Below are 46,830 nucleotides of genomic sequence, written 5' to 3' on the forward strand. Positions count from 1 at the left end.
GGGATACTGTACCTGTAGGCTCTGGCATGGCAATTATGGCTCTACCAGAGCAAGCGCTTTTGCTTAATCGAATTAATGAACAGATTAAGCTTATGGAATCCGACGGGACTTATATTAATCTATATAATAATTATTTTAGTAATTGAACATTTGGTGTTTCCGACTAAGAAATAATAGAGAGGAAACGGCTAATAATGAAACGATAACCAAATAAAGTGCAGGAGTGGTTATCCAGCCGGTATAATAAATTAATGATAGTGACACAAAAGGTGTCAAGCCGCCGAAGATTGCGAAACCTAAATTATAACTGACTGCAATACCGCTATAACGAATTTTTGTAGGGAATAATTCGCTAAGTAGGCGTGGAATTATACCGGCAGATAGCCCCAGTAAAATTGAACTCGCAATAAACGCTAGATAATAGAGATGAGGGAAATAGACATAGATAGCAAAGATAGGGTAGGCGAGAGCCGCGGTTAAACAGGTCAGCATGGTGGCGAGTTTTTTTAGATTATATTGATCACTCAAATAACCAAAAAAAACACTTAAGAATGCGCCACAGGCAATTGCGGCTGTGCGCTCCCAGACGTAGGCATTAGAGGGTAGATGTAAAACCTTGGTAAAATACGCAGGAGTGAACAAGAATAGACCAGTCACAATGGCCGCACAAAGAGCCACAATGAATCCTCCTGCGATGACGGAGCTGCATTGCTGTTTGAAAACTGTAACAATTGGAAATTTCTCAATGGAATTTTCGATAGCTAAGAATTGAGATGATTCGTGCAATTCTTTGCGTACGAGATAGCTGAGCAGCCCAAAAATTCCGCCGATGATAAAAGGAATTCTCCAACCATAAGCTTGCATTTGTGCCTCAGAAAGCAGAGTCGAAATTGCTGCATAAACGAGCGAGCCTAGCACGATGCCAAAGAGTAAAGCGCAAAAAATAATCCCACATGCTAAGCCTTTGTGTTCAGTCAGTGACTCGGTAACATAAGTGATTGCCCCGGGTATTTCTCCACCAATCGAAATGCCTTGTATAATACGAAAGCTAATTACGACAAGCGGCGCTAGAATACCAATTGTCAAATAGCTAGGAGTGAGACCAATACCTAAAGTAGCGATAGCCATCATGAGAATAGAAATAGTAAAGGTCGTTTTTCGACCAATTTTGTCTCCAAAATGTCCAAAAATAATGCCGCCTAAGGGCCTAACTAAATAACCAATAGCAAAAGTTGCAAAAGTAATGAGTAAGCCAATGAGTTCATCGGTTGCCGGAAAAAAGGCATTAGAAATATAACTGGCAAATAAAGCAAAGATAATGAAATCGTAAAACTCTAAAATACCACCCAAGCTTGAAAGAATTAATAATCTTTGTTGATCTTTTTGCACAATTTATCCCTAATTGAAATCAATGGACAGACAATTTAGCCTTAAATCTAGCAAAGGGCAACTCGGGTGTTTTATCCTCTCTAACCTCGGAAGGGATCTGGCCCATAGTCGTCAAGCTACGCTCTGTTTAGCTTATAATTCGATCTTTTAGTTTTACAATCAACCGGTTGGGCTCTGAGGTATCCCCACGAAATTAAATAGACTGTTAGTTCATTGCTCGTTTTATACCGTTCACACTGAGGAAGCGCGTAGCGCTGTCTCGAAGTGTCGCAAAAAATCTCCTTCGAGAGCCTCAGGACAGGCCCTTCGAGAGCCAAGCCTTCGAGACGCACGCGATGCGTGCTCCTCAGCCTGAACGGAATAAAATGAATACAAATTCCTTAAATCTTCATTTCGTGGGGATACCTCAGTTCGGACTGAGGAGGCGCTTGCGCCGTCTCGAAGTCTCACATTAGGATTAGCAAGGCTTCGAGACGGTCTCCTTAGCCCGAACGGAGTCAGATAATCCTCTTAGCAACAGTAGCCAGACTACTGTTATTCTGACTGGCCAAGACCCCAACATCAACTATGTAATCTGCCTCGCAGGAATGACAAAATGGGTAACCTAATCCTGCAAAATAGCAACAGCACGTGTCCAACCTGCTGAAGCTGCTCTAATTTTAACGGGGAAACAACTGACCATGAAACCATGGTTTGGCAAACTTTCTAAATTATGGAGCTTTTCTAAATGGCAGTAACTCATTTCGCGGCTTGCTTTGTGACCTTCCCAAATTAAAGAAGCATCCTGAGTGGATAAATATTTTTCTCGGGTATGAAAAAAGGGCGCATCCCAACTCCAACCATCTGTGCCTGTGATTTTGACTCCTTGTTTAAGCAAATAAAGAGTGGCTTCACGTCCCATGCCACAACCTGCGTTAACATAATCATCGTGGCCATAGCGTGAGCCAGCACGAGTATTGACTAAGACGATATCTAGAGGATTTAATTTGTATTGAATACGCTCAAGTTCAGCTTGCACCTCTTTTGTGGTGACAACATGGCCATCGGGTAAGTGGCGAAAATCCAATTTTACTCCTGCTTGAAAACACCATTCTAAAGGAATTTCATCGATAGTGATTGCCCGTTTGCCTTTATCCATCACCGTCGAAAAATGATAGGGTGCATCTAAATGAGTACCATTGTGGGTAATTAAATTAATTCGTTCGTAAGCCCAGGCTTCATTATCGGGTAAATCATCAGGTGTTAATCCAGGGAAGAAATGCATTAACTCACCTAAAGTTTGTTGATGAGTTAAGTATTGAACTTCAGGTTCATAACCAGGTGGATCTGATTTCACCTCATTTTCTATATATATTGAGAGGTCAATAATTTTTTTTGCCATGCCCATTCCTTAACTGATTAAAGACAAATTCAGGGGTATATAAATACACTATTTGACTCTGTCCTCAAAGACCGATTAATCTGGGAATTAGCAAACCGTAATTATGGACAGAGATACAATTAGAAGGAATTATTTCTCATGGTGTTTATACAGGCCATTTTCTTTTCCTTTACTGCACTTTTTCCTATTGTAAATCCCATGGGTGCTGCAATTATTTTTTTTAGCTTAGTGAAAGGAGCTTTCCCCCAACAGATTAATGTTCCGGCCACTAAAATTTCTATCTATGCAGTCATCATGCTGTTAATTATCCTTTTAGTTGGCTCATGGAGCTTATCTAAATTTTTTTGCTATCGCTATTCTCATTATTATTTTGATAAATTTAAAGACAGAGGGAGAAATGTGGCAAGGAGTTTAGCTGCTTTCATAAATAGATGTAATGGACTGCAAATGACATGGCGTGGATTCGCTATGTTGATACCTCAAAAAGGAGTGATATTATGATTGTCAAAAAGAACCAAAAAATAGATACTAATTATGCAGTTTCTGTCTATGCAAGCCGCTATGATTTGGATGATTTCTCATTAGGGACCTGTAATGATGTTGGCATGTCGCCGATTGTTGCTAAGCAGCTTATTCAAGATGAATTAAGCTTAGAAGCTACGCCTATTTTAAATTTGGCAAGTTTTGTTACCACTTGGATGGAGCCTGAGGCTGAAGATTTAATTAAACAAAGCAGCAATAAAAACTTTATTAACTATGAGGAATATCCGCGAGTGCAGGAAATTCATCAACGCTGCGTGCATATTCTTGCTGATTTAATGAATGTTCCATCTGACTGTAACTATGTGGGGACGTCCACTGTTGGCTCGTCAGAAGCAATTATGTTAGCAGGTCTTGCGCACAAATTTAGCTGGCGTAACAAGCGTAAGAAAAAACATCTCGATACAAGTAAGCCCAACATTGTTATGGGAGCGAATGTGCAAGTTTGCTGGGACAAGTTTGCTCGTTATTTTGACGTCGAGCCTCGTATAATTTCACTTAAAAAAGATAAATACATTATTAGTGCTGAAGATGTGGCACCGCTTATTGATGAAAATACAATTTGTGTTGCTGCCGTTTTAGGGACCACTTTTACTGGTGAATACGACGAAATTGAAGAAATCAATGATTTGCTTTTAAACATAAAAAAAGAAAAGGGTTGGGATGTGCCCTTACACGTTGATGGAGCAAGTGGTGGATTTATTGCCATGTTCAGTGAAAACACTATTAAATGGGATTTTCGTCTAGAGCAAGTCAAATCAATTAATCTTTCTGGCCATAAATACGGTTTAGTTTACCCAAGCGTAGGTTGGTTGCTTTTTAAGGATGAAGCAGATGTACCCGAAGATTTAGTTTTTAATGTGAATTATTTAGGCGGGCAAATGCCTACTTATACGCTTAATTTTTCGAGAAGCAGCTCGATGGTTATTGCACAGTACTATAATTTTCTCCGACTTGGAAAAAGAGGATACAGGAAAATTGTTCGCAATATGTTGGCAGTGAGCGACATAGTCGCCAGGGGACTAGTTGCTACCGGAAAATTTGAGTTGCTAGGCCATCGGCGTATGGCGCCGGTTGTCAGTGTTGCACTCAAAAATAATAAAAAATATTCAGTGTTTAACATTTCCGGCAAACTACGAGAACATGGTTGGATAGTCCCTGCTTATACTCTACCAAAAGGTGCAGAAATGGTTGAGACTCTGCGGATAGTGGTCAAAGAAAATATGAGTTCCATGATGGCTCGTCATTTTATTAGTTCTGTAGAGGAAGTCATAAAAGAATTAGAAACTGGTTCCGGAAATGCAAATAAATATCAAGTACCTCAGCCAGGTAAGAGTATAGGTGTGCATTAGACGCTGGCGAATTCCGCTTGAGCCGTAGATTGGGTCTTTAATCTAAGCTAGTTAATAACCGTTCGGACTGAGACTCACGAAGGGTCGAGTCCGAACTGAGATATTCCCACGAAATTAAATAGACTATTTAGCTCATTGATCGTTTTGTTAATCCCGTTCGCACTGAGGAAGCGCGCAGCGCTGTCTCGAAGTGCCATAAAAGGCCCCCTTTGAGAGTCCCTCAGGACAGGCCTTCGAGAGCCTCAGGACAAAGCCCCTTCGAGCCCCTCTCAGGACAGCCTTCGAGACGCACGCCATGCGTGCTCCTCAGGCTGAACGGAATAAAATGAATACAAATATTCCTTCGATACTCATTTTGTGGGAATACCTCAGAGCTCAAAGGGGACAATTGTTCTCAAGCATTTTTTAAAGTTTCTGCTCGACCAATTTATTTTTAAGTTGTACATAGATAGGCAACCCATCATTATAAGGCGGATAGGCTTCACCTTGAATCAGTGGCGACAGATAACGGCGGCAAGCTTCTGTAATGCCCATTCCATCAGCGCTAATAAACTCTTTAGGCATTGTTTTTTCTTGATTTGCTACATCGGCTAGAGGAACATGAGCGATAGACCAACGATAAGGTGAATCTTGTTCGCGTTTAACAATCGGCATAATCGCATTATGGCCACTGAGCGCTAATTCAACCGCAGCTTTACCTAAAGCATAAGCCTGCTCAACGTCGACTTGTGAAGCGATATGCCGAGCGGCGCGTTGCAGATAATCTGCGACAGCCCAGTGATATTTATAGCCTAATTCAGTTTTTACTAATTGAGCCAAAATAGGAGCTACTCCACCAAGTTGGGCATGACCAAAGGCATCGCGTAAGCCAGCATCGCTGAGAAATTTCCCTTCTTCATTGCGGATCCCTTCAGAAACTACAACTACGCAATAGCCATAGCCTTGCACACAAGCTTTGACTTTATCGAGAAAACGTTGTTGTGCGAACGGTACTTCAGGAAACAAAATAATATGCGGCGGTTGTTCTGAATTCTGGCCGGCTAAACCGCTTGCAGCAGCAATCCAGCCTGCATGACGTCCCATGACTTCAAGTATAAACACTTTAGTCGAAGAGGCTGCCATTGATGCGACGTCAAAACCTGCTTCTAAAGTGGAGATGGCGACATATTTGGCGACTGAACCAAAGCCAGGGCAGGTATCGGTAAAAGGGAGATCGTTATCGACTGTTTTGGGTATGCCTATACAGGTGATGGGATAACCCATGTTGCTGCCTAATTTAGAAATTTTGTGAGCAGTATCTTGCGAATCACCGCCGCCATTGTAAAAGAAATATCCAATATTATGGGCTTTAAACACTTCAATTAAACGCTCGTATTCAGCGCCATCATCTTTTAGTTTGTAGCGGCAGGAGCCAAAGGCTCCGGAAGGGGTGTGCATAAGTTTAGCAATATCCTCATCAGACTCGAGTGAGGTATCGATTAATAGTTCATTGAGGGCACCAATGATGCCATTTTGGGCTGCATAGACTTTTCCGATTTTTTCTGGATGTTGTCGAGCTGTTTGAATCACTCCACAGGCAGAGGCATTAATAACAGCAGTAACGCCGCCGGATTGCGCATAAATTGCATTTTTAATTGACATAAGATCTCCGTGAACTATCCAAGCTATCTTGGATTTTTTGGTAAGCAAATTTTGCCAGAGCGTGTATCTATACTCAAGAGACTTCAATCTGAGGAACTAATTTGATAAAGGTTATTAAACTCATCAATGACTTCATCAATGCTTTGAATAAGCTCGGCGAAGGTTGATTTTAATTCTTCTATAGATTTGACATGCTTGGCCAGTTTCTCGAGGCGTATCACATTGCTCTGCAGATGAGGTACGCCACAAAAACAACAGGCTCCATGTAATTTGTGAGCCGCTGCTTCCAAGCCTTTAATATCTTTGTTGTGTAATAATTGCAAAAACTCTTCGCGATTTTTATGTAATTCATCGACAAAACGCGCAAGAAACTCTTCAGCCAAGGTCTGATTGCCTGACACTTTTTGTACACAAAGTTGCCAATCAATTGCGGCAGGTTTCGATTTTTTTAAAAACGCCAGCAAATAATTAAGCAATTGTTTTTCGTCAATTGGTTTTTGTAAGCAAAGATCCACGCCTGCTTTTTGCAAACGCTCCTTATTTAAATCCGTGCTGTTTGCACTAATGACAACAATAGGCGTTTGCTTATTTAACATGGATTCTTGACGAATCATACGTGCTGCATCGAGGCCATTCAGTTTAGGCATTTGCAGATCTAATAAAATCACATTAAAACGCTTAGATTGACAGGCTTTTACGGCTTCCTCACCATTATCAACTGCTTCAATACTAGTATGTTCATTCAATAATGAATTCAGCAGCATGCGATTGACAGGATTATCTTCTGCGATTAATAGTTCTGGATAGGCTAAGCGAAGTTGAGAGCGAAGCTTGTCCAGTTCATGATCAGAGGAAGGAATTTGCGACGGTTGATTGAGCAAAGATTCAATCGTTTCATGTAATTTTTGAATACTAATGGGTTTGAATAAAAAAGCGCTAGCCCCTAAAGCTTGAGGATCATGAATGGGCCATTTAGAAACGAGCACACTGGAAATAGTTTGCTTACGTAATACTTGTGCAACTTGCTTTTCACAGCCTTCATTCACATTAATAAAAGCGAGCGTGCAATCTTTATGCTCGGCGAAAGCTGTCTCCAACTGATTAAAGGTATTAATTGCAACGGTTTCAATGCCCCAAAAACCTAGGCCATTACACATGGCTTCGAGATATAAAGGATTATCATCATAGCAAAGCACTTTAAGATTATCGAAGCGTTGGCTTTGGTGTTTTTCAACCTCATAAGCAGCTAATTTTTCTAATTTGATGCGTACCGCAAAAGTTGAGCCCTTGTTCACTTCACTCGTTAGTGTGATTTTTCCTTGCATGGCCTCAGTTAATTTTTTACAAATAACCAAGCCTAAGCCAGAACCACCAAAGCGCCGTGTAATAGTTGTATCGGCTTGATTAAAGGCATTGAATAATCGTGTTTGATCTTCCTGGGAAATGCCAATCCCCGTATCGGTCACTGAGATGCATAGGGTGTAATCTTTTTCGCTTTCCTGATCAATAGTGGTTCTAATCAAAACGTAGCCATGGTCGGTAAATTTAACCGCGTTGCTAATCAAATTAGTGATAATTTGTTTGATACGCAGCGGATCGCCGAGCACTGTTTTGGGAACATTGATTGCCGTAGACGGGATGAGATCAATCCCTTTTTTGTGCACATTAGGAGAAACCAGCGCCAATACTTCATCAATGCAAGAGCGAAGATCTAAAGGAATACAATCTAAATGGAGTTTCCCAGCGTCCATTTTAGAGTAATCAAGAATATCGTTAATGATGGCAAGTAAATCTTGTGCGGATGATTTAATTGTTTTGACATAGTCTAGTTGTAAACTATCTAATTTGGATTCGAGCAGAACGTTAGTAAATCCAATGACTCCATTCATGGGTGTGCGAATTTCATGACTCATATTGGCAATAAATTCTGATTTTTGTCGACTTTTCTCTTCAGTTTTTTTCTTTTCCAAAGACAGTTCGATGTTTTTTTCTTCCAACAATTCTAAGCTTTGTTGTAAATCGCCGGTAGCAACCTCTATATGGTGATTTAAATCGTTCACGGTACTTAAATATTGCTTTTGCAGATGCGCACAACCTCGCTCAATGATTCCTAACTCGCCTGGACTGTTCACGTTAATCTGCGTTTCGAATTCATTACTCAAAATTTGCTTCATGCTGCGGCGCAAGCGTGAAATAGGTAGATAAATTCGTTTGGATAAAAAATAATGAATCGTTAGACTCATTAACAAGCCGAGTAAAGTAATAAAGATGGTGATGATATACATTCGATATTGTTTAATCAGCATCGATTGAGTATCGATATCAATAGATAGCCAGCCCAAAATATCGTCTGCTTGCAAGGCGATGGGGTTGGTGAGGGTTTTAAATGGGGTTGTCGAATAAAGATTGAACTTAGGAATAGTGATAGGGGCAATGAAATTAATCGTGTAAGGTTTGATTTGTTTGCTTTCAATATAGTCACCAGTAAATTCCGGTGGTTTGAAGGGCTGATGAATAGAATGTTTACCGCCACGATAAGCGAGTAATTGCCCTTGGGCGTTATAAAAAGCGAGTGCTTTGACTTCAGGGTTAACGGTGGATGCATTGATTAAACCCTGCAAGGTACGGCTATCATTACGTAGCATGGCAAATTGCGCTGCAGGTAGTAATTGACGAATATAAGCCTCACCTAAACGAGACATATGTTGTTTCAAATCTTTATTAAATTCGCCATTGTAAAAGATAGCAAAAAGTAAGGCGACCAAGAAAACTGGTATTAGCGTAGTGATGCGCAGCTGATATTTGATGCCGAGTCTTTTCATGGGGGTTGTGGTTTCTCTTTCGTGAATCACCTTAGACTAGCATATTTATTATCGATGAATGCAAGCTGAATGGGGATGCATTGGTTTATTTTGAGTTGCTTAGCAAAGTCAGCTATTATAACGCGATTATTTCATTGCTTACAACGGAGCATCTGATGGTGGTTAGAACGCGGTTTGCCCCAAGTCCTACTGGTTATTTACATGTTGGTGGTGTGCGCACGGCTTTATTTTCTTGGTTATATGCGAGGCATCATAAAGGGGAATTTGTATTACGGATTGAAGATACGGATCAGGAGCGTTCTACAAAAGAATCGGTACAGGCGATTCTTGATGGGATGGAATGGTTAGGTCTTGATTATGACGAGGGCCCTTATTTTCAAACGAAACGCTATGATCGATATCAAAAAATTGCTCAGCAGTTACTTGACGACGATCAGGCTTATCGTTGCGTTTGCAGCAAAGAACGCTTAGAAGCTTTGCGTGAATCACAGCTCGCTGCAAAAGAAAAACCCCGTTACGATGGTCACTGCCGTGATAAAAAGCTACCGGCTAGCAATGAGCCCCATGTTGTACGTTTTAAAAATCCGCAAATAGGCGTCGTTTCTTTTACTGATGCGGTTTATGGCAATATTAATGTCGATAACTCTGAGTTAGATGATTTAATCTTAATTCGCTCTGATGGCCATCCTACTTACAATTTTGCTGTGGTGATTGATGATTGGGATATGGAAATTACTCATGTAATTCGTGGGGATGACCATATTAATAACACGCCTCGGCAAATTAATTTATTCAACGCCTTAAATGCTCCGATACCTGTTTTTGCTCATTTACCCATGATTCTTGGTGATGATGGTAAACGATTATCCAAGCGGCATGGTGCAGTCTCTGTGTTGCAATTTAAGGAGTTGGGTGTGCTGCCCCATGCCTTACTAAATTATCTGGTACGTTTAGGTTGGTCACATGGTGATCAAGAGATTTTTAGTCTTGATGAAATGATTGAAAGCTTTGATTTAAAAAACGTGAGTCGTGGGGTGTCTAGCTTCAACTATGACAAACTGTATTGGTTAAACCAGCATTATCAGAAAAACGATCCGCCAGAAGAGGTTGCTGAAGCCCTGCGTTGGCATTTTCATCATCAAGGACTTAATGTGAATAATGGTCCACAGCTCGCAGAATTAGTGGCTATTCAAGCCGAGCGTTACAAGTCTTTAGTCGAAATATGTGAAGGAAGCCGTTATTTTTATGAAGATGCCATTCAATATGATGACGAGGCGATCAAGAAACATTTAAGACCCGTAGTGCTCGAGCCCCTTGAGGCTTTAAATAGGGCGCTGCAACAGCTTAATCATTGGGAAAGCGAAGAATTGCAGCAATGTATTAATGATGTGAGCGCGGAATTTGATATCAATATGGGCAAAATCGCGCAGCCACTTCGAGTAGCAGTCACTGGAAGCAGTATGTCTCCTGCGATTGCAATGACGCTGGAGTTATTAGGCAAGCAACGAACGCTAGGCCGCTTGGAGTTTGCTTTGCAGTATATTCGTGAGAGAGCGGAGAAGAGTCAGGGTTAGATTTTTAGCCCGGATTCAATCTACTCTAATCACTGTCTAGCCTGGTTGAGGGCAACCAGGCTAGACAGTGATTAGGTTATTCATTCTCCACTGCTAAAGAAGACTTATGCTGAAGGTAGTGAATAACTTCCTTTACATTGGCAGGTGTAAATGGCTTATTAAAATATTTCTCCATTCCCACGGCGATCGCTTTTTCTACATAATCACGTCCGCCATGCGCGGTGACAGCAATGATAGGCGTGTTTCTATTTATCGGGCTTTGTTTTTTTATTAATGAGGTCACTTCAAAACCATCAGGACCGTCTCCTAGTCCAATATCCATTAAAATAAGGTCATAGCTGTGGAGCCTTGTTTTTTCCAAAGCTATTCTTCCGTTAGATGCGATGTCGACAAGGCAGCCGAGCTTGGCTAATTGGGCTTTAGCAACCATTTGCGCAATAAGTGTATCTTCAACTACAAGTACATGGAGAGGATGAATCATTCTTATTCCTTCTAGCTAGCGCTATCCTTTTGCGATAGAAAAATCGTTCTATCGTCAATTCCATCGAGTGCCAATATATCATTATACAATTGTTAGTGAAGACTTAATAAGTTTTTAAGGCAAAAAAATTTGTATCCTCCTAATTATTAACTAATTCGTCAAGCAAAGGTCTTTTAAATGGGAGGGTGCAAATAAAAGTGGTTCCTTTATCTGGGCTAGAAATAACATCAATTTCACCTTCTAAATCTTCAATAAGTTGTTTAACAATGTTAAGACCTAAACCAGCGCCTTTGTATTTATTTTGGTTCGCTGGGTGTAAACGGTAAAATTTTTCGTAAATGAGGTTTTGTTTATCGGATGAAATACCAATTCCTGTATCAGCGATTAGCAATTGCAGGATAAAATTCTTTTCATCAAGCTGTTTTCCTAGTTTCACACTGACGGTAATATTCCCTTTGTCAGTAAATTTGATGGCATTACTTAACAAGTTCATGACGATGCGCTGAATACGTCGGGGATCACCAATAAAGAGAGTAGGGAGCTTGTCCTCATAATCGCAATTCAGATCGAGTTGTTTGATAGTTGCCGCTGCTTTCTCCATAGTAATGACTTTTTCAATCGTCTTTTTAAGATCAAATTTCTTAGCAAGTACCGGCCAATTTTCTGAAGGGTTGCGAGTAAAGTCTAAAATATCATTTAAAAACTCTATAAATTCTTTTGCAGAAAGATAGGTCGTTTCAAGTTGTTCCTTTTTTTCTGGATTGGTTTCGGTTTCGGCTAAAAACTCGACCATACTATAAATTCCGCTAAAAGGTGTTCTGAGTTGGTGTTCCATATTGCGTAAGAATTCGGTTTTAGCTCGATTAGCGGCCTCTGCTGCAATCTGCGATTTACTGAGTTCTTCCTCCATTTTTTTACGCTCAGTAATATCAAAAGAAATGCCCAAAATGCCCACCACTTCCCCTGCTTTATTCAATAAAGGGGATTTTTTGGATAAGAAAATTGATACTTCGTCTGAGTTAGCCAGTTGTGAAGCTTCTTCCCTGGTTATTGTTTTTTGTCCTCTCATCACTTCCAAATCCGATTCTCTGAGAAAATCGGCCTCATGACTCCAGGGCATTTCATAATCTGTTTTACCGATCATGGACTTAGGCTCGCTAAAACCTGCAGATTTAGCTTGGGCCAAGTTACAGCCCTGAAAAACCGAATCTTTATTTTTCCAATACACGTGACCTGGCAAATTATCTAGAATACTGGCCAAGGTAAGTTCTGCTTCCTCTTTTTCAATGCGATTTTTTTCTTCTTTCGCTTTTCTCTCTGTAATATTAATGGATATCCCTGCAAGTCCTATGATTTCTCCAGCCCCATTGAACAGGGGAATTTTTTGCGTCAAATAGATTGTCGCTTTGTTATCTTCAACCCCTTCCTCTTCAAAAATACAAGCTAAACCCGTGGCCATGACTTCCATGTCATGTTTTCTAATTTCACAAGCCAGTTTGTGGGGGAACAGATCAAAATCAGTTTTACCAACGATTGCCATCGATGAACCGAGTCCAAAATTTTGGGCGAGTACCTCATTGCAAGCGAGATAGCGGAAATGATTATTTTTCCAATAAATATAAATCGGCATGCGTTCGAATATTTGTTTATACAAATCAAATTGCTTAAGCAAACTGTCGTAGTCCAAAGCCATAAAATACTCCGTAGTTTTCTATGGATTTAGCATTGCATAGGCATCATAGGCTTCGCCCTGATACTTGAGCTGCAATTGCTTTATCTCATCCTTTAGTTTATTTGCGTAAATATGTCTTAAAAAAAATAAGGTTCGGTTTTGTTGAGAACAGCCTGATTCTAAGGCATAACGTCTCAAATTTATCAAATTATCCGTATGTTGGGCAGCAATTTCATTGCTATCCGAAATCAACAGAAAAGGATTATTTCTTAATGCTTCTAAACGCTTTCCTGAATATTGAGGATGGCTTGCTGTGTTAGCTAAAATTATTTTTAGCGGATTCTCTGCAAGAATACGCCGGACATAATGTTCAATCGATTCCTGTTCATGAAGGATTTCACCAGTCACAACCATGCAATAATCCAGTGCCTGCGAATTGCTGTTGACTAAGTCATAATCAATCGTTTCTTCTTTACCGACCAATAAGAAGTAAACTAAATCTGACTTGAATGCTGATGATTGATCTATACGTTGCACAACTAATAAAACCGGTATTTTTTTTTGAATACTGTGGTAAAAAATAATTTGGCTGACAGTGTAGCAAGGCAATACCATTCTGTCCTCATCTGAAATAAGACATAATTTCGGTAAAAGCTCCGCATAACCTAAATCAGCAGGTAATTCTTCGGCAATTTTTAAAATAAAATGACAACCTAATTTACAAATGAGTTGTTGGTATCGATGGGTTAAGCGATTAGCGCGGTATTTGGAAATATGAAATTCACGCGTGATATGCTCTAAATTCATGGCAATAGGAAGATCGTCTTTACGAATATTGAAATAAGTCAAAAAATAACAGGCTATGATAAAGGCAAATTCCTGTTGCAGTGAAAATAGAAGTTGATGTCTACTAAGAAAATCACTTATTTTTTCAACGCCATCAAGTTGTTGATTATAAACAGCCGCCTGTTTAATAGCATTTTCCCACCCGCAAATCACATCTTCAATTTGCAATTTGTATATTTTAAAGCGTTCAATCTCATGATGAAATTCTGTTAAAGTTTCTGCGGAACAAAGCCATTTTTTACTGAGATGAAAAAGTTTATAAGCTCTAATTTGACAAAGATTTTCTCCTACCTGCGGGTCGAATGCCTGCAAATTGCCCTCAATAAATAGTTCTAAAGCGCGTATTGAAAAATCAACAATAGCGCGGATTAAATAAAGGTCATCAATTTTTTGATGTTTATTAACAAGCGCAGCATTTTCCGCATAAGGAAGAAGAAAAAGAATATTGCAAATCATATCAAACGGCTTATTTTGCATCTCCTTACATCCTCAATTCCTTTTGATATAGCTATAATAAATAATTAGTACGGTGACGGTGCCGCAGCTAAGAATAGCGAGTAAGTATCCTCCAGCAAGCAAGTAATCTTTCTCCACAAGCCCATGAAAGAACGTAAAAAGCTGAATCACGTTAAAACCCGCAAAAGTAATTAGCGATACTCCCTTAGCCGTTTTATTTTTAAGCAGGGTTATAATTTGCGGGATAAAAAGAGCAGCATTAGCCAAAAGACTGAGAGTAAATCCAAATTGAACGAGGTTCTCAGTGAACGACATGCCTATTCCATTACTTTCAAAAAGCGCCATTATAGCGTTTTTTTAAGCTGAATGGCTATCAGTACAACATAATTTATAAAAATTATCTAACTAATTGATTTGATAGTACATTTTCCATGTCATCAACCATTTTTTGAGTCGATGAAGCGTAATTAATACCCAAACAATTTCCAAGTTTCCCCCAAAAGCTCTGAGCTCTTAGCTGAGAGATGATTAACTTATTGTTATTGTTCTCTTTCCAACGTTGAATGCTTCTAAGCGCTTCTTGAAAATCATCGCTGGGGATACCTGCTTGTTCATAATATAGCTCTTTCAAGGCCTCGAACTTTTGAATAGTATTTTCACCATAGGGATCTTTTTTTAAGAGATTTTCCATGCGTTGAAATATTCGCGTTAATCTGATCTTTTTAGCTTCGTTCGCTTCAAAGCTTTCCGGTGGAAGGGGAAATACATAAAAATGCTCTCGCGGTTTTCCTTTAGAAAATTCAGCAGTGACAGACAAATTGATAAAAAAATGCCTTGAAACATCGTCTGTTAAATGATCGATCCCTTGAGTGTATTCAGCAAGTTCAATGGCAGATTCTCGACAATTATGATTTCGATCATAATATTGTGCTCGTTCGACAATACTTTGTTCTAAGGGAGTGGCATTACTTAAATCTTCATGCGTTGTGGGGGTTCTCTCCATAACAATCGTATTGCCTCTTTCTTCGATAGGTTGGTAGAAGTTAAATTCAGGCTCAGTTTTCATAAAAGAAAGAAGTCTTAAAAATTGCTTATAATGTTCAAAATTAATTGCATAAGCTGAATAACTAATGGGCCCACTGGGGCTAAGTGATTCCGGTTGCAAAATTGATTCGGTGCGCGAAAATAAAACGGACGAGTACAAAGCGACGTAGGTTTTAAGGTTTTTTTCTTTCAAAAAATCTTTGGCAAGTTTATTTTTTATATAGGTTTTTCCTACTCTAGCCAAGATAGTTGGTTGGCCATCTTGGATGACACCCAGCATAAGAAAGGTATGGTTTTTATCATCACCTGTGGTTCGTTTTGCCAAGGCAATAAAAAATTCATCCCGTCTATCGACAATGATTGAATCAGGGCTTGCAGCAGTTGCCGAGCTCGGGTTTTCTTCGGCTATTATTTCTTCATCCTCTTTATTTTCAAGAATTGGATTAACATCTGTTTCAGAATGAATAGAGGTTTGATCTAAAGTCTCTGTTGTAGTAGTCATTTTTGAAGCTGGTTTTATCTATGAAATGGATCTAATTATAACATGGTTCTGATATTTTTTGGTTTATTTTGGATAAAAAAAATACACATAGATGGTACTTATATTTTGCATATCGGTTTTCATGAATTATCTTCAAATTTTTTATTATACTTAGGAGAAGGGCTTATTATTTTTAAATTATAGAAAAAATAGAATCAACTTAATTGTTTGCTGATGCAGTTTCATGGAAAAGCTTAAGTCAAGGAGCAATGATGAAGAAATCTATTTTAACACTTGCCCTATTTGGCATGGTGATTTTAGCTAATACAAGTTTTGCGATAGCAATCAATAATACGAGTGTCCTGCTTGGTACTGATAAAGGAACTAGCAGTTTTCCCATGTCTGGAATGAATACCACACCGACGAAAATGATTGGTACAGATGCATATGTGGTTAATCCTAATGCTCCTTTTACCAAACCTGAATATGCACCGGGCGGTGTTTGGCCTTTAGCACCTAGTTATACACCCCAGGCGCCTGCAACCTCTAGTGTAACGCAATGATCACAGGCTGCCTCAACAGGTTTTGCGGCGGCTTATTAGTAAGTGAAATCAAGCCCAGAGGTGTTAGTAGTATCCTCTTCCTCGGTAGAAGGCGCTGAGTTGAAGAAAGAACTATAGTTCTTCAAATATTGCTTTTCCACCAGTGCCACTTCCTTTATATATTGCTCGCCTTCTGTATTAAATAAATCAAAAGGACTTCTATCCGTAGCCCAGTATACCAATCCAGAAACAAGGATACTTGGTAGTATTAAAGTAACTAGACTGACGATAATAAAAATAACCCCAAATATAAACTTTGATGCAGATCTGTTTTCGTCTTGCTCGATCACCTCTATATTTTTAAGTTCGTCCGTAGTGTGGCGACAACTCAAATAATCATAGAAGGCTTGAATTTTCATTTTGTCAGTTATAATGGGGTTCGCTAAGATAGTAAGTAATTGATCAAGTATTGGATCAATTTTCTTTCCTTGAGGAGACTCGCGATCTAAATTCTTTTTGTATTTTTTAGTTAAAGCAAAAAGTTTTAGAACAATAGGTTGGTATTCCTTCTCTTCTGCTTCGCTGCTAGCATCTTCCAATCTTGCCAGGTAGTCATCACTATCTTCCTCTGCAGCACCTTCAATTTCAAACGAATCAGGATTATCTGCTCTGTATACCGTCTCATTATTCTTCACGCTTAAATTTTGTTTGGCGTAAGCCCTACGACTTAATGCACATTGCTGCGTGAATAGCTCACCTATTTTTTTTGCCACAAAAGTAGACATTCTTTGACTGCCATGACCATCATATAATCCTAATAGGAAAGGGGGGGTAGTTTCATCAACATCTTGAACCGCCACCGAGATATTATCTTCAGTATGACATTGTGCCTTTTTTACTAATAACCGGGCTAATTCTACCCCTGTTTTTTTCCTGCAGTGTCGATCTCCTAAAAAACTCAATAAAATATTTTCATGCCCCTCTTTCGTTTGTTGTTCTGCTGCATCGGTAAAGCCGTCACAAACCGAAATGACTTGGATTTTTCCTATATTCTCCGGATCGATTTCTAGCTCTTCAGCTGCTTGAGCGATATTGACAATGTCCAGACTTGAGTTCGCACAAACACCAGCTTCCTTATAAAATTTATCACCTATAGCTCGAGAAACAGCAAGTGAAAGAACTTGAGGATTAACCTCAGGGTGAGCTACTCTACCCTTATGGATAAGTCCCCCTTCCTCTTGAATCCTTTGTTTCTCTTTTTTCTGATCAGGACGATGAATTACCGAATTTAAACGACGAACTCCAAGAGGCTTATCCGCCTGGTCATAAAAAACAAGGAAAGCAGAGCTATCTGCCAGAGTAGCCGTAATTAAATTGCCGTTACCGTCATAAACTGTTGTTGAGGCGGTGGTGCCCGAATCCTGATTTTTGCCCTGCTCATCGAGAAGTCGATGACAAGTCCATAGACGATGGGCAATTTCCGGTGGAGTTAATTTTGTTTCACCTTGGGGGGTTAGCTCTTCGGAACTAAGTATTTGCCAGGCCAAGGCATCTTCTTGCGAACTACGTCTATTCTGAATTTCATGATAACCAAATTTAAACTCTTTGTTAGCTCCAGAACTTTCGCTTGTTTTGGTTGGAATGGAAATAATTTTAGTCATGATGTCTGTGTATAAGTATAAAATTACAAAATTATAACATAAGTATTAAGAATAAATCAGGCGCAGCAAAATATAAATATTTTTAACAGAATAAGAGCATTAGGGATTAGTTTTATCATTATTAGTCTGATTACCTTAGTAATACCAAGCCAGAAATAAAAAGGCTTGGTATTATAAAAGTAGCAAGACTGATAAGAACAAAACAAATTCCAAGAATAAAATTTAATGTAGGAATTTTTTCATCTTGTTTTAGAATCTCGATATTTTTTAGAGCGGTTGTGGAATGAGGGCTATCCAAAAAATCATAAAACTTTTTGATCTTGGTTTTGTTAGTCTCATAGGGATTTTCTAAAATAGCAACTAAGAGTTTAAGTAGTGGAGCAATGTGTTCAGAGCCGTTTGAGTCTAAATTCTTTTGGTAGGTTCTAGTTAAAGCAGAAAGTTTTAGAACAATCGCTTTATATTCACTTTCGTTAAACAGATCAGGATTATCCCTTTTGTACACTAACTTATTCGAGTTAACGCTTAATTTTTGTGTGGCATAAGCTTCGCCAGTTAAAGCACATTGTTTCTTAAAAAAATCACCTGTAAAGTAGGCGGCTAAAGCGGAAACCACTACCCCCTGCTGACCACCATATAATCCTAATAGGAAAGCAGGCATGTCTTTATTAATAGTTTGAATGGCAACAGAAAGATTATCGCTAGTGTTAGGTTTTACCCTCTCTATTAATAAACGGGCTAAGTCAGCCTCTTGGCTTGTTGCAGGCGTATCGAGCTCTTTTAAAGCGCTAAGCAAATGATTTTCATGTCCTTCTTTCGTTTGATTATTTGTACCTGCTGCTTCGTTAAAGCAATGGCAAACCGAGATGACCTGCGTTTTCGCAATCTTTTCCTGAGCGATTCCTAAATCTTTAGCTGCTTCAGCTAGATTGACAATATCAAGGTTGGAGTTTGCACAAACCCCAGATTTTTTAAACTGTTCACTACCCATAGCGCGCGAAACAGCAAGTGAAGAAATCTCAGCATCGTTTTCTCGTAGAACTAATTTATCATGAGCAATAATGCCGCCTTCCTTTTTAATTCTTGCGTACTCGTCTAGATTATCAAGTCGATGGATGACCGAATTTAATCGACGAGCTGCCATAGGGTTTCCTTCGTAGTCATAAAAAACAAGAAATGCCGAAGTATCGCCTAGAGTCGCAGTGATTAAATTTCCTTTGCCATCATAAATGGTTGTTGAAGCAGCGCTACCCGATTGCCGACTTTTGTGTTCTTTACTGGGATCTGTTGTGTCCGTGAGCATAATTTTGCTCTCTTCATCAACGAGTCGGTGGGCAGTCCATAGTCGAGCAGCAATTTTTTGTGGAGCAAGTTGTTGTGTTTTGCCTTCGGGGGTTAGATCTTTGCAAGTCAGTGTTTCCCATGCTACAGCATTTTGTCGTGGAGTAGGGCCATGTTGGCATTCAAAATATCCAAATTGGGAATCTTCATTTGCTCCAGTCGTTTCATCAGGAAATGGAGGAATAGAAAATATTTTGGCCATGATGCTGTATTTTCTGGTGAAAATGTTCAAAACAATAACAGAGATGAGCAATATAATCTATTGTAATTGCAGCAAGAAAAGCATTTTGACAGACCCAAGGGGTTTTTAGGCGTTTACAAAATGATTCACCAATCTGGAAATTAGATTTTCGCACTCTTTAAGTTGCTCTATCGTCACAAATTCATTAGCACGATGTGCTTGTTCTATGCTTCCTGGACCGCAAATGACGGTTGGTATTTTCGAGAGCTGATAAAATCCTGCTTCGGTCGCATAGGCTACTTTCGATTTTTTATGTATCTGGGTCATTTTGCGGATTAGTTGGGTAATTTCTTCGTCTTCGGAGGTGTTTAATCCCGAACCCCCTCCTGAAATTTTTGCCAACTCGATGGTTGCTTCGGGATATTCTTTATGCAATTCCGGTAATAAAGTTTGATCAATATACAATTGAATTTTATCGACAATTTCTTGGGGATTTAGATGAGGAAGATAACGAAATTCAAAAGCAAATTCACACCATTCTGGAATGATATTATAGGCGCTACCGCCATTAATCATATTCGTGGTTACGGTGGTGAAAGGGATATCGAAATCATTATCAAAAGGCCCTTGTTTTTTAAATTGATGGCCTAAATCACGTAAATATCTGATGAGCTGTGCTGCATGCTCGATGGCATTACAGCCCTGCGTCGTTAAGGAAGAATGCGTTGCAGCCCCATGGATGCGGCAGCGGAATAATAATCGTCCTTTATTTGCAGTAACCGGCTTCATACTGGTTGGTTCGCCGATAATGCAAGCCTCAGGCTCGATTTCCCATTTTTTTAGACTTTCCAATAAAGAGGGAATGCCTAAACAGCCAATTTCTTCGTCATAGGAAAAAACAAAATGAAAGGGTTTAGTTAATTTAAGTTTGCAAAACTCAGGTAAAAGTGTAAGTAAAACAGCAAGAAAACCTTTCATATCCGCCGTTCCCCGGCCATAAAGGCAGCCATGGCGTTCGCTCAATTCAAAAGGGTTTGTATCCCAATCCTGACCATCAACAGGCACCACATCCGTATGTCCTGAAAAAATAATTCCACCTTTGGTATTCCCATCATGAGCGGGTAAACTGACAAATAGATTGGCTTTGGATTTGCTCTCATCGTAAATCAGCTGAGGAGAAAGCTGATGCAGTTTATACCAGTCATGAACGACCCCAATTAATTGCAGATTCGAATTGCGGGAAGTGGTATCGAAGGCAACAAGACGTTTTAGCCATTCCGTGGTATTCATTGCCAAGGTCCTTATTGATCAGAAAGTTAGATAACAATGTTTAAATTATATATGATTTGCTAGAGAAATTCGCCCAGTACCTAGTGAAGGCCAATCTTTTTCTCCAGTCTTTCTCTTTACTATTCCCAAGGTCTACCTGCATGGAGAGAGAAGGATCACGAGAGGCTTCGAGACAAGAGACAGCCTTCGGCTTCCTCAGGCCGAACTGAGATATCCCCACGAAATTAAATATATTGTTTAGTTCATTAATCGTTTTGTTTATCCCGTTCGCACTGAGGAAGCGCGCAGCGCTGTCTCGAAGTGTCGCAAAAGGTCGCCCCCCATCGAGAGCCTCAGGGCAGGCCTTCGAGACGCACGCGAGGCGTGCTCCTCAGGCTGAACGGGATAAAATGAATATAAATTCCTTCCTCATTTCGTGGGGATACCTCAGGGCCCGAACGAGACAGTTTCCTCAGCCGAAGGAAAGGGTTTTTTGGAATTAAAACAGTCTTTTTTTAATGAAGGTTTTTATTCTCTTTCATCTTCTCCAAAACAATGGCCATGGCCTTGTTTAATTGTTCTGCCAAGGTCGGAAAGCTTTGTTTGAAATGCATGCCAACTTTTTCTGGATTTCTGTGCTGCAAATAAAAAAGTTCTGCGATATCAGTTAAAAGACAATTTGCATCCAGTTTCTTCGCTTTCGCGATAAAATTCCCAGCCTCCTCAAATTTCCCCTGCAATGCTCTCACTAAGCCTAATCCTCCCCAGCCCTCAGCACCGCTTTCATAAATAGCAATCGCCTGCTGATAGCAATTTTCTGCTTTTTCTAATTGCTCAAGAAAAAGTTGACACCAACCAAAGCTAATCCAATTATTATAAAAATCAGGATCCAATTCAGTCGCTTTTAAATGCGCCTTTTCAGCTTGCTGCCACTTTAAACTGTGAAAATAAGCGGTTCCCAAGGCAAACCATAAACGGCTATCGTTGGGTTCTCTAACCATCAGTTTTTTAATTTTACTTACTGCTATTTTTTCATGAGTTAAATCTAATAGAAGAAGGATGACCTGGGCCTCATAATTATCCGGATTGATAATCAAAACTTGATGCGCTGTATTCTCCGCTAATTTTTCCTCTTCATTATCAAAATACAATTGCGCTAAAAGCGTTAAAGTTTGTTCAATAGGGCCATAAGTTTCTAAGAGTTTTTTCAATATCTTAATTGCCTCATCAAGGTTATCCTGTTGGTGAGCTAACTGAGCCATCAGAAATTCAACGTTATAAGTTGGTTCGCCCGATTTTAATAAAGGTCTTAAAATGTTGATACTCTCAACAGTCTCATGCAACGAATAATGACAAACTGCCAAACTATAACGAACAATTGCAGAATCTTCAAAATGCAACGCTTGAATCAATGCCTCTTTTGCCTGCTGAAAATGCTGCTGGTTCAAAGCAAGAATACCTTGCAAAACTAAGCAGGCATTAGCATCAATTAGTTTCGCTTGATTGAGATATTGCTGTGCTGCAGCAAAGTCATTTAACAGGCGATAACTATTAGATATCGAAAGTAATAGATTGAGATTAGACGGATCTTGTTGAAGAAATTGTAGGAAGCGCTTTAATTGTTCTTGTATGTCGTTGCTAGTATTCATTTTAATATCCATTAAAAATGCTTAGTGAAAACTTCCTACCAAAGCTTGAATTACGATATCCCAACCATCGATTAAAACAAAGAGTAAAATTTTAATAGGAAGAGCAATTGCCATGGGTGGAAGCATCATCATTCCCATGGTCATTAAAATGCCGGAGACAATTAAATCGACCAGCAAAAATGGTAAAAAAATCATGAAACCAATTTGAAATGCAGTTTGCAACTCGCTCAGCAAAAAGGCAGGGATCAGTTGATAAAATTTAATATCTTGAGCTTGGGAAGGAAAAGGTTCTTTCGCTAATTCCAAAATCATTTTCATATCTTTTTCCCGTGTTTGCTTAAGCATAAATTGTTTTAGCGGCCCAGTTGCTTTATTGACTGCAGTTTCAGTATTGATTTGCTGAGTTTGATAAGGTTGATAAGCCTCCGTATAAATGATTTTTGCCACCGGCATCATCGTAAATACAGTAAGAAATAAAGATAAGCTAATGAGAACCGTGTTAGGCGGTGTTTGCTGTAATCCTAGCGCATTACGCAGCATGGAGAGCACAACAACAATGCGAGTGAAAGAAGAAATCATAATTAAAAAACTGGGGGCAAGGCTCAGCAATGTCAATAAAGCAAACACCTGCAAAGCGGGTGAAATCGTCGCTTGATCAAAATGGACTGGCCCAAAGGACAGAGCGGAAGAAGCATTGACGCAGTCACAGAAAGCTAGCGAAATAGCTATGAATAATATTAATTTTTTCCAACAAAACATCATTGCGGCTCTTTAGTTAAGTTCACAAAAGCTAAGCTTTGTTGATTATCTGCAAGCATAAATTGTTGATTATGATATTCGATAATATAAAGCATCGTTTTAGTATTTAAGCGTTTTTTATCAATAATTAAGCAGGGGGATGATCGTTCAAATGAGCCCTGATTTTTCTTTGCTAAGACAAAAGCAATAAGCGTGAGAATAGCCAGGGCTAGCACATATACCATCCAGCCATGTCGAGGTTCAAGCGTGTGCTTAAAGGGGATTTTTTCGGCAAAGGCTTGACTTGAAAATAAACTCATCATCAAGATGAATGGCTGCTTAATCATGAAGAAACCTCGGTGATATGAAGCGCAAAACAATCGTCAACGCTCATCAATTCTCCCCGGGCAATCACTTGATTGTTCAGCAAGATATCAATGGGTTCATGGGTTTTTTGATCTAAAGATAAAAGTTGACCTTCTTTTAGTTGGCGTAATTCCGCAATGGTCAGGCTGATATTACCTAAAAGCACTTGGCATTCAACTTCTACTGAACCAACAAGAGCCAGGTAATTTTCATTAATAAGTGATTTACCCTCTGTTTGAGCTTCCAATTCAGGTAAGGCGATTTTTTTGACAGTGATACTCATGATGACCTCGTTAATTGTATTGTTCGATGTTGCCCAGCGATTCCCAGGCACAGGGTTTGTTGCTGGTATTGAATTTCTAAGGGTTTATTTAAACAGTGATCGGTTTTAATGACATCGCCAACTTGCAGGCTCAACAGTTTTTCCAAACTGAGGCGAAGCGGCTCCAGTTGGACCGTTAAACCGATTTTTTTGGTTGCTAAGACCTCAGCGAGACGACAGAGTGGTTTTGTCGATGACTGTGTTTGAGGCGGCAAATGAGCGAGTACCCATTGAGGATGAAGATAAAGGTTAATTAATTCATTTTCAAAAACGATATTTAAACAAGCAGAACCAGAATAAATCCATTCGCTATAGTTAGTTGAATTTGCTCTTAACTCTAAAGTATTAATTTCAAAAAATTGCTTTAATAACTGCATAAAAATCTCATTGCAGGCTTGATTAAAACAATCATTATTATCTGCAAAAAGATTTTTTTTCAGGACCGATAAATAATGGGTCTCGACTAAAGCGATAGGCTCATGTTCATGCATTAGCAATTGTAGATCGGTAAAATGATTAATTGCTGAAGAACGATTGACAGAGAGTTTGAAGTCTTCAGTCGCGTATTTTTCATTCCATGCAACTAATTTTTTGCTAAAATTTTGCTGAAAATATTGGAGTTCCGTATTATTAATCAGCCGATAAGGTTTTGGGTTGGTTTTCATCGTTTATATAACTCTTCTAATAGTTGTTTATCTATTTCCATCATCTGGGAGCAGGCTTGAAACATTCGTTGGAGTACGACAATGTTGGCAAACTCAGTGGTCGAATCCACATTTGAGGATTCAATTTTATGAGCTTGTATACTGCCAAATCCGTTTTTATTTGCACGACCAATTTGTAAGCCCTGATCGCCCTTGGCGCGAAAGGAGTTATCACTCACGGGCACTAAGCTATGTTCTGGATCATCAAATCCGGCTAAGGCAATATAGACTCCTAAGGTAGATTGTTCATTATCATAGAGATAAGAAATTTGACCGTTTTCATCAAAGGAAAAATTAATTTGCTTTCCTGCTTTATAGCCATCTTGTTTAGCAATCGTAATAGTTGCAGTTGCTGCGGTGTTTAGTGTTGTTGGAAATGAATTAGTTTGCTCTTCTTTTTTTAAGCGAATGGATTTATCTTCATCACTTAAATAATTCCCAATGTTAAAGCGAATTAATTGTTTGTTAGGTAATTGAAGATTGAGGTGATTAAAGCCTTCCACTGCTGCCTTACTAAGACTATCAAACTTTATAGTTTGTGGAATAAAATAAATAAGGGCTCCGTCATAACTAACCCTCATTAACTGCCACTCTAAGCCATCTTTACTTTGATTTCCCAGGGGGGGATCTGTTGATATTTGAGGCTCAAACTCAAATTCTATGGTGTGCTCCTTTCCCTCTTCATCGAAAATATTGGCTACCGTGAATTGAGTCGGTTTATATTCGCTTTTGTGTGTCTCCGTATTAGATCCCGCTTGAGAAGATCCTATTCCAGATTGCTCTCTTTTTTGCGCAACAAATTCACCCGCTAAATCAACAGTTCGCGTTGCTTTCCCAGGATGAGTTTTATTAACAAATTTCCGTACAGGAACTAAAGCACCATGCTCGCTGTATCCCTGCACTAAACCCCCGCTATGTCGATCAACCAATAGATCTTGCTCATTAAAATAGAATTCACCATTACGTGTATACAGCAGCTCGCCATTTTTAAGCCTCACAATGAAAAAACCATTGCCAATAACAGCCAAATCAGTAGGATTATTCGTTCCTAAGTAATTACCGGCGCTGAAGTTTGTACTCCTGCCTGCGATGGTGACACCAGAGCCTAAATGTCCCTGATCTTTTTCGCCACCCAGTGAAGAATAAAAAACGTCGCTGCGTTTAAATCCAGGACTTTGCAAATTAGTAATATTATGAGAAGTGTTTTGTAAGCCATAACTTGCGGCTAGTAGGCCAGTTAAACTGGTGTAATAAGTATTACTCATTTACATTCCTTTTGAACTTGGATTCCAGACTGAGCTGATATCGGTTAAGAGTACACGCGGATTTTCACCACTGTTCATTAAGACATGGATGATGGGTAGGTTATTAGCGGATAATTCCACTTTGCTGACAACTCCTTCTTGATTGCTTCCATTGATCGTTACTTTTTTACCTAAAAGCATTAATCCATTATTGTTAGATATCCACTGGTTTAACTCTGCTAAAGTTTGATTGGTTTTTTGAGCTTCTTGCAGAGAAGAAATTTGCGCCATTTGGGCCATAAATTCTTTATTATCGACTGGCTTTAGCGGATCTTGATAACTAAGTTCCTGCATGAATAATTTGAGATAATCGGCTTGAGAAACACCCATGTCTTGTGTTGGATTAATTGCATCGCTCATTGTTTGACTCCATTAATAATAAGTTGTTGCAAGCGAATTCCTTTCTTGACCAGCCATTGTTTAATTAATTTAATTAATTCGGTTGTTTGTTGCTTGTCTAATTGACTGGTATTCAAGCTGAATTCAGCTTGGTTATTGAGAATAAATAATTGATAATTTTTAAGCGTTGAGCTTTCTTCTGTTAAAGCAGTTTGCTTTTGCAGTGGGCGGTTGACTGAAGTTAAAGAAGGGGATCTTTCTTTGAGTGCCGGTTGAAAATTAGGGGCCTGATTTTCTAGCGATGGCTGATGGGCTGGCCGATAAACCTCAGCGGCTATAGTCTCTGTTGCCCTGGTCTGAGTAACCAATTCAGTTGAATTGCTAACTTCTTTTTTGACTGCGCCCGGGGCTAAAGAAGAGTCCGAATTTGCATGGTTGGACAAAGTTCTTTGCGTTGAACTAGAGCCTGGTTCCTTTTTATCTCCCTTGATTAAATCCTGAAAAGAGAGCGCTGAATCTTCCAATTGTTGCTGATTTTTCCAATAGTATTCATCATCAGTTTGTAGTGTTTTAGCACGGCCGTCTGTTTTGAAATAAAGAGGGGGTTGATCTTGGATTTTCATGCTAGTTCCTTCCGTTGTAAAACCCATTCATCAATTGTATTTTGCTGCCGGGAAATCTCATTTGCGAGGGCTTTTTCTTGCTGTTTTTCTTGATAGCGATCAAGCATTTTTAATTCGGTATGTAAGCGAATTTTTCTTTCTTCTAATTGAGCCTGTTGTGCTTCTAATTCTTTCATTTCTAGCTTTAAATGCTCACTCTGCTGTTGCTTGTGCATAATAAAATGAAGGCGGGAAATTTCCTGTTCAGGATAAATAATGGTTGTTGTTGCACAGGCTTTTTGTAATTGTTTTTGCAACCCAGCATCGGTCTTTTGCAGATTTGCTTGCTCATTAGTGATGGTCTGCAAAGCTTGGCTGACCTCATTTAATTGCCAGCTCAGTTTATTCATCAATGCGATTAAAGTTTTATTCATTGTAAAATCTCGGAAAAACGTTGTAGTAAGTCTTTAAAAGCTATAGTTTCTTTCTGCACAAGGAGCTGATTAATCGCGTCAATTCGCACAATCGCATCATCAAGTTTTAAATTATTGCCGGGCTTGTAAGCACCAATTTCAATCAGGTCTTTATTTTGTTGATAAAGACTAAGGATGGATACAATCTTGGAGACAAGAAGCTGTTCTTCAGGGGTTAATAATTGCATCGTAAGCCGTGAGGTACTTTGTAAGACATCGATGGCTGGATAATGCCTTCGCTGGGCTAATTCCCGAGTCAGTACAATGTGGCCATCCAATAACGCACGCAGGTTGTCGGCAACTGGTTCGTTGAAATCATCGCCTTCAACAAGCACAGTGTAGAGGGCAGTAATACTCCCTTGACCGATAAAATTACCTGCGCGTTCAACAATATTAGGTAAAAGAGAAAATACGGTGGGGGTATAGCCGCGGGTGGTAGGGGGCTCACCTAAACTGAGGCTAATTTCTCGTTGAGCCATCGCCAAGCGTGTAATGGAATCCATCAAAAGCATGACATCCTTGCCCTGACTGCAAAAATACTCGGCAATAGCAGTTGCCGCAAACACTGCTTGTTTGCGCATAAGCGCCGGCTCATCACTGCAGGCCACCACCACGACGGATTTTTTTAAAAGGTCTGTACCGAGATGTTCATGAATAAAATCATTTACCTCACGACCACGCTCCCCGATAAGTGCAATGACATTCATATCGCTCGTGATTTGCTTAGTAATATTGCCCAACAACACTGATTTACCGACACCGCTACCCGCAAAAAGCCCTATGCGTTGCCCTTTGCCCAGCGGCAATAAACCATCAATAGCAGCTATGCCAGTATAAAGCCGCTCTTTAATAGGTTGTCGTTGCAGCGGATTTATTTTGGATTTATGCAAGGGCATTTGAGTCGAATAGTGAATTTCACCCAGACCATCCAAGGGTTGTCCGAAGGCATCGACAATACGCCCTAAAAGCGCTTCTCCAACGGGAATAGTCATGGAATGACCAGTCGCACGCACTTTAAAACCCATCGAGATTTTATGGGAAGAGTAGGGCATTAAAAACACTTTCGCTTTGTCAAAGCCCACCACTTCGGCTTGCATTACCACTTGATCTTGGTTATCGATAAGTTCGCATAACTCACCTACAAAAGCTTGTGGTGGACCGTTGGCTACTAATTTCAAGCCCAGGTATTGTTCGATTTCACCGAGCCGCTCGACGCGTTGAAGAGGGGGAAGCCAATTAACCATGACTATACCTCTTTTTAATCTGTAATAAGGTCTGTTTTAAACAGTCAATTTGCCGTTCGATACTTGCATCAAAAATACCGTGCTCAGTTTTAATGCGACAACCTCCCAATCGTAGGCTTTCATCTGCTGTAATGCGTAAATCTTTGCATTGACTAAAATCAACTGTTAATTCGCCCTTTTGCAACAAGGCTAAATCTTGCGAATTTAATGCAAGCGTAATGGCTTGCTTATCATTGAGATGATTGAGTGTGGCAGAAATTTGTTGGGCGATTGCTTCCTTGTTTTGCTGTTGATGAATAAAAAACTGCTGGGCAATGATCAAGACAATATCGGCAATTTCTGTTTTCAATTCCCGACGACTTTCATGGAGTGCGGCAGGAATGGCTTGTAGTAATTGATGGAGTTGTTGTACTAACTCGTTAACTTGAGCAGCTGTTTGTTGCTCAGTTTTTGCAAGCGCATCTGCCATTCCTTGGGCAAAGCCAAGACGATAACCTTCTTCTCGCGCTTTTTCCTGCCATTGCTTAGCTTCTTCAGAAAAAGACTCGCTGATTAATGCGATTTCCTCTGCTTGAGGAGCTTGCTTGCTAAGCCCTAAATAACAATATTCTTCACTGAAACTGATCTGTTTGAAAATCTCAGCCATCAATAGTCTCCACATGCTCGTCAAACGAAAGGCTGTTTTCCCATTGTTTGAATAGAACTTGTCGCGTTGCTAATTTTAAGGCTTTAACCTCAGTAGCAAGCAGATGCTTAATACTCCCCTCCTGATCAAAACGAGTTAAAAATTGTTCTTGCCAAAAGTAGTTTCCCTGTTCAAGCACAATGGCAATATAAAGCCTTGGATACTCCGCTAAGCGTTGCTGAAAAGGGGGAGTTTTTGGTGTGTTCGTAGAAATTAAGGGCTGCAGATCGACATTCAATTGGCGAAAACGTCGCGCATCTTGCAGCAGTTGCTCTCCCTGTTCCTGTTTAAATCGTTGAGCTTCGATGCTGGATAATTTGCTTATTATCCAGCGCTGATCCGATTTAGCTAGGCGCGCCATTTTAAGCAAAATTTGTTTCAAAGGATTAGACATCTTTATTCAACCATTGAGTCAATTCGGTTAACAGCTCTTGTCTTTTACGACGTCGCAATCGCAAGTTAAAAGAATAAACAAATAGCGCTGCACATAAGAAAACGGGAAAGGAAAGATAAACTGCATTCGCAGACCAAAGAGTGGAGGGAGGGACTAAAGTCAAAGGAATCGAAGGCAGTACTGAAGCTTGCTGGATAATTAAAGCTTCAACGCTAATCTCATCGCCTCGCTTAGGATCAAAACCAACAATTGATTTAACCAAGCGCTCAATTTGTTGCAGGGTTTGTTGACTGGTGAACTGAGGGACGAGGACAGAAACGGTCAAGCGTTCAATATTACCGCTGGCATGAGTAAAGCGCTCTTTTTCACTCCCAAATTGATAAGTTTTTTCACGAGTGAGATCTTGATTAGTTTGAGCTTTCTCAGCTTTTGATGAAGTGGAATGCTGGATTTCTTTTTCATGAGTCACGATCCCCTCACGCTGCGGTTTAATGAATTCACGTTGTAATTCATCGTAATTTAAAGTTAGATCGATTTTTACCATTACTTCTTTATCAGCAAACACCGATTGCAGCATTTGCATCACTTTTTGCGTGAGATAGTGCTCCATGGTTTTTTTGATAGCAAAATGCCCTAAAGCACCATCGTCTTCATTATTGCTGAGGTTATTACCATTTTGATCAACTATAGTGACATTATTTTTTTGCAGGTTGGCGACAGAGGCTGTAACCAATTGTTGAATGCTATTGATTTGCTGAGACGCCAAGGGATGATTTAAATGTAAGGTGACGGCTGCACGCGGTTGATTTTCTTCTTGCTGAAATAAATGGCGTTCAGGAATGACTAAATGCACCCGGGCTTGCCTAACTTCATCAAGACTACGAATGGTTCGCTCCAATTCGCCCTGTAAGGCACGTTGATAATTGATTTTTTGCGAAAAATCAGTCATACCAAAAGCGCTTTTATCAAACAATTCAAAGCCGACATTTTCTGCGAAATGCAGATCGGAGCCCATGAGTTTGATGCGGGTTTTATCAATCAGGGACTTAGCGATAAGAATTTCGCTGCCTTGCTCACGCACTTGATAAGCAATCTTAGCTTGCTCCAATTGACTAAGAATTTGGTTCGCATCACGCTGATCGAGGTGATTAAATAAGACGCCATAACTGGGCGACAGCAGCCAAAGAAAAAGGAGCAGACTAAGGCTGATAATCAGCACTAAACCGGCTATAAAACTTAATTGTCGTTGCTTGCTTTGAGTTTTAAACCATTGCAGGCTAGCTTCTAAATAATTCACGTTAAATCTGCTCTCTCATTATTTCTTGATAAGCACTCATCAAGCGGTTACGAATTTGTTCCAAAAATTGAAAAGACAATTTGGCTTGCTCCAGCGTGAGCATAGTTTGATGTAAACTCGGTGCCTGGCCGCTGGCTAATTGCTGCAAAGCCTTATCGGCGTCTAGTAATTGCCCATTAGTTTCACCTAATTTGTCAGTAAGCCAATTGGCAAAAGAGGGCGTGGATTGATTGCTTAGCTCTATCGAGCGTATTTCCGCCGATTGCATTTCTGGGGCAAGATAAAGCGTATTTATCTGATCAATCATCATCGTTCATCTCCAATACTAAGCGCTTGTAAATAAAGTCCGTGCGCGGTATTCATTATTTTTATGTTAGCCTCATAGGCGCGGGAGGCACGTAGCAGGGTTGTCATTTCATCGACTGTGCTAAGTCCTGGGTAACTGACATAGCCCATTTTATCTGCTGCAGGATGTCCTGGTTGGTAGACTTTATTGGCAGGAAGTTGCTGTGGTGCGAGCTCGATCGAAGCGATACCTGTTTCCTCCGGTTCAGAAAGATAGGCAGAAAAAGGTTTAGCCGTAGTTAAAACCCGCATGGGTTGAAAAGGCGAGCCATCGATATTTTGTAAACTATGCTGATTGGCAATATTGTTAGCCACCACATCGACACGCAATTTTTCTAAATTCATGCCCTGCGCTGCAATCGAATAAATTTGATCGTAACTCATGATTGATTATTCCCGTGTAAAGCTAATTTCATGAGGGCCAATTTCTGATTTAAACCTTTAATCAGAGCTCGATAATGAGTGGCGTTTTTGACGCTCAGGGCAATTTGTTCATCAATAGCTGAACTATCACTGGCTTGATAAAAGGGCTTTATAGTTTGGAACGAGTTGGTTGTCGCGCCGGAATCTAGGTTCGTCAACTGTTGTTCAAAATTAACCTCCAGCGCTTGATAACCTTGAGTGTTAGCATTGGCAATATTATTGGCAATCGCCGTTTGTCGCATTAAACCGGTATCCAGTGCTAGACTCAGTAATTCAATGGTTGGATCATTGTTCATCCTTTCCTCCTTATTTATTGGATAATGAGTTCGGCGTGTAGAGCCCCTGCACGCTGTAAACTCTCCAAAACAGCAATAATGTCTCTTGTCGATGTTTGGACTTTGGTTAACGAGGCTATCAAGTCAGCCACGGTGGCTCCTTCAGCTAATAGAACTGAATTAGCCTGGGTTTCCCGGACATTGATGTTAGTCGACGGGGTAATTGCTGTGCGCACTTGCCCACCCGCCTCATTAAGCAGAGCAGGTTGTGATACGTTGTAACTGGTGGCGATAGCAATTTGTAAATTACCATGAGAAATAGTGACCGCATCGAGTTTTACATCAGCGCCAGCAACAACCACTCCGGTGCGTTCGTTAACAACTACGGTAGGTAAATTGTCGGGCTCGATAGCGATATTCTCTATTTGACTAATAAAGCGAATGAAATGTTTCTTTGCTGCGACTGGAGGATGAATTTCAATATCTTGAGCGGTTTTAGCAAAGGCGGTATCAGGTCCGAATTGTTGATTGAGCGCTCTTTCAACATGATCAGCAGTCGTGAAATCAGGGCGATTTAAAATGATATGCAAGCCGCTTTCTTTGTTGATCAGGTCGGTATAAATCGTCTTCTCAACTACTGCGCCACCAGGAATTAGACCAGAAGTCGGGTGGTTTTTTTGAATCACGTTACCGAATAAATCATATTTAAAGCCGCCAATAGAGATAGGCCCCTGAGCCAAGGCATAGACTTGATTGTCGGGGCCTTTAAGTGGCGTCACAAGAAGAGTTCCACCCAGTAGACTTTTAGCATCGCCGAGGGAGGCGACATTGATATCAATTTTATCGCCTTGATGCGCATAGGAAGGAAGGTTGGCAGTGACAATCACCGTGGCCGTATTGCGACTATTTACTTCATTCGGTTGGATATTCACTCCAAAAGTTTGGAGTAAGTTAGCAATCGCCTGTGTTGTATCCTTATTGCGGCGTGAATCGCCAGAACCTGCAAGACCAATCACCAAACCGTAACCAGTGATAGGGTTTTCTTGAAGGCCGGAGAGATGGGCCAGTGATTTTAGACGAACTGCGGCTTGAGTGGGAAGCGCGATAAAAAGAAGCGTCAAAAGAATCGTGCATATACGCATTAGACTATCCCTATTAAAGATAATACTTTATAAACATAATTACGGCGCTGGGAGTCAGAAACCGAACCATCTCCGGTATAAGTAATTGCTGCATCCGCAAGACGAGTTGAAAGCACTGTATTTTGCGCACTAATATCTTCAGTCCTTACCACACCGCTTAGCAGGATAGTTTGCTGTTCACCATTGATGCGAATGAGTTGATGGCCTTCGACAAGATAGCTTCCTCCTGGTTGAACTTCTTTAATGCGCACGGTCAATGCGGCTTTAATTTTCCCATTGCGTCCGGTTTTGGCAGCGGAGCGACCTTTACCATTCAATTCAAAACCCACTTCATGGCGTTCTTTGTTATAGTTTGCTTTCAATGCGGCTTTGATTTCCTTGCTAGAGGCGAGATCAGCGCTGCTGTGAGCATTCGAATGTTCCATCACGATGACGGTTAACAAATCACCTGGTAAATAAGCTTTTCTGTCAGCAATTAAAGAGCGATAACTCGTTTCATCAAACAAACTGGTGGCATTGGCCAGGGAGCTAATGAGTAAATAAAAAAGCAGACAATAAATTGAACGATTCATAATCTTATCTCGGATAAAAACTTGCCTTAGCCACGAATTTCATTAGTCATTTTTTCCAATTCGTCAACAATCTGTATGGCCTTGGCATTCAGTTGATAAACTCGTTGAGCCAGTGTTAATTGCATTAATGAATTCACCATATCCACATTAGAGCCTTCAATTTGTTTCTGGATCAGCAAACCTAGGCCCGTACTACCGGGTATGTCGACAATTGCTTCTCCTGACTGTTCGGTATAGTTGTATATTCCTGCACCGATTGGATTGAGGGATGAAGGGTCTAAAAATTTAGCCAGTTTAATAGTGCCTAAGGATTGAGGTTCAGGATCATCAGCTAAAATGGCTGTGACCTCGCCAGTTGATTGAATGCTTATATCGACAAAATTATCAGGAATTTGGATGTTATCCGATAATCTTAATCCATCTTGAGTGGCTAAATAACGATCTTCATCAATGATCAAGGTGGAGTTTCGCGTATAAGAAATGTTGCCTTCATGATTGATGACTTGAAAAAATCCATCCCCATTAATGGCAATATTTTTCCAATCATTGGACGGTTTTAAAGGCCCATTGCTGAAGTCTTTACCTGTTTTGTAAATGGTAGTTCCCAAACCTATTTTGATTGAGTTTTGATTTTGAAAAAGCGAGGCGCTGCCATCGATATTCTGATAGAGCTGATCTGCGAAGCTAATTGTTGATGCTTTATAATTCGGCGTATTTAAATTAGCTAAATCATTCGCTATCTTGTCAATATAATATTCTTGGGATTTAAGGCCGCTAGCTGCAATGGCAAGTGCGTCAGACATTTCCCTCTCCTAATTGATTAATGGCTGTTGATAAGAGACCGTCCGCAGTTCGCATAATTCGCTGCGAAGCTTCAAAGTGGCGCGAGGTTTTAAGCAGCTCCAACATTTCATCGATTGATTTAACATTGGACTGTTCAATAAACCCCTGCAGGACACGTGTGCTGCTAGTGACAGGGCTTGGCGAGCTGAGGGCTTCGTAGAGGCCTTGGCCGCGATAATTTAATTTTTGAACTTGCGTAAATTGCACAAGATTTAATTGATCAATTTTCTGATTGTCGACATAGACAATACCCTGGGAATCGATAGTAAAGGCATTATCATTGACTTGTAAGGGGCCTGATTTTCCTAAAATCAGAGCACCGGTTGATAAAGCTAATTCTCCTCGTTCATTAACCCGCAAATCACCGCGGCGAGTATAAAAAATACCTTCTTTGGTTTGTACTTCAAAAAAACCATCGCCGGAAAGAGCAATCTCATGTTGATTTTGAGTTTGCACGACAGTGCCCTGAGTGAAGAGCTGGGCAGTTTGCAGCTGTTGACTGGCGAAGCTGATTTCCGTGTCTAATTGCTCAGAAAAGGAGATATTATCAAGCAGTTGGCGCTTATAGCCCGGTGTTTGCATATTAGCGATATTTTGACTTACTGATTGTAAACGTAACTGGTCTTGTAACATGGCAATTTCTGTCGCTTTGATGGCATCAATCATGATAAAAGTCCTTATTGCACTACAGCAAAAGATTCCACCTGAATGTTAACCGGCACTTCATTCATGGCTAACACCGTTAAATGGGGAATTATTCTTTGGGTTAATTGTTTAATCTGTCTTCGTAATTGCGAAGAGCAAAGCAAGATGGGCCGCTTTCTCTCGGCGAGCATTTTTTCCACTTGAGTAGCGAGCGCCGTCATGAAATTCTCGGTTAAACTCGGTTCCAGGGCCCAGTAATCTTTATTGAAACTCTGACTCAGTTTCTGCTCGAGCGTGGGTGCAAGTGTTAAAACTTGCAAGCTGGGTTGATTCGCGAGTAACTTCTGACAAATCGCTGTGCCTAGATGGGCACGGACAAGTTCAGAGAGTTGTGTGGGGTCGGTATTATTTTTAGCATGCTCGAGTAAGACTTCAAGAATGCTTGATAAATAGCGAATCGAAACTTTTTCTTGCAATAAATTTTGTAAAATGCGTTGAACCTGGCTTAAAGTAAGTACGGCGGGAATAAGTTCATCTCGCAGATTATGCACATTCGATTGCTCGAGTAAGAGTTCTGTTTCCGCTCTGGTTAACAAATCAGCGCTGTGGTTAAACACAATTTCTTTAATGTGGGTCACTAAAACACTGATGGGATCACAGAGTGTGTAACCGAGTTTAGTCGCTTTAGAGGTTTGATGCTCGTCAATCCAAATTGCTGGTAAACCATAGCTAGGATCACGTACTTCGATGCCTTCGCTGAGAAGAGCTGTAGACTGATTATTGCGGTTTGGAACAATGGCAAGCGTTTTATCAAGGTGCAATTGATGATAACCCTGGCTATTACCTTGAATACAGATGCAATAATAAGGGTAATTGAGTTTTTTATCGCTCAAGAATTTAACCTCAGGAATTACAAACCCCAGCTCATAAGCTAAGCGTTCACGTACTTGTTGTACCTGCTGTAGAAAAAGCTGTTCTTGATGAGCAAAATGAGTGAAGAGTTCCGGATGTAATTGAATTTCTAAAGGATAGATTTTAATTTTTTCGTAGAGACACTCTTCGATTTCCTCGGTGTTGTCCTCTGGTTTGGCGCGCAGTGCAAACCAAGTTGTCATTGCAAAGAAACTTAAAACAACTAATACGGGAAGGGTGGGAATACCATTTAAAAATAAGAGACCTAATAAGCCACAGCACACCATCATTAAACTTTTGGGGTAGGCAGCAATTTGTTTAGAAATCTCAGAGCCGAGTTGGGCATCAGTGGCTGCTCGTGTCACGATGATTCCCGTTGCGGTTGAAATGATTAGTGCTGGAATTTGTGTTACTAAGCCATCACCCACCGTGAGTAAAGTATATTGTTGAATCGAATCGCTGAGGCTTAATCCTTTTTGTGCCATGCCTATGGCAAAGCCACCAATAATATCCACGAGAATAATTAAGATGCCAGCAATCGCATCACCTTTGACAAATTTGGATGCGCCATCCATGGCGCCATAGAAATTCGCTTCTTTTTCAATTTGTGACCGTCTAAATTTGGCTTCAGCTTGAGAAATAATGCCCATATTAAGATCGGCATCAATACTCATTTGTTTTCCAGGCATGCTATCCAAGGTAAATCGTGCTGCGACCTCAGCGACACGTTGAGCCCCGTTAGTAATGACAATATATTGAATAATAATAAGAATCGAAAAAACGACTAATCCCATCACATAGTTGCCATTGATGACGTATTTTCCCATCGTTTGAATCACTTCTCCGGCATCACCATAAGCCAAAATAAGGCGGGTAGCAGAGATATTGAGTGCGAGGCGAAAAAGAGTTGATAAAAGTAAGAGCGCTGGAAAGGTAGAGAAACTTAGCGGCTTGTCAGTATAAAAAGTTAATAGGAGTACGGTTAAGGCCCAGCTGAAATTAATAATCAATAAAAAATCCAATAAAGTAGCAGGAATTGGAATAAATAAGATCAGTAAGATGCCGATTGCAAAACTGATCATAATTAATTCGCTGCTATTATGAAATTGGTTTTTCATAAAGCATGACCTCGTTGGCGATAAATTTCACGAAAAATAAGGGCTGCAACAGGGAAATGCTCGCTACTAATCCACTGATTTAATTCCACCCTCGCAAATAAAGCCTGGGCAAAGGGTTTGTTTTGGATAATAGGAATCTGATGACGCTTTGCGAGTATCCTCGCCTGATTTGCAAATTCACCACGTGCTTTAAACACCACTTTAGGGGCAGGCATGGAACCGCGCTCATATTTTAAAGCAATGGCTAAATGAGTAGGATTAGTAATCAGTACATCAGCTGTTTTTATTTGATTTAATGACGCGTTTTTTTGCCTTAATTGCTGTTGTAATTGCTTGATTTTGGATTTAATTTTTTGATCACCTTCGCGTTGACGATATTCATCTTTGACTTCTTGCTTAGTCATGCGATTGTCTTTTTTATACTTCCAGCTTGTATAGAGTTTATCTAGCATGGCAAGAGCGAGTAGTAATAACAAAAGTTGTAAAACCAACTTTAAAATTAAGTGCATAATTAAGTTTGGATGCTCCTGAGGAGATTGAGTGAGCAGCAGGAGCAGCGAGTGGAGTTCTCGGGAGAGAGTGAATAGAATTAGGGAAAAGCTGAGGCCCAATTTCAAGCAAGATTTTACAGTATCAAATAAAGTTTTAGATGAAAATAATCGTTTAAAACCCTGAATTGGATTCAATCGTTTAATATTGGGTGTTAGAGGTTTTGTCGACCAGACAAAACCGGTTTGAGTAATGCTTGCTAGACTGAGACAGAGAATACTTGCTAAGGCAAAGGGTAACCACAAACTGACTAGGGTCGATAAAAGAAATCGATTTAAATTGATAAGCTGATCAAATTGAAAAGGTAGTTCGCTAGCAAGCGTGAGGAGTTGGGTTAATAAGTCTTTAACCTGCTGTAATACAGCAGGCCATAATGCCTTGCTGACTAAGAGTAATCCAATTAAAAGAATAGTGATGTTTAATTCAATACTTTTACTAACTTGCCCTTCTTTTTTTAGTTTTTGCAGTTTATAAGCGGTAGCTTTTTCTGTTTTTTCACTCATGATAGGACCTCATCCCAAGTTTGGAAACAGAGGTTGAAAATATGCTCCATGAGCGGATTGATATGATTCAACACTAAACTAAAGAGAAAAAAGCCGAAAAGAATTTTAATGGGTAAGGCTAGAAAATAGGTGTTTATCTGCGGCATATTGCGGGTGATAATTGCAGCGCATAGCTCGACCAGGATTAAACCTATGAGAATAGGGCTAGCTATCATCCAGGAAAAAATAAACACTAACTTAAATTGGTTGATGAGTAGATTAAAATGCTGAAAGAGAGTCAATTTGCCAAGAGGAATAATGGTTAAAGAATACGCTAAACCTTGAATTAACCGATGGTGTCCATCCAGAGAAAAAAAGAATAGAACAGCAAACATGGTTAATAAGCGACTGGTTAAAGGATCCTGCGAGTGCTCACTGGGGTTGAAAATGGCAAGGGAATTGAGCCCCATTTGGCATTCAATTAATTGGCCGGTTATTTGAAAAATCGCGAAAGCAGCATAAAGGCTGAGCGATAAAATAAGCCCATTCACTAGTTCAACCAAGGCTTTTGCGGCGAGAGTTGTTTCATTGCTATCGCCTACGGTCAACGATAAATGACTGACTAAGAAAATGCTTATCATGAGTACGAGAATTAAGCGGAGAGAAGTAGGTAATTGGCGGATAGCTTGAATGGGGGTGAAAATTAAGACGACCCCAATCCGAATGGCAGCAAGGAAAACTGCTGATAAAGTAGGCGTAGCAATAGTGATCATCTTATTGCTTCCGGGATGCTTTGAATGAGGTTTTTGCTGAAATCAATGAGAGAATGCAACATCCATTCACCGCAGAGCATAAGCATTAAAACAACAGCAAGAATTTTGGGTACGAAACTTAAACTAGAATCTTGAATTTGAGTGATAACTTGTAAAATTGAGATCAGTAAACCGCAGAGCAGGGCTACTATTATGACGGGCGAAGAAACCAATAAGGCATGCCAAAGCAGCTGTTTCGATAAATATATCGCTAGATCGTTAGACATCATCGATTTCCATGTATGTTGAGCTTACTTGCGGTCTTCCATGTGGAATCCATAAAAACGCGAGGATTAAAGCAAATCTAAAAGCAATAAGCAATAGGATTTTTCGACTTTGATTATTGAAAAGTATTTGCGAAGAGCCTTTATGAGTTTACTGAGTATGTTAATATCGTTAACCCTTCCCCATCCCATGGCAATTTTTATATTTTTTTTTGCTACCACAAGGGCAGGGTGCATTGCGGGAAATTTTAACTTTCTTCGCTGCTAGAGGCGTTTTAACCTGTTTGCCGCTGATGTAAAACCATTGGCCTTCATGACGTTGAAATTGACTCAGTTCATGAATGCTTTGATCTTTCCCTTGCTCTCGATAACTTGCAATAAATTCAACATAGCCACGGTCCTCATTTGATTCATCCATGTAGGTTTTGACAACTTCTAATCCAGTCCAGGTAACCTGTTGTGCCCACCGCGCGACTTCGTTGGCATTAAAGCCTTCAAGCGGTTTGCCATGCATGGTTTTTTTGATGTAGTCGATTTTGGCTTGAGAATAAGCCGTATAACGTGAGCGCATTAATTTTTCGGGCGTGTCGGGTGATTCTTGATTATCAATATACCGACCACAGCAAGTTGTATAATTAATTTCTGATCCACAGGGGCATCGGCTCATTCTGTTTTCCTATCTTGTTTATTGGCGAGTTAACAGATTATTATCTCGCAAAGATTTATCAGATTATTCTGTTTAAACAAAAGATTATCAGTAGACAATGGTGTTGTTAACAAGGAATAGCAAAATGATTACATTGTATCAATTTCCTGGTATTTGGGGATTACCTAACACCAGCCCTTTTTGTATGAAGCTCGAAACTTATTTACGCATGGCAGACCTTCCCTTCGAAATTAAGTTTGTAAGGGATCCGCGCAAAGCGCCTAAGGGAAAATTCCCCTTTATAACAATAGAGGGTAAGACGATTGCTGATAGCGAGATAATTATTGATTATTTGAAAGCAAAATTTGGCGATGTTTTGGATAAAAATTTAAATAAAGAACAAAAAGCCTTGTCGGTAATATTGGATAATACTTTTACTGAGCGCTTATATTGGATCATACTGTATATGCGATGGCAATATGAGCCAAATTGGGACATAGTAAAAAAAGCTTTTTTTGATAAATTACCCGTATTTGCGAAATTATTTGTTCCGACTGTTATTCGAAGATCGGTAATAAAAGCTTTAAATTATCAGGGGATTGGTCGGCATAATTATGACGAGATTTTAGAAATGGGTTATAAAACGCTGGATGCTATTGCTGCTTTGCTCGCTGACAAAAAATTTTTTCATGGGGATGAGCCAAGTTCTATTGATGCCGTTGCTTTTGGATTTTTAGGAAATATTGTTTGGCAGCCACATGAGGATGCTTTAAAAACTCAGCTCCATAAGCATAAGAATATCCTCAGTTTCTGCGATAGAATGTGGAATAATTTTTATCCAGAATTATCGAAACCCTTTGCCATTGTTGATTGATTATCAATGAGTTTAGGGTTTGGAGAGCAGATGAATCCGAGGTCCTATGGTGACTTTGCAACCCGAATTTTATTTGTTAAGATTTATTCCGCTTAAATAACTTTTGAGGTCAAATATGCCAATTATCAACGGTACCCGTGTACAGAAGAAAGAGAAAATCAAAGCTGAAATAAGCAGCGAAACCTTTGAAAAAATTACTGAATATTGTGCTTGGGCGAATATAGATGACGTTGGGTTCTTCATCGAAGAAGCAGCAAGCTTTATTTTCGCAAAAGATCGTGATTGGAAACAACACAAAAAAGCAGCAAAAAAACGTACAGAAGCAGCAGGTGCTTAATTGATTTTCAATGAAGGTATCCCAGATGGGGCCTTCATCCTTCCAATTTTCTTCAGAACAAGAAGCTTCTTTAATATCAAAAATAATGATTAAATAAAGTATTGTGGGTCGAATTACTCTCATTACTGTACCGTAAGTCATCCCGTGCGTAGCGAGGGGTCTTCGTGGCTTGACATTGTGTTAACCTTCGGAGATCCTCGCTACACTCGGTAGATGGGATCTGAACGCTTGATGCTTTGAAGGACAAAGGGATGCATTTACCAGAACGACTGCGTTATTACGGAGCACCAGTTTTAGGTTCTATTGTCATTTTTTTTCATTTCTTCGGTCATTTATGTTTAAATTTTGTTGATCTTTTGACGGGCAAACAAACCCTTTCTTGGCATGGATTGTTGTATACCGTCTATCGTTCAGGGGTGAATCTTTTAATTCCTCTCTTATTGATTAGTTCCTTACTGGGCATATCAATCGTCTTGAATATTTATAACATCTTAAGTCCTTTTGATTTGCAACACGAAGTATTATTAGTTTCACAGAAAATGTTATTTTATGATTTGCTGCCTTTTCTTATTGGCTTGATGTTGTCAGTGCAGACCGCGTTAAATTTGATTACTGCAAGAATTAAAAAATTAAATCTAACACCCGATCAAGTCATCACTCTTTATATTATTCCAATTATTTTTGGAATTAGTTTCAGCGCGTTGATTTTGTATCTTTATTCAATTAGTTTTGTATTTATTAGTATTTATTTTTGTTTTAAGTTTCTTTTATATACGGATATTTACGATTACATGTTTCATTTGACTAGTACTATTACGAGTTCAAGCATTATTTATTCGATATTTAAGATGATGTTATATTGTACTATAGTCAGTCTCATCGTAGGCTATTACTATTATCAGGTTGCTACACGGCATTCACTTTTAAGAAAGGCTATGTCGCGCATTATTACACGAAGCTTTATTTGGTTAATTATTGGCAGTGTTTATTTCAAATTAATCGCTTATTAAAGGATCTTATGCGTCAAGAACGACTGTATACACTGGTTGGACTGTTTGTCGGTGGGGCAATCAGTTTGACAATCCTTATTGCTCTCTATGCTTATGATGAATACTTGCGCGAAAAAGTAGAGACCTATGTGATGTTTTTTAAAGGTTCAATAATAGGGCTGCATGTCGGTTCGGATGTGACTTATCGCGGAGTGAAGATAGGTGAAGTTAAGCGCATCGAAATTACGGAAAACGAAGAAAGAACCCAAATTAAGATTCCAGTATATGTCCAGTTTTTTGTCGAAAGAGCTTTTGTTGGTCATCAAAGCCCAATCCAACTTTTAATTAAGCAGGGATATGTTGCTTGTATGAGGAAACCCAATTTCTTAACCGGAATTGCGTCTATTGATTTAGTGGAAGCATCTACTCATCAAACTTATGCGAAAGAAGGCTTTCGCGGCTTTCCGATTTTCCCAACTAATACTCAGTTTGAAGAGTATACTACGCTGGATGATGCATTTAGAGCGGCTAAAATAGCGTTCCAAGACATAAGTAATTTTGTTCATTCTCAGAAGGTTAATGCGGCATTCGATGCAACAAGGGGTATGGCTGAGAGCATGGATCGTTTAGTGACGGATTTACACCAAATAATCCCCCCGACGCTTTCTAATCTTAACCATAGTTTAAACGGTGTTTCTGCTTTCGCCGGAAATATGGATCATTTAATGCCACCCCTATTGGCTGCTTTCAGTGCAAGCTTAAAACAAGCAAATGCAAGCTTAAAAGAAGTCTCAGCCTTAGCTAACAATTTGAATGAAATTGTACCACCTGCATTTATTGCCTTTAATCAGGGTATGCAAGATGTGTCTGGAGCTGCAAATTCAACGCAAAATTTAGCTGATTATTTATCACGATATCCAGAATCATTATTGCGAGGGAAAAAGTGAAAATTGACCAAATACAATGGATATCTAAGAAGCTTCTCCATGCGCTGAAACCCACCTTTTTTCGCTGTCTTGGCTGTAGTTTGGCAAGCCTTATACTTCTTTCCTGTGGACGCAGCCCAGATTCGCAATTTTATGTACTTAATCCTATTCCCCCTCAACAAAAGCCAGTGAAAAAATTTCAGCATTTACGGATAGGAATTAATGAAATTCAAAGCCCCGCGTACATGTCTAAACCGCAATTCATTATTCATTATTCTTCGCATGAGGTGAAACTGGAGGAATTTCATCGCTGGGTAGAAAATTTAGATAAAAATACCAAGCGGGTTATTGAAGCGAATCTTGTGACTTTATTGCCGGGTGTGACTATTGTCGCTTCTCCTTGGGATTACAAATTCATACCTGATTATCGTTTGCAAATTAATATTTCACAATTTGAGGTGGATATTAAAGGCAATAGTATTTTCCGCGCAGATTATCTAATTTATGCAGACGATCACTTAAATAAAAAAGGATCAGTTTACTATCATCAAAAAATACAAGTGGTTAATGTGGATAATTTGGTTGCTAGTATGAATGCGAATTTAAATCATTTCACCGAAGATCTTGCCAAAGTATTTGCTTCTTTAACCACTCAACCAAAAAGCTAAAACGCTTCTTCTCTACGCGAGGTTGAAATAATTACCAATTGCATAAAATCTTGACAATTATTTAACTTTATAACTAAACTCAGTTGTGCAATTAAGATCTATTTAGCAATCAACTAGCGGTTTTATCTAGTTAACTTGAAAAAGGAATTCATATGAACAAGATCAAACTAACTGGTGCAGCTCTAGCAATTAGTGCAGCGACTATGTTCTCCGCTGCTCCTTCCGTTGCTTTAGCAAATAGTTGTAGTTGTCCTATGGTCAAATGTCTTACTGCGAATGCTTGTAAGGGGTTGAGCAGTTGCCACACTGCTACTAATGCTTGCAAAGGGCAAAACGCATGTAAAGGAAAAGGCTTTGTTATGTTGACCAAAGGCCAATGTTTACAAGTCATTGGTCCTAACGTTAATTGGTGTAAATAATACTTCTTTTCTAACATTTAACACTAGATTCCAGCGAATTTGGTGTTAAATGTTTTCTACAAACTGGGGATTTTCCTCTAAATTCGTATTTATGTTAATCAGATAATATTTTCTTAATACTAAAAGACTACACTAAGAGCACTTTTACTTACCGAATGTCTTATTTTGAAAGAAAAACTCGAAGAACTTTGTTCTGATATTCCCCTGGAAGAATTGAAAGGTATCCAATTTGGAAAATGGCCAAAAGCTCCAAATGCACAAGTGACCACAATACACTATACCTTTGACCTTCTCTCGATGGCTCAAGGGTTAAAAAAGGAGTTAGAACAAAGCTATCCTGGTATTACCATGAGTGCCTTATCCAAGGTCAGCAGAGCGAAGGTTGAAGAAATTTTGGAGTATTGGCGAAAAGCTTGCGGTAGCCAAATTGAATTTAAGTATATGCCCGAGCTTAAGGCTGATCAACCGGGGATTACCATAGTTGCCAGCGATAATATTAAAGGTGCGACTGGAGTAACGAACTACAATTTCTGGTCAGGTACTTATTATTTAAATCAGGTCTCAGTTTGTATTCCTAGCAAAGCTTTAACTTCTTTAGAAGAAATGGTTTATGCTCACGAAATAGGACATGCTTTAGGATTAGATCACACCCATGAATTAGAATTTCTCAGAAAGCGATTAATGGCGATGCCACAAGGTTTAGGCTGCTCAGTCATGGGTTATCCAAGAAAACTTGCAACGCTTAACAATACCTGCACCACGCCTCTTTATTGTAAAGACCAACCCTTTGCAGTCTTGCCAGGTCCCACGGATAAAGAGATCTGCACAGAGATCTATGCGCTTTCTTCTCCTCCCTATTCACAAGTTAAATACTTTGAGTCAATGTATTGGGGGTTCTTGAATGGGGCTGCCGAAAAATCGCTGGCAAGTTATTTAGAGCAGGTAAATTTTTTGAAGATGTCTCCTTCATTAGCCAATTTTATTTCAGTAAGCTATATGACGATACTGCGTAATATACTGGACGATAAGACCTCTAATTTTACCAATACTCTCGCTATATTAGAACTGGTCACCCGTATGAAAAGTGAAGGAGTTGCTGATATTTTGCAAGTTCTTAGACAGTTGTCGATTATTTCTATGCTTTTTATGCAAATGTATGAAATTTATGCTAGCGAGGATGCACTTAATAGTACGATCTATTTAACCACGTTTTTAGCCTCTAGTTTATGTGGTTTATTATTAGCGCCAACTGTAGGTAAAAATGCTGCTAATTTAACTAACATGATCACAAATAAACTAAGTCAGATTTTTAATATAGGAGGCACCTATACTGCAGTAGCAGGTTATTTTGCTAGTAAATTGAGTGGGTTTGGAAGGATGTTTTATCATTCGAATCAAGTAGAAGTAGACGAAGAAACTAATGAGGATAACCTAGCTGAAGTAGCTATGGTAACTCTTTAATATCTTGCTGGCAGGGGAGGGGGCATCAATTGCCGCCTCCCAAGTTAAGTCAATCAACGAAACAAAAGTTGTCCACTAACTCCAAGAGCTTCTTCGCCTGAGCCGCCGCCTTCATTATTTTCTATGGATTTTTCATTTGGCTTACTGTTTGCACTTTCTGAACTAGGAACGGTCAGAGCGGGGGCAGGATTTTTAAGCGCCTCGGTTAAACTAATAAAGGTATAGCCGTTTTGTTTATACATTTGAATAATGTCACCCAAAACATAACTATTCAGTAAGTTTGCGTGAATTAACAGAATTTGTTTAACCGGCTGGCCTTTTGCGCGTTGTTCAGCCTTAAGTGTTTGGTTCCAGATGTAAGCTAGGTAGCGAGGTTTTAACTTGTCGATATAGGCTACTCTTGAACGATAGGGCACTTTATAGAGCTGTTCATTAAAGCGAAAATCCTTGCTATCGATGGTGACTGGCGCAATGACATAATGATTTTCTGCCAGATAATTAAGCACTTTGGGTTTTGAAGTTTTACCCCCCTCTGCGAGATAAGGGTAGCGAAAATATTTCGGCTCGGTCAATAAAGGGGATAAAATTTTATCAGCACGAGCGACGTCAGCAATGTATTTATCAGCATTCATTTGATTCAAATTGTAGTGCGAATAAGTGTGATTACCAAGCATGAAGCCTGCGTTACGAAATTGCTCAAGAAAAGCCCACTGTCCTTTTGCTATCGCTCCTGCGATAACAAATCCGGTAGCAGGAACGTGGTTTTGTGTGAGTGCTTCAATAATTTTGCTAAAACGCTCAGTGGCTCTTTGCTGATTACCTGGAGTGTCCATTTTTGAGGCTACTAAAGGCAGATCGTCTATTGTTATCGCAATTTCGCGAGTCTGGGCAAAAGAATTGCAGGCCACTAAAAAAAGGCAAAATAAAGATAATTTACGCATCGATAATCCTTTATCAAGAAGGTTCATAAAATTAGTGTAGCAGGGCTTTTTCTAAGAAGCGAAAAAAAATAGCTTTGTTGGCTAAAAGAAGTTAACTAAATGAATATTTGACCTTTTTTTGTTCATTCTCTCATGGATCTTCTCTCATACAATTTATAGCTGATGACTAGCATTTTTCTTTTTTAGTGAGAGATGATTAAAATTGCTTGACAGTTAAGGGGTGCCTCATTAAACTTCGATTCTCTTTTTGGGGCTATAGCTCAGCTGGGAGAGCGCTTGCATGGCATGCAAGAGGTCGGCGGTTCGATCCCGCCTAGCTCCACCATCATTAATTTCGATTGCTGATGGGAAAAACTTTAGGTCCCCATCGTCTAGAGGCCTAGGACACTGCCCTTTCACGGCGGTAACAGGGGTTCGAATCCCCTTGGGGACGCCAT

General features: G+C 39.7%; 50 protein-coding genes and 2 tRNA genes (1 of these 52 cut by a window edge). 14 read left to right on the top strand and 38 right to left on the bottom strand.

Going from position 1 to position 46,830, the window contains the following annotated elements; genetic code table 11:
* Positions 1 to 146: the final stretch of a transporter substrate-binding domain-containing protein gene (locus Lnau_RS03575; protein ID WP_058503781.1), read on the top strand. It extends 580 nt beyond the left edge of the window; only the last 146 of its 726 coding nucleotides appear in the window; its start codon lies beyond the left edge, outside the window; its stop codon occupies positions 144 to 146.
* Here the strand turns inward: Lnau_RS03575 and Lnau_RS03580 are convergent.
* Positions 136 to 1,389: an MFS transporter gene (locus Lnau_RS03580; RefSeq protein ID WP_058503782.1), complete on the bottom strand. Its 1,254-nt coding sequence runs from the start codon at positions 1,387 to 1,389 to the stop codon at positions 136 to 138. The genes Lnau_RS03575 and Lnau_RS03580 overlap by 11 nt on opposite strands.
* 604 nt (positions 1,390 to 1,993) lie before the next feature.
* On the bottom strand, positions 1,994 to 2,770 hold the full coding sequence (locus Lnau_RS03585) for a cyclase family protein (protein ID WP_058503783.1): 777 nt from the start codon (positions 2,768 to 2,770) through the stop codon (positions 1,994 to 1,996).
* A 138-nt stretch (positions 2,771 to 2,908) separates the two neighbouring features.
* On the opposite strand from Lnau_RS03585, the gene Lnau_RS03590 reads away from it, so the two are divergent.
* Complete coding sequence (locus Lnau_RS03590) at positions 2,909 to 3,271, top strand: MarC family protein (RefSeq protein ID WP_058503784.1); 363 nt, start codon at positions 2,909 to 2,911, stop codon at positions 3,269 to 3,271.
* Positions 3,268 to 4,662, top strand: a complete 1,395-nt coding sequence (gad, locus tag Lnau_RS03595; protein WP_058503785.1) for a glutamate decarboxylase — start codon at positions 3,268 to 3,270, stop codon at positions 4,660 to 4,662. Before Lnau_RS03590 ends, gad begins: the two co-directional genes overlap by 4 nt.
* 405 nt (positions 4,663 to 5,067) lie before the next feature.
* Here gad and Lnau_RS03600 read toward each other — a convergent pair whose 3' ends face one another.
* Complete coding sequence (locus Lnau_RS03600; RefSeq protein ID WP_058503786.1) at positions 5,068 to 6,303, bottom strand: 6-phosphofructokinase; 1,236 nt, start codon at positions 6,301 to 6,303, stop codon at positions 5,068 to 5,070.
* An 83-nt stretch (positions 6,304 to 6,386) separates the two neighbouring features.
* Positions 6,387 to 9,125 (bottom strand): two-component system sensor histidine kinase LetS, encoded by a 2,739-nt coding sequence (gene letS / locus Lnau_RS03605; RefSeq protein WP_058503787.1) that lies wholly within the window; start codon positions 9,123 to 9,125, stop codon positions 6,387 to 6,389.
* Between the two features lie 155 nt (positions 9,126 to 9,280).
* Between letS and gltX the strand changes: the two genes are divergently transcribed.
* The gene (gene gltX / locus Lnau_RS03610) at positions 9,281 to 10,699 is read left to right on the top strand and encodes a glutamate--tRNA ligase (RefSeq protein ID WP_058504806.1); all 1,419 of its coding nucleotides are present in this window, start codon (positions 9,281 to 9,283) and stop codon (positions 10,697 to 10,699) included.
* A gap of 76 nt (positions 10,700 to 10,775) precedes the next feature.
* Here gltX and Lnau_RS03615 read toward each other — a convergent pair whose 3' ends face one another.
* The 5 genes from Lnau_RS03615 to Lnau_RS03635 all read right to left on the bottom strand — a co-directional run bounded on the left by Lnau_RS03615 (position 10,776) and on the right by Lnau_RS03635 (position 15,700).
* Entirely contained in the window at positions 10,776 to 11,180 is a 405-nt protein-coding gene (locus tag Lnau_RS03615) for a response regulator (RefSeq protein ID WP_058503788.1), read from the bottom strand.
* A gap of 139 nt (positions 11,181 to 11,319) precedes the next feature.
* The gene (locus Lnau_RS03620) at positions 11,320 to 12,873 is read right to left on the bottom strand and encodes a PAS domain-containing sensor histidine kinase (protein ID WP_058503789.1); all 1,554 of its coding nucleotides are present in this window, start codon (positions 12,871 to 12,873) and stop codon (positions 11,320 to 11,322) included.
* Positions 12,874 to 12,891: 18 nt separating this feature from the next.
* Positions 12,892 to 14,175: a hypothetical protein gene (locus tag Lnau_RS03625; protein ID WP_058503790.1), complete on the bottom strand. Its 1,284-nt coding sequence runs from the start codon at positions 14,173 to 14,175 to the stop codon at positions 12,892 to 12,894.
* Between the two features lie 12 nt (positions 14,176 to 14,187).
* Entirely contained in the window at positions 14,188 to 14,469 is a 282-nt protein-coding gene (locus Lnau_RS03630) for a PQ-loop domain-containing transporter (RefSeq protein ID WP_058503791.1), read from the bottom strand.
* An 82-nt stretch (positions 14,470 to 14,551) separates the two neighbouring features.
* Positions 14,552 to 15,700, bottom strand: a complete 1,149-nt coding sequence (locus Lnau_RS03635) for a hypothetical protein (RefSeq protein WP_058503792.1) — start codon at positions 15,698 to 15,700, stop codon at positions 14,552 to 14,554.
* A 248-nt stretch (positions 15,701 to 15,948) separates the two neighbouring features.
* Between Lnau_RS03635 and Lnau_RS03640 the strand changes: the two genes are divergently transcribed.
* On the top strand, positions 15,949 to 16,242 hold the full coding sequence (locus tag Lnau_RS03640; RefSeq protein ID WP_157070622.1) for a hypothetical protein: 294 nt from the start codon (positions 15,949 to 15,951) through the stop codon (positions 16,240 to 16,242).
* A 35-nt stretch (positions 16,243 to 16,277) separates the two neighbouring features.
* On the opposite strand, the gene Lnau_RS03645 is transcribed toward Lnau_RS03640, so the two are convergent.
* The 28 genes from Lnau_RS03645 to Lnau_RS03780 form a co-directional block, all read right to left on the bottom strand.
* Positions 16,278 to 17,882 (bottom strand): PP2C family serine/threonine-protein phosphatase, encoded by a 1,605-nt coding sequence (locus Lnau_RS03645; RefSeq protein ID WP_058503794.1) that lies wholly within the window; start codon positions 17,880 to 17,882, stop codon positions 16,278 to 16,280.
* Positions 17,883 to 18,012: 130 nt separating this feature from the next.
* Entirely contained in the window at positions 18,013 to 19,425 is a 1,413-nt protein-coding gene (locus tag Lnau_RS03650) for a PP2C family serine/threonine-protein phosphatase (RefSeq protein WP_058503795.1), read from the bottom strand.
* Positions 19,426 to 19,530: 105 nt separating this feature from the next.
* Positions 19,531 to 20,694, bottom strand: a complete 1,164-nt coding sequence (argE, locus tag Lnau_RS03655; RefSeq protein ID WP_058503796.1) for an acetylornithine deacetylase — start codon at positions 20,692 to 20,694, stop codon at positions 19,531 to 19,533.
* 494 nt (positions 20,695 to 21,188) lie between these two features.
* Positions 21,189 to 22,322 (bottom strand): tetratricopeptide repeat protein, encoded by a 1,134-nt coding sequence (locus Lnau_RS03660; RefSeq protein WP_162263175.1) that lies wholly within the window; start codon positions 22,320 to 22,322, stop codon positions 21,189 to 21,191.
* 21 nt (positions 22,323 to 22,343) lie between these two features.
* The gene (gene fliP, locus Lnau_RS03665; protein WP_058503798.1) at positions 22,344 to 23,084 is read right to left on the bottom strand and encodes a flagellar type III secretion system pore protein FliP; all 741 of its coding nucleotides are present in this window, start codon (positions 23,082 to 23,084) and stop codon (positions 22,344 to 22,346) included.
* Positions 23,081 to 23,407 (bottom strand): hypothetical protein, encoded by a 327-nt coding sequence (locus Lnau_RS03670; RefSeq protein ID WP_058503799.1) that lies wholly within the window; start codon positions 23,405 to 23,407, stop codon positions 23,081 to 23,083. The genes fliP and Lnau_RS03670 overlap by 4 nt, the downstream gene beginning before the upstream one ends.
* Positions 23,404 to 23,709 carry a FliM/FliN family flagellar motor switch protein gene (locus tag Lnau_RS03675; RefSeq protein ID WP_058503800.1) on the bottom strand — a complete coding sequence of 102 codons (306 nt, stop codon included), beginning with the start codon at positions 23,707 to 23,709 and terminating at the stop codon, positions 23,404 to 23,406. The genes Lnau_RS03670 and Lnau_RS03675 overlap by 4 nt, the downstream gene beginning before the upstream one ends.
* Positions 23,706 to 24,413, bottom strand: coding sequence for a FliM/FliN family flagellar motor C-terminal domain-containing protein (locus tag Lnau_RS03680; protein WP_058503801.1), 708 nt, complete (start codon positions 24,411 to 24,413; stop codon positions 23,706 to 23,708). The genes Lnau_RS03675 and Lnau_RS03680 overlap by 4 nt, the downstream gene beginning before the upstream one ends.
* On the bottom strand, positions 24,410 to 25,717 hold the full coding sequence (locus Lnau_RS03685; RefSeq protein ID WP_058503802.1) for a flagellar hook-basal body complex protein: 1,308 nt from the start codon (positions 25,715 to 25,717) through the stop codon (positions 24,410 to 24,412). The genes Lnau_RS03680 and Lnau_RS03685 overlap by 4 nt, the downstream gene beginning before the upstream one ends.
* On the bottom strand, positions 25,718 to 26,116 hold the full coding sequence (locus tag Lnau_RS03690) for a flagellar hook assembly protein FlgD (protein ID WP_058503803.1): 399 nt from the start codon (positions 26,114 to 26,116) through the stop codon (positions 25,718 to 25,720).
* Positions 26,113 to 26,718, bottom strand: a complete 606-nt coding sequence (locus Lnau_RS03695) for a hypothetical protein (RefSeq protein WP_058503804.1) — start codon at positions 26,716 to 26,718, stop codon at positions 26,113 to 26,115. The genes Lnau_RS03690 and Lnau_RS03695 overlap by 4 nt, the downstream gene beginning before the upstream one ends.
* A complete protein-coding gene (locus Lnau_RS03700) occupies positions 26,715 to 27,131 on the bottom strand; it encodes a hypothetical protein (RefSeq protein WP_058503805.1) in 417 nt (138 codons plus the stop codon). The genes Lnau_RS03695 and Lnau_RS03700 overlap by 4 nt, the downstream gene beginning before the upstream one ends.
* Positions 27,128 to 28,414, bottom strand: a complete 1,287-nt coding sequence (locus tag Lnau_RS03705; RefSeq protein WP_058503806.1) for a FliI/YscN family ATPase — start codon at positions 28,412 to 28,414, stop codon at positions 27,128 to 27,130. The genes Lnau_RS03700 and Lnau_RS03705 overlap by 4 nt, the downstream gene beginning before the upstream one ends.
* Positions 28,407 to 29,060, bottom strand: coding sequence for a FliH/SctL family protein (locus Lnau_RS03710; RefSeq protein WP_058503807.1), 654 nt, complete (start codon positions 29,058 to 29,060; stop codon positions 28,407 to 28,409). The genes Lnau_RS03705 and Lnau_RS03710 overlap by 8 nt, the downstream gene beginning before the upstream one ends.
* The gene (locus Lnau_RS03715; RefSeq protein WP_058503808.1) at positions 29,053 to 29,493 is read right to left on the bottom strand and encodes a hypothetical protein; all 441 of its coding nucleotides are present in this window, start codon (positions 29,491 to 29,493) and stop codon (positions 29,053 to 29,055) included. The genes Lnau_RS03710 and Lnau_RS03715 overlap by 8 nt, the downstream gene beginning before the upstream one ends.
* On the bottom strand, positions 29,486 to 30,790 hold the full coding sequence (gene fliF / locus Lnau_RS03720) for a flagellar basal-body MS-ring/collar protein FliF (RefSeq protein WP_058503809.1): 1,305 nt from the start codon (positions 30,788 to 30,790) through the stop codon (positions 29,486 to 29,488). The genes Lnau_RS03715 and fliF overlap by 8 nt, the downstream gene beginning before the upstream one ends.
* 1 nt (position 30,791) lies before the next feature.
* A complete protein-coding gene (gene fliE / locus Lnau_RS03725; RefSeq protein ID WP_058503810.1) occupies positions 30,792 to 31,100 on the bottom strand; it encodes a flagellar hook-basal body complex protein FliE in 309 nt (102 codons plus the stop codon).
* Complete coding sequence (flgC, locus tag Lnau_RS03730; protein WP_058503811.1) at positions 31,097 to 31,519, bottom strand: flagellar basal body rod protein FlgC; 423 nt, start codon at positions 31,517 to 31,519, stop codon at positions 31,097 to 31,099. Before flgC ends, fliE begins: the two co-directional genes overlap by 4 nt.
* Positions 31,516 to 31,854: a flagellar basal body protein gene (locus tag Lnau_RS03735; RefSeq protein ID WP_058503812.1), complete on the bottom strand. Its 339-nt coding sequence runs from the start codon at positions 31,852 to 31,854 to the stop codon at positions 31,516 to 31,518. Before Lnau_RS03735 ends, flgC begins: the two co-directional genes overlap by 4 nt.
* A gap of 14 nt (positions 31,855 to 31,868) precedes the next feature.
* Positions 31,869 to 32,975 carry a flagellar basal body P-ring protein FlgI gene (locus Lnau_RS03740; protein ID WP_058503813.1) on the bottom strand — a complete coding sequence of 369 codons (1,107 nt, stop codon included), beginning with the start codon at positions 32,973 to 32,975 and terminating at the stop codon, positions 31,869 to 31,871.
* Entirely contained in the window at positions 32,975 to 33,547 is a 573-nt protein-coding gene (locus Lnau_RS03745; RefSeq protein ID WP_058503814.1) for a flagellar basal body L-ring protein FlgH, read from the bottom strand. The genes Lnau_RS03740 and Lnau_RS03745 overlap by 1 nt, the downstream gene beginning before the upstream one ends.
* A 26-nt stretch (positions 33,548 to 33,573) precedes the next feature.
* Positions 33,574 to 34,350: a flagellar hook-basal body protein gene (locus Lnau_RS03750; protein ID WP_058503815.1), complete on the bottom strand. Its 777-nt coding sequence runs from the start codon at positions 34,348 to 34,350 to the stop codon at positions 33,574 to 33,576.
* The gene (locus tag Lnau_RS03755) at positions 34,343 to 35,056 is read right to left on the bottom strand and encodes a flagellar hook-basal body protein (protein WP_058503816.1); all 714 of its coding nucleotides are present in this window, start codon (positions 35,054 to 35,056) and stop codon (positions 34,343 to 34,345) included. Before Lnau_RS03755 ends, Lnau_RS03750 begins: the two co-directional genes overlap by 8 nt.
* Before the next feature lie 11 nt (positions 35,057 to 35,067).
* The gene (locus Lnau_RS03760) at positions 35,068 to 37,065 is read right to left on the bottom strand and encodes a flagellar biosynthesis protein FlhA (protein ID WP_058503817.1); all 1,998 of its coding nucleotides are present in this window, start codon (positions 37,063 to 37,065) and stop codon (positions 35,068 to 35,070) included.
* Positions 37,062 to 38,117 (bottom strand): EscU/YscU/HrcU family type III secretion system export apparatus switch protein, encoded by a 1,056-nt coding sequence (locus Lnau_RS03765; protein WP_058503818.1) that lies wholly within the window; start codon positions 38,115 to 38,117, stop codon positions 37,062 to 37,064. Before Lnau_RS03765 ends, Lnau_RS03760 begins: the two co-directional genes overlap by 4 nt.
* Complete coding sequence (locus Lnau_RS03770) at positions 38,114 to 38,869, bottom strand: flagellar biosynthetic protein FliR (protein ID WP_058503819.1); 756 nt, start codon at positions 38,867 to 38,869, stop codon at positions 38,114 to 38,116. The genes Lnau_RS03765 and Lnau_RS03770 overlap by 4 nt, the downstream gene beginning before the upstream one ends.
* Complete coding sequence (fliQ, locus tag Lnau_RS03775) at positions 38,866 to 39,138, bottom strand: flagellar biosynthesis protein FliQ (protein ID WP_238585914.1); 273 nt, start codon at positions 39,136 to 39,138, stop codon at positions 38,866 to 38,868. Before fliQ ends, Lnau_RS03770 begins: the two co-directional genes overlap by 4 nt.
* Positions 39,139 to 39,304: 166 nt before the next feature.
* Entirely contained in the window at positions 39,305 to 39,799 is a 495-nt protein-coding gene (locus tag Lnau_RS03780) for a YchJ family protein (protein ID WP_058503821.1), read from the bottom strand.
* A gap of 124 nt (positions 39,800 to 39,923) precedes the next feature.
* On the opposite strand from Lnau_RS03780, the gene Lnau_RS03785 reads away from it, so the two are divergent.
* The 7 genes from Lnau_RS03785 to Lnau_RS03815 all read left to right on the top strand — a co-directional run bounded on the left by Lnau_RS03785 (position 39,924) and on the right by Lnau_RS03815 (position 45,452).
* Positions 39,924 to 40,652 carry a glutathione S-transferase family protein gene (locus Lnau_RS03785; RefSeq protein WP_058503822.1) on the top strand — a complete coding sequence of 243 codons (729 nt, stop codon included), beginning with the start codon at positions 39,924 to 39,926 and terminating at the stop codon, positions 40,650 to 40,652.
* 115 nt (positions 40,653 to 40,767) lie between these two features.
* Complete coding sequence (locus Lnau_RS03790; RefSeq protein ID WP_058503823.1) at positions 40,768 to 40,989, top strand: hypothetical protein; 222 nt, start codon at positions 40,768 to 40,770, stop codon at positions 40,987 to 40,989.
* A gap of 251 nt (positions 40,990 to 41,240) precedes the next feature.
* Positions 41,241 to 41,999: an ABC transporter permease gene (locus Lnau_RS03795; protein ID WP_058503824.1), complete on the top strand. Its 759-nt coding sequence runs from the start codon at positions 41,241 to 41,243 to the stop codon at positions 41,997 to 41,999.
* A gap of 8 nt (positions 42,000 to 42,007) precedes the next feature.
* Positions 42,008 to 42,925, top strand: coding sequence for an MlaD family protein (locus tag Lnau_RS03800; protein WP_058503825.1), 918 nt, complete (start codon positions 42,008 to 42,010; stop codon positions 42,923 to 42,925).
* Positions 42,922 to 43,572, top strand: a complete 651-nt coding sequence (locus Lnau_RS03805; protein ID WP_162263176.1) for a PqiC family protein — start codon at positions 42,922 to 42,924, stop codon at positions 43,570 to 43,572. The genes Lnau_RS03800 and Lnau_RS03805 overlap by 4 nt, the downstream gene beginning before the upstream one ends.
* 152 nt (positions 43,573 to 43,724) lie before the next feature.
* On the top strand, positions 43,725 to 43,991 hold the full coding sequence (gene bufA2 / locus Lnau_RS03810) for a BufA2 family periplasmic bufferin-type metallophore (RefSeq protein WP_058503826.1): 267 nt from the start codon (positions 43,725 to 43,727) through the stop codon (positions 43,989 to 43,991).
* Between the two features lie 165 nt (positions 43,992 to 44,156).
* Positions 44,157 to 45,452, top strand: coding sequence for a zinc metalloprotease (locus tag Lnau_RS03815; RefSeq protein WP_058503827.1), 1,296 nt, complete (start codon positions 44,157 to 44,159; stop codon positions 45,450 to 45,452).
* 53 nt (positions 45,453 to 45,505) lie between these two features.
* Here the strand turns inward: Lnau_RS03815 and Lnau_RS03820 are convergent, their stop codons facing one another.
* Positions 45,506 to 46,393, bottom strand: a complete 888-nt coding sequence (locus Lnau_RS03820) for a polysaccharide deacetylase family protein (protein WP_058503828.1) — start codon at positions 46,391 to 46,393, stop codon at positions 45,506 to 45,508.
* A gap of 249 nt (positions 46,394 to 46,642) precedes the next feature.
* On the opposite strand from Lnau_RS03820, the gene Lnau_RS03825 reads away from it, so the two are divergent.
* Both Lnau_RS03825 and Lnau_RS03830 read left to right on the top strand, forming a co-directional pair.
* Positions 46,643 to 46,718 (top strand) — tRNA-Ala (locus Lnau_RS03825).
* A gap of 35 nt (positions 46,719 to 46,753) precedes the next feature.
* Positions 46,754 to 46,829: transfer RNA gene (locus Lnau_RS03830), tRNA-Glu, on the top strand.
* The last annotated feature ends 1 nt before the right edge of the window (position 46,830 follow it).

The organism is Legionella nautarum, from assembly GCF_001467895.1.
Taxonomy (GTDB): Bacteria; Pseudomonadota; Gammaproteobacteria; order Legionellales; family Legionellaceae; genus Tatlockia; species Tatlockia nautarum.

Coding starts and splice junctions, on each gene's coding strand:
- Lnau_RS03585 (WP_058503783.1), bottom strand. CDS start 2,770: ATGGCAAAAAAAATTATTGACCTCTCAATATATATAGAAAATGAGGTG.
- Lnau_RS03590 (WP_058503784.1), top strand. CDS start 2,909: ATGGTGTTTATACAGGCCATTTTCTTTTCCTTTACTGCACTTTTTCCT.
- gad (WP_058503785.1), top strand. CDS start 3,268: ATGATTGTCAAAAAGAACCAAAAAATAGATACTAATTATGCAGTTTCT.
- Lnau_RS03600 (WP_058503786.1), bottom strand. CDS start 6,303: ATGTCAATTAAAAATGCAATTTATGCGCAATCCGGCGGCGTTACTGCT.
- letS (WP_058503787.1), bottom strand. CDS start 9,125: ATGAAAAGACTCGGCATCAAATATCAGCTGCGCATCACTACGCTAATA.
- gltX (WP_058504806.1), top strand. CDS start 9,281: ATGGTGGTTAGAACGCGGTTTGCCCCAAGTCCTACTGGTTATTTACAT.
- Lnau_RS03615 (WP_058503788.1), bottom strand. CDS start 11,180: ATGATTCATCCTCTCCATGTACTTGTAGTTGAAGATACACTTATTGCG.
- Lnau_RS03620 (WP_058503789.1), bottom strand. CDS start 12,873: ATGGCTTTGGACTACGACAGTTTGCTTAAGCAATTTGATTTGTATAAA.
- Lnau_RS03625 (WP_058503790.1), bottom strand. CDS start 14,175: ATGCAAAATAAGCCGTTTGATATGATTTGCAATATTCTTTTTCTTCTT.
- Lnau_RS03630 (WP_058503791.1), bottom strand. CDS start 14,469: ATGTCGTTCACTGAGAACCTCGTTCAATTTGGATTTACTCTCAGTCTT.
- Lnau_RS03635 (WP_058503792.1), bottom strand. CDS start 15,700: ATGACTACTACAACAGAGACTTTAGATCAAACCTCTATTCATTCTGAA.
- Lnau_RS03640 (WP_157070622.1), top strand. CDS start 15,949: ATGATGAAGAAATCTATTTTAACACTTGCCCTATTTGGCATGGTGATT.
- Lnau_RS03645 (WP_058503794.1), bottom strand. CDS start 17,882: ATGACTAAAATTATTTCCATTCCAACCAAAACAAGCGAAAGTTCTGGA.
- Lnau_RS03650 (WP_058503795.1), bottom strand. CDS start 19,425: ATGGCCAAAATATTTTCTATTCCTCCATTTCCTGATGAAACGACTGGA.
- argE (WP_058503796.1), bottom strand. CDS start 20,694: ATGAATACCACGGAATGGCTAAAACGTCTTGTTGCCTTCGATACCACT.
- Lnau_RS03660 (WP_162263175.1), bottom strand. CDS start 22,322: ATGAATACTAGCAACGACATACAAGAACAATTAAAGCGCTTCCTACAA.
- fliP (WP_058503798.1), bottom strand. CDS start 23,084: ATGATGTTTTGTTGGAAAAAATTAATATTATTCATAGCTATTTCGCTA.
- Lnau_RS03670 (WP_058503799.1), bottom strand. CDS start 23,407: ATGATTAAGCAGCCATTCATCTTGATGATGAGTTTATTTTCAAGTCAA.
- Lnau_RS03675 (WP_058503800.1), bottom strand. CDS start 23,709: ATGAGTATCACTGTCAAAAAAATCGCCTTACCTGAATTGGAAGCTCAA.
- Lnau_RS03680 (WP_058503801.1), bottom strand. CDS start 24,413: ATGAAAACCAACCCAAAACCTTATCGGCTGATTAATAATACGGAACTC.
- Lnau_RS03685 (WP_058503802.1), bottom strand. CDS start 25,717: ATGAGTAATACTTATTACACCAGTTTAACTGGCCTACTAGCCGCAAGT.
- Lnau_RS03690 (WP_058503803.1), bottom strand. CDS start 26,116: ATGAGCGATGCAATTAATCCAACACAAGACATGGGTGTTTCTCAAGCC.
- Lnau_RS03695 (WP_058503804.1), bottom strand. CDS start 26,718: ATGAAAATCCAAGATCAACCCCCTCTTTATTTCAAAACAGACGGCCGT.
- Lnau_RS03700 (WP_058503805.1), bottom strand. CDS start 27,131: ATGAATAAAACTTTAATCGCATTGATGAATAAACTGAGCTGGCAATTA.
- Lnau_RS03705 (WP_058503806.1), bottom strand. CDS start 28,414: ATGGTTAATTGGCTTCCCCCTCTTCAACGCGTCGAGCGGCTCGGTGAA.
- Lnau_RS03710 (WP_058503807.1), bottom strand. CDS start 29,060: ATGGCTGAGATTTTCAAACAGATCAGTTTCAGTGAAGAATATTGTTAT.
- Lnau_RS03715 (WP_058503808.1), bottom strand. CDS start 29,493: ATGTCTAATCCTTTGAAACAAATTTTGCTTAAAATGGCGCGCCTAGCT.
- fliE (WP_058503810.1), bottom strand. CDS start 31,100: ATGATGATTGATCAGATAAATACGCTTTATCTTGCCCCAGAAATGCAA.
- flgC (WP_058503811.1), bottom strand. CDS start 31,519: ATGAGTTACGATCAAATTTATTCGATTGCAGCGCAGGGCATGAATTTA.
- Lnau_RS03735 (WP_058503812.1), bottom strand. CDS start 31,854: ATGAACAATGATCCAACCATTGAATTACTGAGTCTAGCACTGGATACC.
- Lnau_RS03740 (WP_058503813.1), bottom strand. CDS start 32,975: ATGCGTATATGCACGATTCTTTTGACGCTTCTTTTTATCGCGCTTCCC.
- Lnau_RS03745 (WP_058503814.1), bottom strand. CDS start 33,547: ATGAATCGTTCAATTTATTGTCTGCTTTTTTATTTACTCATTAGCTCC.
- Lnau_RS03750 (WP_058503815.1), bottom strand. CDS start 34,350: ATGTCTGACGCACTTGCCATTGCAGCTAGCGGCCTTAAATCCCAAGAA.
- Lnau_RS03755 (WP_058503816.1), bottom strand. CDS start 35,056: ATGATTGATGCCATCAAAGCGACAGAAATTGCCATGTTACAAGACCAG.
- Lnau_RS03760 (WP_058503817.1), bottom strand. CDS start 37,065: ATGAAAAACCAATTTCATAATAGCAGCGAATTAATTATGATCAGTTTT.
- Lnau_RS03765 (WP_058503818.1), bottom strand. CDS start 38,117: ATGAGTGAAAAAACAGAAAAAGCTACCGCTTATAAACTGCAAAAACTA.
- Lnau_RS03770 (WP_058503819.1), bottom strand. CDS start 38,869: ATGATCACTATTGCTACGCCTACTTTATCAGCAGTTTTCCTTGCTGCC.
- fliQ (WP_238585914.1), bottom strand. CDS start 39,138: ATGATGTCTAACGATCTAGCGATATATTTATCGAAACAGCTGCTTTGG.
- Lnau_RS03780 (WP_058503821.1), bottom strand. CDS start 39,799: ATGAGCCGATGCCCCTGTGGATCAGAAATTAATTATACAACTTGCTGT.
- Lnau_RS03785 (WP_058503822.1), top strand. CDS start 39,924: ATGATTACATTGTATCAATTTCCTGGTATTTGGGGATTACCTAACACC.
- Lnau_RS03790 (WP_058503823.1), top strand. CDS start 40,768: ATGCCAATTATCAACGGTACCCGTGTACAGAAGAAAGAGAAAATCAAA.
- Lnau_RS03795 (WP_058503824.1), top strand. CDS start 41,241: ATGCATTTACCAGAACGACTGCGTTATTACGGAGCACCAGTTTTAGGT.
- Lnau_RS03800 (WP_058503825.1), top strand. CDS start 42,008: ATGCGTCAAGAACGACTGTATACACTGGTTGGACTGTTTGTCGGTGGG.
- bufA2 (WP_058503826.1), top strand. CDS start 43,725: ATGAACAAGATCAAACTAACTGGTGCAGCTCTAGCAATTAGTGCAGCG.
- Lnau_RS03820 (WP_058503828.1), bottom strand. CDS start 46,393: ATGCGTAAATTATCTTTATTTTGCCTTTTTTTAGTGGCCTGCAATTCT.